We start from the raw sequence: 51,881 nt of genomic DNA on the forward strand, positions 1-51,881 counted from the left end.
ATCTAATTTTAAAAATCTGTCCAATCATCCTATTCCACAATATTGGCGGGATGCGTTTCAAACATCAGATTTTTCTAAAAGAAAACAAATCATCCTAGGAGAATGGAAAAAATATCTAGCTGAAGAACTCAGCAATACGATCTCTTATCTAGAAGAGTTTCTGGAGGCTATAGACCTTATCAAAATTGGACCTACCTATTCCTTGCTTTATTCCATTAGAACTTATCAGAGCAAGAGTCTAGTATTTTATGAGGGTAAAATACCGATTTCGGACCGAGAGTTTACAGACCACTTTAATCAGTCAAAACTAGAACTTGACGGGAGTATCCGTGATTTCTATACACATATTCATGAAGGGTTTAATGACTATACCAGTAAAAGCATGGGCTTAGACGATCTAGATATGATTGAACCAATAGCTGATTATGATTGGGAATTTGAGGATCAGTTAACAAATGACATTTCCAGTTATTACAATTTTTTTAGCAATGGTATGGGAAAGTATCTCGTATTAGACTTATCTAAACCAATGAGTCAAGGTGGAGTGTTCTGGTCAAAGGATGAGTTACCCATTTACCCAATCCCTTTTTGGGATTATGTAGATGAATGGATTATTCTGGGGCTTGATTTCTAGGTGTTTGATTGTCAGTGACTTTATTGATAAGGTTAAAACAGAAAAAGGATGGAATGATTTTCCATCCTTTTTTATCTAGGAATAAATTTTTATTCCTGGGGGGACAATGTTTAATCTTTCTTACCTTTTAGTAAGAAGGCAGCCGAGAGGGCTAGGCTGAGGCTCGCCATAAAGAGGAGGGGACTAGTCTGTTCACCAGTAGCTGGAAGTTGTTTTTCATTCGTAGAGGCTTTGTCATTGACATCATTACTTTCAACCAATGGTTTTGTAGTTTCTAGGTTTCTTTCTTCCATATGAACTGGGATAGGTTTAATAGTTGATCCTTCTGTCTTGTAAACAATAGCATAGGTGTTCAGGTCAAGAGCGATAAACTCAAGATACCCATCTCGGATGGTGAACTCTTGTGATTTTAAGTCTTTTGTCGGAGTCAACTGATAGAGTTCTTGGACAGCACCTGAAACTGGTAAACGAACGAGTACAGCACCTTTTGGTTGAACTAATTTGCCATCTTTATCCTTGAGTTGAAGGGCATAAGCATCGTATATCTTGCCTAAGAGTTCTTTGTTTTCAACTTTTTGACTGTCAAGATAACTTGCTCCTTCGAGTTCAGTTGTTCCACTAATAACTTGAGCTCTTGTGGTCTTATCTTTCATTACTTTGAGTTTAAACTCAGGAAGTGTGATGCTTGGTGCTTCTTGGTCTCCTGCAGTCCCTATAGGCTCAGTGTATTCAGGGATAACCACAGAAGGCGCTTCTTGATCTCCTGCAGTTCCAATAGGCTCAGTGTATTCAGGAATTACAACGGAAGGTGCTTCTTGGTCTCCTGCAGTCCCGATAGATTCAGTATATTCAGGGATTATCACGGAAGGTGCTTCTTGGTCTCCTGCAGTCCCGATAGGTTTGGTATATTCAGGAATTACAACGGAAGGTGCTTCCTGGTCTCCCGCTGTGCCGATAGGCTCAGTGTATTCGGGGATTTCCACAGTAGGTGCTTCCTGATTTCCCACAGTTCCAATAGGTTTGGTATATTCAGGTCTTTCCACAGTAGGTGCTTTCTGATCCCCAGCAGTTCCGATAGGACCAGTGTATTCAGGTCTTTCCACGGAAGGTGCTTCTTGCTCCCCAGCAGTTCCGATAGGACCGGTGTATTCAGGAATTTCCACAGAAGGTGCCTCCTGATCCCCAGCAGTTCCGATAGGACCAGTGTATTCAGGTATTTCCACGAAAGGTGCTTCCTGCTCTCCCGCAGTGCCGATAGGTTCAGTGAATTCAGGAATTACAACAGAAGGCGCTTCTTGATCTCCAGCAGTGCCTATAGGATCTGTGTACTCAGGAATGGTTCCAACTGGAGCAGGCTCATCCCCTTTGCTTGTAAGGATTTTTTCTTCAACTGGAGCAGTTTCGTCCTTAGGAAAGACAGCTACAACAGGACTAGTCGTTGTTGTACCTTGGATGGCATAAGCTTCTATCGGCTTGCCAGCTTTACGGTCCGTAGTTTCAGGAATATCTAGTTGGACCTTATTATTCTTGATGGTTAATACTGTTTGTTCACCTGATGTGACAAGATGATCATCATCGACTTTTCTAAGTAGAAGAGGATCTTTGATACCAGGGAAGGTCACAGCGACTGCATCCCAATTGCCAGTTGGTAGGGTTAGGGTAACAGTCTTATCTTTGGACTTAACGGAATCAAGACTTGGACTATCGAGAGACACAGAAGGTGCCTTTAAGATATCAAAGGAATCAAGAGAAATTTTCTTTCGTCCTTGTGGAGAATTTGGATCTACTTTCAAAGTGAGAACATGGTCGCCATCTGTTAGATTGGTGAATTCACCAATCAAAGCTCCTTTTTCAGTTGCTCCTGGAGTGTAGAAGTCAAGGGCTGGCATCTCTTTTCCATCCAGTGTGACAAGTGCCTTGCCTAGTGATGCTGTTTTTAATCCATAGATTCGGATACCTGTTCCAGAGAATGGAATGGTTGCAGTGGCTTCAGAAGCAAGGCTATCATCAGCGTTGATGTCAGCGTATTTTTCTGTAGAAGCATAGAGTTCTGCATCGCTCCAATCCTTAAACATGGAACCATACTGGATACGAGGGTCACGGTCGTCAATCTTCTCAACAGTTGCTCCTTGGCCTGGGAAGACTTTGAAGTAGTCGAGAGAAATTTTTGCACGCTCGTTTGTACGTCCTTTGTGTTCGCGCTTAACAGTGATGGTCATGAGGTGAGGACCTGAAGAAAGATTTGTGTAACGACCGATTAGGACACCTTTTTCAGTTGCTCCTGCTGTATAGAAGTCAAGTTCTCCAACAGATTTACCATCGATTTTAACGTCAGCAAGTCCCAATTGAGATGACTTGAGTCCGTAGATTTCAATACCAGGTCCATTGAATGGAATGGTTGCAGTCGCATCTTTATCAGAATAATTTCCATTTGAGATATCAGCGTATTTCTCTGTTCCACCAAATAGTTCTGTGTCAGACCAATTTCCAAAGGCAGAGCCGTACTGGATGCGTTTGTCACGGTCATCTACCAACTCACTAAAGGCATCAATAGAAGCAGCATCTGAAACTGGTGTTGAACGTTCGCCCATCATAGCTTTAACAGTATAGGTATAGGCATGGCTAGAATCAATTGAGCGATCGATAAAGTGAGTTTGGTTGGTGATAAACTCACGTAGGGTAGAAGCTTGGCTATTTTCATCCTTGCTTTCTCGTTGGATGACATAATGACTTGCTCCCTTGACTGGGTTAAAGTCAAGTTCAGCCGTCATGGCATCTTTTCGAACAGCTGTCAAACGAGTCACACGTCCAGGGAAGTTTTCAAAGGTAATGACGTCGCCTTTTTGAGTAGCAAGCTGAATACGGTTATCTTTGATACGGGTAGCTTGGACTTCCTTACCATTAATCTTAATCAAAGTTGCTTCAATATTTGGATAGTCTACAACCAAGTCTCCACCAACATTTGAAAGGAAGGTGAGGGATTCAAGATTCTTTTCTTGCCATTTCATGCTGACTTCAAAGTTGCCACGGGCTACAAGACCAGAAACTTGCCCGTCTTTCCAAGCATCTGGAAGGGCTGGTAATGGTGCAATATAACCTGTGTGAGACTGAAGGAGCATTTCTGCCATCCCGCTGGTTGCGCCAAAGTTACCATCAATTTGGAAAGGCGCGTGCGTATCCCAGAGGTTTTCTAGGGTTGAAGATCTGAGCTGTTCAGCCAACAAACGGTGGGCACGATTTCCATCTAGGAGACGAGCCCAGAGGTTGATTTTATTAGCCTTAGACCATCCAGTACCACCATCTCCACGGTGGTTTAGGGTTGCGCGTGCTGCTTCCAAATATTCAGGTTGATCCTTGCCAAATAGAGTACCTGGGAAGAGTCCGACCAGATGAGAAACGTGACGGTGGTGATTTTCAATACCTTCGTTTGTGAATTGAGGGCTGTCTTCCTCAAACCACTCCTTGATACGACCATCTCGGTTGATATGAAGTGGTTTTAACTTGTCAAATTTAGCCTTAACTTCTGTTACAAGGTCTTGATCCACTTTCAGATGGTTAGCCACTTCCATGTAGTCGTGGAAAAGTTGCCAAACTAGAGACTGGTCGAAGGTATTCCCAATAGTGATAGTTCCATGCTCTGGTGAGTAGGATGGAGAAGATACCCAACGGTCACTAGCCTTGTCGTAGTGCAAGAAGGAATTCCAGAACTTGGCTGTTTCCTTGAGCATTGGATAAATCTTTTCTTTGAGATAAGTTTCATCCTTTGTGAATTTGTAGTAGTCATAGACGTTCTGCATCATCCAAGCATTGGCAGCAGGAGACCAACCCCAATAGTAGTTCCAACCAGGAGTAGTCCAGCCAAATGGTGTCGCCTGAGTATGAACCAGCCAACCATTTTCTTGGCCTTCTTTGGATTCGATACCAGCGTATTCCTTAGCAGCGATACGGCCATAGTAGCGCATATCGTCAATGTAATTGATCATTGGCTTAGCTGTTTCAGCAAGATTGCTCATGTAGGCAGGCCAGTAGTTCATCTGTAGGTTGACATTGAGGTGATAGTCAGAGTTCCATGGTGGATTATCTACAGCATTCCAGACTCCTTGCAAGTTTGCAGGAAGGGCGTCTGTCCGATCACGAGAAGAGCTGATCAGGAGGTAACGTCCGTATTGGAAGAAGAGTTCTTCTAGCTTTTGGCCTTTTGTTGGATTATAGGTTTGAAGAGCTTCTTTTGTAGTTTGATTAGACTTGCTACCGCCGAGGTTTAATTGAACACGGTTGAAAAGACTTTGATAGTCCTTGATGTGGTCATTTTTCAGAGTTTCATAGTCTTTTGCCTTGGCAGCATCTACGATAGATTTGACAGTTTTCTCTACGTCAATATCCTTGCGATAATTAGTTTTTGGATTTTGAGCAAAATTAGTCTTGGCACTGAGTAGCAGTGTTGCATAGCTTGCTCCTGTGACAGTCAAATAACCATCTTGAGCAGTGACTTGTCCGTCAGTCTTGATACCAAGATAAGAGGCAAATTGAAGGCCGTTATCTTTAACAGTACCCTTGAGCAAAATACCATTAGAATCTACACTGACAGTCCCTTTTTTGTAATTAGAATTATCCCAAGAATACTGTCCGTTAGCAATTAGGTCTTCTGTTAAGCTATTCCAAAGGGTAAAATCAAGCGTCTTATCTCCCTTTTTAGTCAAGTGGGTAACAGTGACGTCGTCTGGGAAGCTAGAGAAGGTCTCGCGTTTGAAGCTTGTCCCGTCTTGGGTATAAGAGGTAGTTGTGATAGCTTCAGAAATATCCAAGCCACGGTGATAATCTGTGACAGTATCTAACCCTTTCTTCTGGTTGTTAAAGACCATAAAGATATCACCGAAGGCTAAGTAGCGACCATATTGGGCATTATTAGGCCCAACGAGATTTCTTTCAGCTAGGCGTTTGGCTTTTTGACGGTCGCCGTCTTCTAAGGCCTTACGGATTTCGGCTAAGACTTTGTAGCGGTCCTTGTAGTTTCCTCCGTTGTAATCTTGACTATCTGGCTGTGGGCCTCCAGACCAAAGTGTTTTTTCGTTGTACTGGATTCTTTCTTCACCGATGAGTCCGAAAACCTTGGCACCCATTTCCCCATTTCCGACTGGGAGGGCTTGTTTTTCCCATCCATCATAGGAAGGAGCAGTTGGTTGGTTGTAATGTAATTCGTAATGTTCTTGCTTGTTCACAGGAAGTTCTGGCTTCTCGCTCTCCTTATTGTCAGCAGGGGCGGTAGTAGCACTTGTCTCTGACTGACTACTAGTTTGAGGTAGTTCTGTCCCTGGGTTTGTTTGCTTTTCAGCTGATTCAGCTATAGGTTGAGTCTCTGTGTTAGAAGCAACAACTTCTTCTACTTTCGTATCCGGTTTAGCAGAGGTTTCAGTAATTGTTGCCTCACTTTCCGTAATCTCGACACCATCAGCAGCCACACCCTGTGCTGCTAAAAACACAGCTCCAAGTAAAACAGAGGCAGCTCCGACACTTAGCTTGCGGATGCTATACTTACAGGATTTTTCCCAATATCTCTTATCCACAAAATTCTCCTTTCTTAAATCTGTAAGCGCATACATTCTCTTTTAAAAAAATAAGTCTTGCAGAAATATGTGTGATTTTTCAGATAATTTTAATATAACAAATAAATGGAACTATTGCAAGGGCTTTCAAGAGAAATGGCCTTATTTTACTAAGTTTTACTAATACTCAATTGTTTTCAAAAAGCAACCTTGTCCATTGTCTGCTGACAGTGGACTTTAAAACGCCTTTTTCTAGTCCTTGAATAACTTCTTGAAGGACTAGAAAAAGGCGGCTTCTAATGTTTGGAACGCCTTATTTTTAAAGCCTCGTTTTCGAATTTCTTTCCAGACTTGTTCAACAGGGTTCATTTCTGGTGTATAAGGTGGGATAAAAGCTAACTCAATATTACTACTTGGAATCTCTAAGGTACTTGATTTATGCCATATAGCATTATCCATGACAAGTAAAATATAATCATCCGGATAAGCTTGTGAGACTTGCCGTAGAAATTCATTCATCCACTCAGTATTGCATCCTCCAGAAATAAGGAAGAAGGAATCTCCTGTCTGAGCATCTACTGCCCCATAACAATAGCGATATTCTCGCATATAATGACTATGAATGTTAGGTCGGATTCCTTGAGGAGCCCAACAAGAACTCATCTTACTGATTCTCCCGAAACCGGCTTCATCTTGGTACATCAAACGTACTTTGTTATAAGTCCCCTTCTCTTTAAAGCGCTTACTTAAGGTCTCGAATGTAGATTTTATTTTTAGACGTCTCAATTATTTGAGCGTCTGCCTTCTTGGGATGTTCAGGTCTGGGAGTGACCGTTCGCCAACCATGGCGTTTCAAGAGATAATAAAAACCATCACGTGTAGAAGTGCGACCAATCTCTTTTTGATAGGCTTCGAATAACTGATTGACAGTCACAAATTCTCCAGCCTGAGCAGCTTCTATATGACGTTTTAGAAATGCTTGTTCTTCTTCGTAAGTCATATATTCTCGATGACGTCCACCACGAGTCTCTTGAAGAAGAGCTTCTAAACCAAACTCCTTATATTTTTTCAAATTCCTCCAAACAGTTGTTTTATTACAATCTAGCAGATCCATGATTTCCTTATAACTCTTTCCTTTTGAGCGAAAATAAATAATCTGTAGACGTTTGTGATATTTGGCGTACGATGAATCTCTCAGGAGTTTTTCAATTTTCTGTATTTCTTCGTTTGTGAGTTTCATAACTACTATTATAAGATGGTTTTTGATTTTAGTCTAGTATTACTACTAAAAAGACTCTTTATCACCTACTATTTTATGTAGTTAATAAAGAGTCTTTTTATTTAGTAGAGATAATTTCGAGTAGAATTAATTAAAGATAATAGTAGGTAAGGTGGTCAACTAATTTATAGTTTTTTTAGTATTTTACCAAATAGTTTCTCTAATTTTTTAAATCTACATAAATTGTTCTGCATGTATCGAAGTTATGAATCTTATCACCTTATTATATTCGTATTTTCTGCATAGTATCTTTTAGATAAATTCAGAAAATTAAATCAGATAAAATTATACTAATTTTGAAATATACATAATGTTAAAGGTTTCTACTCGTTCTAATTTCTTCTCGTATCTTCATCACTATCACTCTCTAAAGATTATCATAGTATTTTTTGAAAGCATCAAAATAATACTTAACTTCTTCAGCTTTATTTACTTGACCACCCCACTCTAATTTTTTATCTCCTAAAATCCAAAATAAACCATCTCCTCTTTCACCTGAGGTTAACTTTGCATCACCTCCATCTTTAGGAACCGCTATGCCAATAACACCAGTACCACCCATACGAAACATCTGGCGTGGACCGCTATGAGCGACACCTACATCCACTCCCTTTAATTTGGGAAAATCTACAGATAAGCGAAAGTCAAAACTTGCCGGTTCCAAATCATCATAAGTGATTTTACGAATAATATAATCTTGACCGAAGTAGCTATCAAGCATTGCAATTAAGACTTGATAACCTTTGCTTGATTTGATTCTTTCTCGTATCTCTAACATCTTATTTCACCATTTTAAACCTTTCATTATTTTAAAACTTGATAACTATACGCCTTTTCCTCTTTATTTTCTTTTAGCAAAATCTACAAATCGAAACTTTTCAAGTTTGTGCCGGCTTTCGGTGAACTGAAATTGGCGTCCGTCTTGGAGATAGACTTTTGACTTAATGGAAACAACATAAGGATCTTTACCAATATCCATGAGAATCTTATCTCTATCGTTACTATGGTCAATGGTGATTTCCTTTTGAGCATAGTCGATGATTAATTTCAAATCATTTTCGATATAGGAGTAGATAGATTGTTCAGCAATTTCTCTGGTTAGTTTAGGGATGAGTTCCATATCTAGATAATCAATATCCAGTACGGATACCAGATCATCTACAACTCGTTGGCGAACGACCTTCCAAACCATCCGAAATTCTGGGAAGCCAGTTAACAGGGAAGTTTTTTTATCGATGATAATTTTATCTAGACTCACGACATTCGTTTTTGAGCGAAGTCCTAACTCTTGGACCAATTCTTGGTAGCTAGTTAGGTTAGACACTGGGAAATTCACAGTTTCTTCTTTAATAACCTGAGAACCCTGCCCTCTGATTTTTTTAATCAATCCCTCTTCTTGGAGGAGAGCTAAGGCTTTTCGAACAGTGTCACGACTCACCTGATACTGGTCCATGAGTTCGTGTTCACTAGGGAGAAAATCTCCAACAGCATAGGTTTCTTCATGAATTGCTTTTTCCATTTGTTTGTATAATTGTTGATATTTTTTCACGGTTCTTCCTCTAAAATAATCGATTGATGAGCCCTACAAGAGTTTCTTGTATTTATTTTACCATACAAGTAACAAAAATATACAAAAAAAATCCATTATTTTTAACAAACAAGTTGCATACAAGTTTGGTATCGATTACAATTGAATTATCAAATCAAGGAAATCTTGACAAAAATAAGGAGATTCAAATGGGGAAATTTGAACAAGAAGCTAAAGATTTGCTACAAGCAATCGGAGGCAAAGACAATATTACGGCAGTAACTCACTGTGCAACACGCATGCGTTTTGTGCTTGTAGATGATAAGAAAGCTGATGTCAAGGCTATTGAATCCATCTCAGCGGTCAAGGGAACTTTTACAAACGCTGGTCAATTCCAGGTAATCATCGGAAATGATGTGCCAATCTTCTATAATGACTTTACAGCTGTTTCTGGTATTGAAGGTGTTTCAAAAGAAGCAGCCAAGTCCGCAGCTAAGAGTAATCAAAATGTCGTTCAACGTGTAATGACAACTCTGGCTGAAATCTTTACACCGATCATTCCAGCCTTGATCGTCGGAGGACTGATCCTCGGTTTCCGTAATGTTCTTGAGGGCGTGCATTGGTCAATGTTGGATGGCAAGACCATCACAGAATCCTCTCAGTTTTGGGCGGGGGTTAATCACTTCCTCTGGTTACCAGGTGAGGCCATCTTCCAGTTCTTGCCAGTAGGGATTACCTGGTCTGTTTCTCGTAAGATGGGAACCAGCCAAATCTTGGGAATTGTTCTTGGTATCTGTTTGGTTTCACCTCAGTTGCTGAATGCCTATGCGGTTGCTTCGACACCTGCATCCGAAATTGCAGCCAACTGGGTTTGGAATTTTGGTTACTTCACGGTTAATCGTATTGGTTACCAAGCTCAAGTTATCCCAGCTTTACTGGCAGGATTGAGTTTGGCTTATCTTGAAATTTTCTGGCGTAAGCATATCCCAGAAGTCATTTCTATGATTTTTGTACCATTCTTATCGTTGATTCCAGCCTTGATTTTGGCTCACACTGTTTTGGGACCAATCGGATGGACAATTGGTCAAGGACTATCGGCAGTTGTATTGGCAGGGTTAACTGGTCCAGTTAAGTGGCTCTTCGGTGCGATCTTTGGTGCCCTCTATGCTCCATTTGTTATCACTGGTCTTCACCACATGACCAATGCCATTGATACGCAATTGATTGCTGATGCTGGTGGAACTGCTCTCTGGCCTATGATTGCTCTTTCTAATATTGCCCAAGGTTCAGCTGTGTTTGCCTATTATTTGATGCACCGTCGTGATGAGCGTGAAGCTCAGGTATCACTTCCAGCAACTATTTCAGCCTATCTCGGTGTAACAGAGCCGGCCCTCTTTGGGGTTAACGTCAAATACATCTATCCATTTGTGGCTGGGATGATTGGTTCAGCTCTTGCAGGTATGCTTTCTGTGACATTTAACGTGACTGCTGCTTCTATCGGTATTGGTGGATTACCAGGTATTCTTTCTATTCAACCACAATACATGCTTCCATTTGCAGGGACTATGCTAGTTGCAATCGTCGTGCCAATGCTATTGACCTTCTTCTTCCGTAAGGCAGGACTCTTTACAAAAACAGAAGATGACACAGAATTAAAAGCAGAATTTCAAGCACAGGAAGAAGCAGAATTCCATCATCAAGAATCAACTTCTGTTGCTTCAACAAAAATTGTCAGTCCACTGGAAGGACAAGTAAAAGAACTAAGTCAAGCAACAGACCCAGTCTTTGCATCAGGTGTCATGGGACAAGGTCTAGTGATTGAACCAAGTCAAGGTGAGTTGACTTCGCCAGTAAATGGTACAGTTACAGTCCTATTTCCAACTAAGCACGCCATCGGTATTGTATCTGATGAAGGTGTTGAGTTATTGATGCACGTTGGCATGGATACTGTTGGTCTAGAAGGTCGTGGCTTTGAAAGTCATGTGTCTCAAGGAGACCATGTTACTGTAGGACAAAAATTGATTAGCTTTGATATGAAAGTGATCAAGGATGCAGGACTTGTGACTGAAACTCCAGTCATCATCACTAACCAAGATGCGTACACAGCGACAATCGAAGGAACTTATCCTAGAGTGATTAAAAACGGGGAAGACTTGATGGTTGCTAAACGAATCTAATACTCAATGAAAATCAAAGAGCAAACTAGGAAGCTAGCCGCAGGTTGCTCAAAACACCGTTTTGAGGTTGTAGATGGAACTGACGAAGTCAGCTCAAAACACTGTTTTGAGGTTGCGGATAGAACTGACGAAGTCAGTAACCATACCTACGGTAAGGCGACGCTGACGTGGTTTGAAGAGATTTTCGAAGAGTATAAGTTTTAAAATGTATAGGGTTGGGATATAGCTCCCTCCCTTTTATCAAAAAGGAGAAACTATGGCTCTTGATAAAAGAAAAGTTGTCTATCAAATCTATCCAAAATCATATAAGGACACGACAGGAAATGGAATCGGTGATTTCAGAGGCATCATCGAAAAAATTCCTTATCTAGCAGAATTGGGCGTGGATATGGTTTGGCTTAATCCTTTCTACCCAAGCCCTCAGCGAGATAATGGCTACGATATTTCAGACTATACAGCCGTCAATCCTATCTTTGGGGATATGGCTGATTTTGAAGAAATGATCCGTGTCGGAAAAGAGCACAAGATTGACTTCATGCTAGATATGGTGCTTAACCATTGCTCAACAGAGCATGAGTGGTTCCAAAAGGCTCTCGCTGGAGACAAGTACTACCAAGATTTCTTCTTTATCCAGGACCAACCAACCGATTGGTTGTCTAAATTTGGTGGTTCTGCCTGGTCACCTTTTGGAGATACAGGGAAATACTATCTCCACCTCTTTGACGTGACGCAGGCGGATCTCAATTGGCGTAATCCCAATGTCCGCAAGGAATTGTTCCAGGTGGTCAACTTCTGGCGTGACAAGGGTGTCAAAGGATTCCGTTTTGACGTGATTAATTTGATTGGTAAAGACGAAGTCTTGGTGGATTGCCCTGAAAACGAAGGAAAACCAGCTTATACGGATAAACCCATTGTCCATGACTATCTTCACATGATGAATGAAGCGACCTTCGGTTCTGATGATAGTTTTATGACAGTTGGAGAGATGTCTTCGACAACGATTGATAACTGTGTTCTTTATTCAGCGCCAGAGCGTCACGAATTGTCAATGGCCTTTAATTTTCACCATCTTAAAGTAGACTATGAAGACGGTCAAAAATGGACCATTGCTCCCTTTGATTTCGAAGAGCTCAAACGCCTCTATCATACATGGGGCAAGGAAATGAGTGAACGTGGTGGTTGGAGTGCCCTTTTCTGGAATAACCATGACCAACCTCGTGCCTTGAATCGCTTTGTAGATATCAAGAACTTCCGCAATGAAGGAGCAACCATGCTGGCAGCCAGCATTCACTTGTCACGTGGGACCCCTTATATCTACATGGGCGAAGAAATCGGCATGATTGATCCAGACTATGATTCTATGGAAGACTATGTAGATGTGGAATCCATCAATGCCTACCAGATGCTTTTGGATCAAGGCAAGTCACCTCAGCAGGCCTTTAAGATTATTCAAGCCAAGTCACGTGATAATTCTCGTACACCAATGCAATGGGATGCTTCTGAAAATGCAGGTTTTTCAACAGGCACTCCATGGTTGAAAGCTGGTAAATCCTACAAAGACATCAACGTTGAAAATGAAATTGACGGCCCAATCTTTAAATTCTATAAAGAATTGATTCGATTGCGTAAAGCAATGCCCATCATTTCAGAAGGGAGCTATCAGCCAGCACTTGAAGATAGCAAGCAGGTCTACGCCTTTGAACGCCACTTAGACGGTCAAAAACTCTTGGTGCTCAATCATTTCTATGAAAACGAAGCTGAAGTGACAATTCCAGCAGAATATCAAGCAGGGTGCGAGCTCTTATCAAACTATGAGAATGTGGAACTTGCTAAAAAAGTAATTCTTAAACCATACCAAACGCTAGCGATTTATGTAGATTAAGTTCAGAAAGAGCCTTCTTCTAAGGAATAAAAGGGCTCTTTTTTAGCTAGCATTCATTTTTTTGAAAGCGTAACTCAAACTAGTCAGGCGTAGGACTTTATGGTATAATATAGAAGATTCAAAAAGAAACAGGAGAAATGTTATGAACCTTATTTTAGCAATTGTATTGATTCTTTTAGCTTTTCTAGGAGGAGCTCTTGGAGGTATGTACTTGGTGCGCAAGCAAATCGAAAAAGAATTTGCGGATAACCCACGTTTGAACGCAGAAGCAGTTCGTACTCTCTTGAGTGCAAACGGTCAAAAGCCAAGCGAAGCTAAAGTACAACAAGTTTACCACCAAATCATTCGCCAACAAAAAGCAGCCCTTGCTAACAATAAAAAGAAATAAATAGGAAAAGTCTGGGATGAAAGTTCCAGACTTCTCACTATGTTTGACTGATATTTAGAGACAAGACTTTTTCCTTGCATTCTATTGATAATTGATTATGATTAAGAGGGAGACAGTGGGGAGCTACCCAGTCTGTCAGAAATTTCAGAAAGAAATGAATAATAATTATCAATCAGAAAAAAATACTAGAAAGAAGACTGTATGGATAATCGACCGATTGGTTTTTTGGATTCGGGCGTTGGAGGTTTGACGGTTGTACGTGAACTCATGCGCCAGCTTCCCCATGAAGAAATCGTCTATATTGGAGATTCGGCACGGGCTCCTTATGGTCCCCGTCCTGCTGAGCAGATACGTGAATATACTTGGCAACTGGTCAACTTTCTTTTGACCAAGGATGTTAAGATGATTGTCATTGCTTGTAATACAGCAACGGCAGTCGTCTGGGAAGAGATTAAAGCTAAGTTGGATATTCCGGTGTTGGGTGTGATTTTGCCTGGTGCATCAGCAGCTATCAAAGCAAGTCAAGGTGGGAAAATCGGTGTGATTGGAACCCCGATGACGGTAAAATCAGATATTTATCGACAAAAGATTCATGATCTAGACCCAGATTTACAAGTGGAAAGCTTGGCCTGCCCTAAGTTTGCTCCCTTGGTCGAGTCAGGTGCTCTATCGACCAGTGTGACCAAGAAAGTCGTTTATGAAACCTTGCGTCCCTTAGTCGGAAAAGTAGATAGCTTGATTTTAGGCTGTACTCATTATCCACTCCTCAGATCCATTATTCAAAATGTCATGGGGCCTAAGGTTCAGCTGATCGATAGTGGCGCTGAGTGTGTGCGCGATATCTCAGTCTTACTCAATTACTTTGAGATTAACCGTAGCCGAGATGCGGCGCCCCTTAAACACCGTTTTTATACAACTGCAAATAACCAAAGTTTTGCCCAGATAGGAGCAGAGTGGCTGGAAAAAGAGATTCATGTGGAGCATGTAACATTATGACAAACAAAATTTATGAATACAAGGATGATCAGGACTGGTATGTTGGATCCTACAGTGTTTTTGGTGGCATTCGGACTTTGACGGATGATGATTTAGAGTTTCCTTTGTTTGATTTAGCCAAAATCTTTCGTGATGAGGAGCGAGGATTTCCACTTTCAGTCACTGTTTTGCGATATGGTTCAGCCTACCGCTTACTCTCTTTTGTGGTAGATATTCTCAACCAAGAAGCGAATCGAAACTTGGAAGTCATTCAACGTCAGGGAGCTCTGCTTCTGGTTGAAAATGGGAAGCTCTTGCATGTGGAATTGCCTAAAGAAGGAGTCAATGTTCAAGACTTTTTCGAGACAAATAAAGTCAGAGAAACCTTGTTGATTGCAACTCGTAACGAGGGTAAAACCAAGGAATTTCGAGCTATCTTTGACAAACTGGGCTATGACGTAGAAAATCTAAATGATTATCCAGACCTACCTGAAGTGGCCGAAACAGGTATGACCTTTGAAGAAAATGCTCGCCTTAAGGCTGAAACCATTTCTAAATTAACAGGAAAGATGGTCTTGGCAGATGATTCTGGACTAAAAGTGGATGTTCTTGGAGGTCTACCAGGTGTCTGGTCAGCTCGTTTCGCAGGAGTAGGGGCAACTGATCAAGAAAATAACGCCAAACTCTTGCACGAATTAGCCATGGTTTTTGAACTCAAGGACCGTTCAGCTCAATTCCATACAACCTTGGTCGTAGCTAGCCCAGGTAAGGAAAGCTTGGTTGTCGAAGCTGACTGGCCAGGCTACATTAACTTTGAACCTAAGGGTGAAAACGGTTTTGGTTATGATCCTCTTTTCCTAGTAGGAGAAACTGGTAAATCATCAGCCGAATTAACCCTTGAAGAAAAAAATAGTCAATCCCACCGTGCCTTAGCCGTTAAGAAACTTTTGGAGGTATTTCCATCATGGCAAAGCAAACCATCATTGTAATGAGCGATTCCCACGGAGATAGCTTGATTGTAGAAGAAATCCGTGACCGCTATCTTGGGAAAGTCGATGCTATTTTTCACGATGGTGACTCGGAACTTCGACCAGATTCACCACTCTGGGAAGGAATCCATGTAGTCAGAGGAAACATGGACTTTTATTCAGACTATCCAGAACGTTTGGTGACTCAACTAGGCCCTACCAAGATCATCCAGACCCATGGACATTTGTTTGATATTAACTTTAATTTCCAGAAACTAGATTTCTGGGCTCAGGAAGAAGATGCAGATATCTGTCTTTATGGGCACTTGCATGTTCCAAACGCTTGGATGGAAGGAAAGACCCTCTTTCTAAACCCTGGTTCTATCAGTCAGCCACGTGGGACTATCAGAGAATGCCTCTATGCCCGTGTAGAGATTGATGATAGCTACTTTAAAGTGGACTTTTTGACACGTAACCATGAGGTCTATCCAGGCTTATCCAAGGAGTTTGCTCGATGATTGCCAAGGAGTTTGAACAGTTTTTACTGGAGCAAGAGGAAACCTTTTTAACTCCTGCTGAAAATTTGGCTGTACTCATTGATAGCCACAATGCAGATCATGCAATTCTCCTCCTTAGCCAGATGACCTATACAAGAGTGCCAGTAGTGACTGATGAGAAAGAATTTGTCGGAACCATTGGACTTAGAGACATTCTGGCCTACCAGATGGAGCAGGGCTTGAGTCAGGAAGCTATGGCAGACACGGATATCGTACATATGACCAAGAAGGACGTAGCAGTTGTCAGTCCAGACTATACACTGACGGATGTTTTACATAAGTTAGTGGATGAGTCTTTCCTACCAGTCGTTGACAAGGATGGTATCTTCCAAGGCATTATCACACGGAAATCAATCCTTAAGGCTGTCAATGCTCTCTTGCATGACTTTAGTAAGGAATATGAGATTCGAAGCAAATGAGAGAAGGGATTTCAGCATTTTTAGAAGAAAAACAAGGTTTGTCTGTAAATTCTAAGCAATCCTATAAGTATGACTTGGAGCAGTTTTTAGATCTTGTAGGAGAACGAATCTCTGAAACAAGTTTAAAAATCTACCAAGCTCAACTATCTCAGTTTAAAATCAGTGCCCAAAAGCGCAAGGTTTCTGCTTGCAATCAATTTCTTTACTTTTTATACCAGAAGGGGAAAATTGACACCTTTTATCGTTTAGAATTGCCGAAACAGGCTGAGAACAAGCAAGTTCAGTCAAAACTTTTAGATCTCAGTTCTTTCTGGCAAGAAAGTGCCCATCCAGAGGGACGCTTGCTGGCCTTATTGATAGTTGAATTGGGCCTCTTACCAAGTGAAATTCTAGCCATAAAAACAGGTGATGTGAATCTAGATTTTCAAGTTTTGAGAATCAAGAAGGCTTCCCAACAAAGAATCTTGAGCCTTCCCACAAACTTGCTTGCAGAGTTAGAACCCTTGATGGGGCAGAGCTACCTCTTTGAAAAATCTGGGAAGCCATACTCCCGTCAGTGGGCCTTTCGTCAGTTAGAAGCCTTTCTAAAGGAAAAAGGTTTTTCAGACTTATCTGCCCAAGGATTGAGAGAACAGTTTATATTAAGACAAATCGAAGAAAAGGTTGACTTGTACGAAATTGCTAAAAAGCTAGGATTAAAGACAGTCATGACTTTGGAAAAATATAGATAATGGATATTAAATTAAAAGATTTTGAAGGGCCTTTGGATCTTCTTTTGCACTTGGTTTCAAAGTACCAGATGGATATCTATGATGTGCCCATTACAGAGGTTATCGAGCAATATCTAGCCTATATCTCCACATTACAAGCTATGCGTTTGGAAGTCGCAGGTGAGTACATGGTCATGGCTAGTCAACTCATGCTCATAAAGAGTCGCAAGCTCTTGCCCAAGGTTGCAGAAGTGACAGACCTAGAGGATGACCTGGAGCAGGACCTCCTTTCTCAAATCGAAGAATACCGTAAGTTTAAACTTTTGGGAGAGCAGTTGGAAGTGAAGCATCAAGAACGAGCTCAGTATTACTCAAAAGCGCCGACAGAGTTGATTTATGAGGATGCTGAACTTGTCCACGATAAGACCACGATCGATCTTTTCTTAGCCTTTTCAAACTTGCTTTCCAAGAAAAAAGAAGAATTCTCGCAAAGTCACACAACCATTTTACGAGATGAGTATAAGATTGAGGATATGATGGTTATCGTCCGAGAAGCCTTGGTTGAAGGTCAGCACTTATGCTTGCAGGATTTGTTTAAAGAAACCAAGGATTTACAAGAGGTCATTACACTCTTTTTAGCGACCTTGGAGTTGATTAAAACCCAAGAAATTCTCTTAATCCAAAAAGAGAGCTTTGGAGATATCTATCTCCTGAAAAAGAATGAGGAAAATCAAGTAGAGCAGAGTCGATCTTGATAGAGAGGAAATATGAGTACTTTAGCAGAAATAGAAGCGCTCTTGTTTGTAGCGGGTGAAGAGGGGATAAGGATTCGCCAGTTGGCTGAACTCCTTTCTTTGCCACCGACTGGGATTCAGCAAAGCTTAGAAAAGTTAGTCCAAAAGTATGAAAAAGACCCAGATTCCAGTTTAGCCTTGATTGAGACAGGTGGTGCCTACAGATTGGTAACCAAGCCTCAATTTGCAGCTATTTTGAAAGAATATTCTAAGGCGCCTATCAACCAGAGTCTATCTCGAGCTGCGCTAGAAACCTTGTCCATCATTGCTTATAAGCAACCTATCACACGTATAGAAATCGACGCTATTCGTGGGGTTAATTCAAGCGGAGCTCTAGCTAAGTTACAGGCCTTCGATTTGATACGAGAAGACGGGAAAAAAGAGGTACTTGGACGCCCTAATCTCTATGTAACGACGGATTATTTCCTAGATTACATGGGCATTAACCACTTGGAAGAATTGCCCGTGATTGATGAGCTTGACATTCAAGCACAAGAAAGCCAATTATTTGGTGAAAGGATAGAAGAAGATGAGAATCAATAAGTATATTGCCCACGCAGGTGTGGCCAGTAGGAGAAAAGCAGAGGAGTTAATTAAGCAAGGCTTGGTGACTGTCAACGGCCAGGTGGTACGTGAATTAGCGACGACTATCAAGTCTGGTGACAAGGTAGAAGTTGAAGGTCAACCCATCTACAACGAAGAAAAGGTCTATTATCTGCTCAATAAACCACGTGGTGTCATTTCCAGTGTAACGGATGATAAGGGACGCAAGACTGTTGTGGACCTCTTGCCTAATGTGAAAGAGCGTATCTACCCTGTGGGACGTTTGGACTGGGATACATCTGGAGTCTTGATTTTGACCAACGATGGGGACTTTACAGATGAGATGATTCATCCTCGTAATGAGATTGATAAGGTCTATGTTGCGCGTGTTAAAGGTGTGGCTAACAAGGAAAATCTTCGTCCTTTGACTCGAGGCGTTGAAATTGAAGGCAAGAAAACCAAGCCAGCTATTTATGAAATTCTCAAGGTAGATCCAGTTAAGAATCGTTCAGTTGTACAGCTGACCATTCATGAAGGGCGTAACCATCAGGTTAAAAAGATGTTTGAAGCAGTTGGGCTCCAAGTGGATAAGTTGTCTCGGACACGTTTTGGACACTTAGACTTGACAGGTCTCCGTCCAGGAGAAGCACGTCGTCTCAATAAAAAAGAAATCAGCCAACTACACACCATGGCTGTAACAAATAATAAATAATGAAAAAAATCTTAATTGCGCCAGTGCGCTTTTACCAACGTTTTATCTCGCCAGCCTTTCCACCGTCTTGCAGATTTGAGCCTACCTGTTCCAACTATATGATTCAGGCTATTGAAAAACATGGCTTCAAGGGTATCTTGATGGGACTGGCTAGGATATTACGTTGCCATCCTTGGTCTGAAACGGGTAAAGATCCAGTACCAGATCACTTTTCATTAAAGCGAAATACAAGATAAAATTGGCTTCTAATGTATAAAACACAGATAGATGATACTTGGTATTTATCAAGTGCCATCTATCTGTGTTTCTATTTATTATTGATGTTTCTGTTATTTATTACAAAATGTTTTTGCCTTCTTTAACACGCCAATGATAATCCGATAAAATAATATCTTTTAGAGAGTAACTAGCCTTCCAATCAAGATATTTTTTAGCTTTTGAGGCATCTGCAAGGACGCTAGCTGGGTCCCCAGCACGGCGAGCAACAATTTCGTGTGGGATTTTTTGATTCAGTAATTCTTCAGCAGTTTTAAATATTTCTTTGACGGTATAGCCTTTTTCAGTTCCTAAGTTAAAGATTTGAGAAGAACTGTTTTCTTGAAATAGGTAATTCATCCCTTTAACATGAGCCTGTGCAAGGTCCAAGACATGAATGTAATCCCGAATACATGAACCGTCACGTGTATCGTAGTCATCTCCAAATATTTTTAGGCTATCATTTTGTCCCAATGCGGTCTTGTTGATGTTGGGAATGATGTGAGTTGGATTTTTTACACGGAGACCATTTGAAGCATCCATTTCTGCACCAGCTACATTGAAATAGCGGAAAATGACATATTTCCAATCGTAGCGATTAGCCATCCAGTAAATCATTCGTTCGCCCATCAGTTTTGTCTCTGCATAAGGGTTGACAGGGTCGAGTAGGGTATCTTCAGTAGCTGGCTTATCAATACAATTATTACCATAGAGAGAAGCAGTCGAAGAGAACATGATTTTTTGAATGCCAACTTCAGATAAGACTTTGAGAACTTGGTTCATACCAGCAACATTGGCAGTGAAGTATTTACTCGGATTTTCAATACTTTCGCTCACAACAATCTCACCTGCACAATGTAGAACAGCGTCAATCTTGTTTTCTGCCAAGTAGGTCTTTAAGGCACTAGCATCATAAACGTCCAGTTGTTTAAAGCTAGCACGGCTATCTACAGCTGAACGACTTCCTGTAGAGAGGTTATCTAGGACATGCACCTGATATCCAGCATTTAAAAGAGCTTTAACGGTATGGGAGCCAATGTAGCCAGCCCCACCTGTAACAAGAATTGTTTTAGTCATGATTTTTTCCTTTTTCTAATTTTGTTCTATTTTAAAAAATGTAGAAGAAAAAGTCAAATATTTTTTATAGTTTCATAAAAGTAAAGATGTTGGTGTTATAATTTTTTTAGACCTTTCCTCATATACAAGGGAATACTGTTTTACTACTTAGAAAATAAGATATGATTTGTAGAAAGCAGACTAAGATACCAACTTCCCACTACCCTTCTCCTATAAAAAGTGGTAAAATGGTTGAAAGAAAGAAGGGATTAAAATGACAACATTATTTTCTAAAATCAAAGAAGTAACAGAACTTTCTGCTATCTCAGGTCATGAAGCACCTGTACGCGCTTATCTTCGTGAGAAAATAACTCCTCACGTGGATGAAGTAGTAACAGATGGCCTAGGTGGTATTTTTGGGGTTAAACACTCAGAAGTTGAAAATGCACCTCGTGTTTTGGTAGCCTCTCACATGGATGAAGTTGGTTTCATGGTTAGTGAAATCAAGCCAGACGGGACTTTTCGAGTAGTCAGCATTGGTGGTTGGAACCCTATGGTTGTCAGCAGCCAACGCTTTAAACTCTTTACACGTGAAGGACGTGAAATTCCGGTAATTTCAGGTTCAGTTCCTCCACATTTGACTCGTGGCACAGGTGGACCAACCATGCCAGCTATTTCAGATATCGTTTTTGATGGTGGTTTTGCGGATAAGGCTGAGGCTGAAAGTTTTGGTATCCGTCCTGGAGACACCATCGTTCCAGATAGTAGCGCAATCCTAACTGCTAATGAAAAAAATATTATCTCAAAAGCATGGGATAACCGTTACGGTGTGCTCATGGTTAGCGAGTTGGCTGAAAACTTGTCAGGCCAAAAACTAGGAAATGAACTTTATCTTGGTGCTAACGTCCAAGAAGAAGTTGGACTTCGTGGTGCCCATGCATCTACAACAAAATTTGATCCAGAAGTATTTCTTGCTGTGGATTGCTCACCAGCAGGTGATGTTTATGGTGGTCAAGGGAAGATTGGTGATGGAACCTTGATTCGTTTCTACGATCCAGGTCACTTGCTTCTCCCAGGCATGAAGGACTTCCTTTTGACAACTGCTGAAGAAGCTGGAATCAAATACCAATACTATTGTGGAAAAGGTGGTACAGATGCAGGAGCAGCTCATTTGAAAAATGGTGGTGTTCCATCTACAACAATCGGTGTCTGCGCTCGTTATATCCACTCTCACCAAACACTTTATGCCATGGATGACTTCTTAGAAGCTCAAGCTTTCTTACAAGCCTTGGTGAAAAAATTAGATCGCTCTACTGTAGATTTGATCAAAAATTATTAAACTGAAAAGATGGAGGTGATAGGTATGGAAGAACCAAACCTAGAAACCTTGATACGGGACCTTTACAATCATGCCCGTCAAAACTTGAGTGAAGATTTAGTGGCTGCACTCCTAGAAACTGCTAAGCAGTTGCCTAGCACCAATGAGCGATTGCTAGCAGTCCGACTTTCAGGGCTAGTCACACTTGAACTACTCAAGAATCCCAAGACTCCTGCGCCAGAGTTAGTCAATCTGGCCAGCTTTATCCAAAAGGAAGAAGCTAGGTACAAGGGCGCAGCTGCATCTTCCATTATGATTGGAGAGCTATTTAAAATGCTTTGATTCGAACGAATCAAAGCATTTTTTTATCTTATACTCTTCGAAAATCAAATTCAAACCACGTCAGCTTCACCTTGCCGTACTCAAGTACAGCCTGCGGCTAGCTTCCTAGTTTGCTCTTTGATTTTCATTGAGTATTAAATTTGTTCAGCCAAAACTTTTTCAGCAAGGTTCATAGCGTGGTCTGACACGCGAGTATAGTGTGAAATGATGTCGATAAAGTTGACACCTGCTTGAGTAGAACATTCACCGTTGTTGAGGCGTTTGATGTGAGTCTTACGAAGGACACGTTCCATCTTGTTGATGGCTTCATGGCGTTCAATAAGAGCTTGAGCTTTTTCAAGGTCATTGTTTTCAACACTCTCAAGAGCATCTTTAACGAAATCGCTTGTTTGACGGTAAATATCTTCCAACTCTTCTAGGGCTGAGTTAGAGAATTGAACATTCTTGCGTTGCAAGTAGTCGTTAAGATTAATCAAAGCTTCAGCGTGGTCACCGATACGTTCCAAGTCTCGAGAAGAGTCAAGGATGTTGGTTAAGACTTCACTCTCTTTTTGACTCAATGCTTCACTAGAAAGGCTGATGAGGTAACGTGTTAATTTCTCATCGATTGTATTGATAGCTTCTTCTGTCTTGTGTCCTTTTTCAGCTACTTTATCGTCAGAATTGATGATGTAGTCATAAGAAAGGTCAAATGCTTTAACCGCATAGTTTCCTAGGTGCAAGAGTTCTTTCTTGGCATTGCCTAGGGCGATAGAAGGAGCTTGCTTGATGAGTTGTTCATCCAAGTAAAGAGGTTCGTATTTAACAACTTCGTCTTCACCAGGGATTAGCTTAGTAACAAAATAAGCCAGAGCACCGATGAATGGGAATTGTACAATGGTGTTACTTACGTTGAAGGCACCGTGTGAGAAGGCAATCGTCATCTCAGGTGAGAGGTGAAGTAGTGCCTGGAAGTACTCGATCATCGCAGTGAATGGGCCTAACAAGATTAAGCAGAGGATGGTTCCTAAAACGTTAAAGGTAACGTGTGTTGCTGCAACTCGTTTAGCAGAGATGTTTGCTCCGGCTGCTGCGATAATAACCGTTAAGGTTGTACCGATATTATCCCCGAATAGGACTGGTAGTGCCCCTTTGAGGTCGAGGAATCCACCTGCATAGAGACCTTGTAGAATCCCGATGGTTGCAGAAGATGCCTGAATCAGAACGGTAATGACAGCACCAGCCACAACTCCCAAGATAGGATTTTGCCCCAAGGTAACCATGTATTCCTTGAACTGAGGCAAGTCTTTAAGAGGGCTCATCCCAGCACTAATGAGGTTGAGGGCGTAGAAGATACCACCCACACCAAAAAGGATACGTCCAATATTATTTGCAGTACGGTTTTTTGTAAAGAATAAGAACATGGTTCCAAGGAAAATCAAGGGAAGGGCATACTCACCAAGTTTGAAACCGATGATGAAGGACGTTACGGTCGTTCCAATATTGGCTCCCATGATAATCCCGATGGCCTGTCTAAGTGTGAGAAGACTAGCACTGACCAGTCCAACCGTAATAACCGTTACACCTGTACTTGACTGGATGAGGGCAGTGACGACAATCCCCACTAAGACCCCTAAGAAGGGATTACTTGTGTATTTGTCAATGTAATAACGAAGGCGGTCTCCAGCTGCTTGTTGCAAACCGTCTCCCATGGTCTTGATACTATACAAAAATAGTCCCAGACCACCTAAAAAGTGAAAAATAATTTCCTGCCAATTAATGGACATTTTCTTTTTCCTCCGAAAAATAATCGCGGAATTTCTCCCATTCTATTTTAAAGGATAAAAGTAAATCTAACAAGTAGTAAATGCTCTTTTTTTAGAAAAATGTTGATTTTATTCGAAAAATGGCAGATGATTGTCTAATTTATATTAATTCTTCACTTCTTTATAGTTCTTGAAGGGCTAGTGTTGACTCTTTTTCTAAATATCGTAAAATAAAAATGACCTGTTCTGTGTATTTTTTGGAACAGCTATTTTTTTAATTCAAAAATAAAGCGCTTACTTTCAGGAGAAAGTCAAAGGAGAAAAAGATGAAGAATCCATTTTTTGAAAAACGTTGTCGCTATAGTATTCGAAAATTGTCAGTGGGTGCCTGCTCATTGATGATTGGTTCAGTTCTATTTGCAGGTCCAGCTTTGGCTGAAGAGTCTGTCGTTCCAGAAAATGGGACAACAACTACAGCAGTAGCTTCGGAGCAACCGTCAACCACTACTCCAGCAGAAGCAACTACACCAGCACCAGAAGTATTGAAAGAGCTAGAAGCAAGGGAAGACAAGGCAAGTGAGCAACCAGTTTCAGAAGAAAAACCAACCTTGGACCAGTTGACTGCAACTGATAAGGAAGCAACTAGCCCAGCTGCTGAAACTCCTAAGGTTGAAGAAACGCCTGCTACTACAGAAAATAAGGCTGAAGAGAAAGCAACTGTTTCAGATGTTCCTAAGAAAGAAGAAAAAAGTCTTCGACCAAAAGAAATTAAGTTTGACACATGGGAAGATTTGTTGAAATGGGAACCAGGTGCTCGCGAAGACGATGCTATTAACCGCTCTTCAGTAGAACTAGCCAAGCGCTATCGTGGACACGTGGTTAACGAAAAAGCTAATAAGGACGCTAAGGTTGAAGCTCTTGCTAACACTAACTCTAAGGCTAAAGACCATGCTTCTGTAGGTGGTGAAGAGTTTAAAGCCTACGCTTTTGACTACTGGCAGTACCTAAATTCTATGGTCTTCTGGGAAGGGCTAGTCCCAACTCCAGACGTGATTGATGCTGGTCACCGTAATGGTGTTCCTGTATTGGGTACCTTATTCTTTAACTGGTCAAATAGCATTGCAGACCAAGAAAAATTTGCTGCAGCCCTTCAACAAGACGAAGACGGAACTTTCCCTATCGCTCGTAAGTTGGTTGATTTGGCTAAATACTATGGCTTTGATGGCTACTTTATCAACCAAGAAACAACAGGTGATATCGTAACGCCTCTTGGTAAGAAAATGCGTGATTTCATGCTTTATACCAAGGAATATGCAGCTCAAGTCAATCACCCAGTCAAATATTCTTGGTATGACGCCATGACCTATGAATATGGTCGTTATCATGAAGATGGACTTGGTGAATACAATTACCAATTCATGGAAAAAGAGGGAGACAAGGTTCCTGCGGATCATTTCTTTGCCAACTTTAACTGGACCAAAGAGAAAAATGATTACTCTGTAGCTATGGCCAAATGGCTAGAACGCAGTCAGTATGATGTTTTTGCAGGTTTGGAATTGCAACAAGGTGGTTCCTACAAGACAAAAGTGAAATGGGATGCCCTTCTAGATGAAAATGGCAAGCTCCGCTTATCACTTGGACTCTTTGCACCTGATACTATCACGAGTCTTGGTAAGACAGGCGAAGACTACCATAAGAATGAGAACATCTTCTTTACAGGTTATCAAGGAGATCCAACTGGTCAAAAACCAGAGGACAAGGACTGGTACGGGATTGCCAACCTCGTAGCTGACCGCACACCAGCAGTTGGACGTAGCTTCACAACATCCTTTAACACTGGACATGGTAAAAAATGGTTTGTAGACGGTAAAGTCTCCAAGGATTCTGAATGGAACTATCGTTCTGTATCAGGTATCTTGCCTACATGGCGCTGGTGGCAAACATCATCAGCTGCTAAACTCCAAGCTGACTATGACTTTGAAGATGCCTACAATGGAGGAAATTCACTTAAGTTTGCGGGTGATTTAGCTGAAAATACCAACCAAGATGTTCGTCTCTACTCTACAAAACTGGAAGTAACAGATAAAACGAAACTCCGTGTCGCCCATAAAGGTGGTAAAGGAAGCAAGGTCTATGTAGAATTTGCGACTCAGAAAAACTATACTTATGGTGGCGAGAATGCTCGTAAAGAGCTCACTCTATCTGACGATTGGACAAAAGACGAATTTGACTTGAGTGCCTTGGCAGGTCAGACCATTTACGGTATCAAACTTACTTTTGAAAATACTGCTGCTCTTAAGGATTACCAATTTAACTTGGGTGAGTTGACAGTGTCAGATAATCAAGAGGCACCTCAAGCACCAACTGCTCTTAAAGTAACCAAACAATCTCTGAAAAATGCCCAAGAAGCGGAAGCCATTGTTCAATTTACAGGTAACAAGGATGCTGACTTCTATGAAGTTTATGAGAAGGATGGCGATGCTTGGCGTCTATTGACAGGATCATCTGCCACTACAATCTACCTACCAAAAGTTAGCCGTTCAGCTAGTGCAACTGGTACTAGTCAAGAGTTGAAGGTTGTCGCAGTTGGGAAGAATGGACTTCGCTCTGAAGCAGCAACTACAAACTTTGAGTGGGGAATGACTGTCCAAGATACAAGCCTTCCAAGACCATTAGCAACAAACATCGTTCCAGGAGCGACTGTTATCGGAAGTACCTTCCCAAATACAGAAGGTGGAGAAGGCGTCGAAGGAATGTTGAATGGTACCATCACCAGCCTATCTGACAAATGGTCTTCTGCTCAGTTGAGTGGTAGCGTTGATATCCGTTTGACACAACCACGCCGTGTTGTTAGATGGGTCATGGACCACGCAGGAGCTGGTGGAGAGTCTGTTAATGATGGCTTGATGAACACCAAAGACTTTGACCTTTACTACAAAGATGAAGCAGGCGAATGGAAACTAGCTAAAGCTGTTCGTGGCAATAAAGCCCATGTTTCAGATATCACCCTTGATAGCCCAATCACTGCGCAAGACTGGCGCTTGAACGTCATCATGTCTGACAATGGAACACCGTGGAAAGCCATTCGTATCTACAACTGGAAGATGTATGAAACTCTTGATACGGAGAGCCAAAACATTCCAATGAGTAAAGTTGCAGCGCGTGTTCTAACTGATAATAAGGTTCAACTAGGATTCTCAGAAGTTCCTGCTGGGGCAACCATCACAGTCTATGACAAGGCAGATTCACAAACTCCAATCGCTACCTTAAATACAGCAGTTGGAGGGGATCTAGCGACAAATCCATTGAGCTTTGAAAAACGTCCAAGTCTTCTTTACTACCGAACACAATTGCCAGGGAAAGAAATCAGTAATACTCTTGCTGTAACAATTCCTCAGGATGAAAGAAAGATTAAGGCTGTCAGTCTAGAAGCAGCACCTAAAAAGACAACTTATCAAGGTGGTGAGGAATTGAATCTTAAAGGTGGTCTTCTCCGTGTCAAATACGAAGGTGAAGAAGCAGATGAAGTCATCAACCTTAGTCATGCTGGTGTTGTAGTCAACGGCTACGATGCTCACCATCATGGCGAACAAGAGTTAACAGTAACCTATCTTGGTCTTCCAGTTGCAGGAAGCTTCAAGGTTCAAGTGACAGGTGAAGAAGCTGGTCCAAAAGAAGTCGCAACCCTGTATATTAGTAAACAACCGAAGATTGATTACTTTGTAGGCGATGCTCTTGACTTATCAGAAGGACGCTTCAAGGTCTTGTATGACGATGAAACTGAGACAGAACATAGCTTTACAGACCAAGGAGTCGAAATTACAGGTTATGATTCTCAAAAAACAGGCCGTCAAAAACTTGAGTTGCACTATCAAGGACAAACTGTCGACTTTGATGTTCTAGTATCACCTAAGGCAGCCATTAATGACGAATATCTGAAACAAGAAATCACATCTGCTCAAGGACGCAAAGAAACATTAGCTTATACATTTGCTGATGCAGAAAAACAAGCAGCTCTTGTTGAGAAGCTTGCTGCAGCAAAAGCTATTTTAGAAAACCACGATGCTAGTCAAGAAGCAGTCAACCAAGCCTTGAATGACTTGAAACAAGCTGGTACTGAATTGGATGGCAATCAACGTTATCAAACTGCTAGAGAAGAATTGGAAAGCTTACTCGAATCTGTCCTTGAAAAAGATCCTCAATCTGAGTTGATTGCGCAAGCTGAGACTTTATTATCTTCACAAATGCCAATTCCAGAAGCCTTTGCGGACATGAAAGAAAAGCTGAATAAGAAACTAGCTCCTGCAGAAGAAAGCCACCATGTGGGTAGCTTAGAAGAAGGAGAAACTGCGCCAACAGTTGAAGCACTACCTGAGTTAGTGGTTGAAACAGAAGCTCAAGCCTTCGAGCGTCAAGAACGTCCGTCAGGAGACCTCTTATTGGGTGAACGACGTCTTGTTCAGGCGGGAGCAGAAGGACAAATCCGTCACTTGATTAAAGTGGATGCCAAAGGCAACCGTACTCTTCTTCAGACAGAAGTCGTCAAGGAAGCCGTGGCAGAGATTACTGAGGTTGGTACTAAGATTGAAAGTAGCACTCAACCGCTAGACGGTTCTGGAGATCTTGTTCTCGAAAAACCAGAATTGGAAGTGAAGGAAGAAGCCGTAGCCTTCAAACACCAAGAGCGTCCGACAGCAGACCTTTTACTAGGTGAACGCCGTCTGGTTCAAGCTGGTGAGGCTGGGCAAATCCGTCACTTGATTGAGGTAGATGCTAAGGGGAGTCGCAAACTTCTTAAGACAGAAGTCGTCAAGGAAGCAGTGACTGAGATTATTGAAGTTGGTACCAAAGTAGAAAGCCGTGTTCAGCCACTAGAAGGAGTCAAAGATTTGACAATTAGCAATCCAGCATTGGTGATTGAAGAAGAAAAAGTTGCATACGGCCATGAAGAACGAGTAAATCCTAGTCTTCAAGCAGGTGAACGCCGTCTAGTTCAAGCTGGAATGGAAGGCCTTCGTAGAAATCTTGTAGAGATTGATTCTGAGGGACATCGCAGTCTTAAGAGGACAGAACTTGTCAAAGAGCCAGTAACTGAAATTGTTGAAGTTGGTACAAAAGTGGCTGAAATTCCAACTGAAAAACCAGTCGCACCTGTTCAAGTGATTCAAACGACTAAGCAGGAAGTTTCAAAAGCTGAAAAACCTGAAGGAAAACAACTTCCAAGTACGGGTGAAGAAGTAGATGCAAATCTCCTTGCTTTAGGCTTGGTTGGAGTTCTAGGTGGCTTTGGACTACTCGCTCAAAAGAAAAAAGAAGACTAAGTAAAACTTCTTAATTGACCGTGTGATAGGACAAACATGTTTATGATAGATGAATTCAAAACTGGATAATACCTCCGAAAGTTTGAAACAACAATAGTTTAAAAGGCAAGGACCATCATTTTTGGCTCCTGCCTTTTTGCATTCTTAGAATGTTTGTGTTAAGATTTTTATTATTTTAAAAGAAACCTTGTAATGAAATGTTTGCATGTTCTGCTTTTAAATTTTTTGGTTGTTTCTGTTTATAGAGTTATTTCTAGTAACTCTCATCAAGAATTGGTTTGGGAATAAGAAAGGAAAAAGAAGATGAAATTGTTAAAAGGAGTCATTGCTGTAATCATTGTAGTAGTGAGCCTTGGCTTAGTAGTATTTATAGGAGCGAGTATGTATGCTGTTACCACTATCAATTTGCTATCTAACTCAGTCTATTATGCGCAACGGATGCCTCATAAGGAGGGGATAGAACCCGACTTAGTCATGTTGATTGAAAACATGGGGGAGATTTATACTCCGAAAATTGAAGGTATTCGCTATGATGATGATGGAGCGAATTTTATCGAAAATTCTATCGATTCAAGTGGTAATCCTACCAGTTTTGGTGAGTTTGATGGAGGTTATGGCTACAGTGATAAAAACGATGTGTCCTATAAGTTTGATAAGAATTTTGAGCTTGAGTGGGCCCTCGATAAAGAGTATAAAGAAATTGATCTTGCAACAATTGATGAAAAAAAGATAAAAGGAGAGATTAGAGAGACCCTTAAACCCATCCTTGATGTACAATCTAAGCCCGTGTTCAATCTTCAGTGGTTGTTTAATATGAAGTATCAGGACAGGTTTAATTAGAAATGCAGATAGGTCTTTAAATTGAAATTAAACTGAATAAAAATGATTCAACTCTTAGCCATGCGATGTTGATATTTCTGAGAGTTTTTCTATCGCAATGCAAAACTTTCAAAATAGATTTTTAAAAATTGAACGGTTTCTGAAGAGTTAGTTCAAAAAATAAAGACACAACTCCAGACAGTAGCTCTTTCTCTATAAATGAGCAACATACCATAGATGAAGATAAAAACAGTGAGGAATTTTCACAGAGAGTAAAGATTGAGTTTTAATTACTGGAGAGACCTATTTCAAGATAAAAGTTTAAGGTTTTGCTATCTCTTTTATTGATTTTGTGATATAATTAACACGTAAAAAAAATTAAGGAGTCTTTCCAAATGGCAAAATTGACTGTTAAAGACGTTGAGTTGAAAGGGAAAAAAGTTCTCGTTCGTGTTGACTTCAACGTTCCTGTAAAAGATGGCGTGATTACTAATGACAACCGTATCACTGCAGCTCTTCCAACTATCAAGTACATCCTTGAACAAGGTGGACGTGCGATTCTTTTCTCTCACCTTGGACGTGTAAAAGAAGAAGCAGACAAAGCTGGTAAATCACTTGCTCCTGTAGCTGCTGACTTGGCTGCTAAATTGGGTCAAGAAGTTACTTTTCTTCCAGGTGTAACTCGTGGTGCTGAATTGGAAGCAGCTATCAACGCTCTTGAAGATGGACAAGTTCTTTTGGTTGAAAACACTCGTTTTGAAGATGTTGACGGTAAGAAAGAATCTAAAAACGATCCTGAACTTGGTAAATACTGGGCATCACTTGGAGATGGTATCTTCGTAAACGATGCATTCGGTACAGCTCACCGTGCACACGCATCTAACGTTGGTATCTCAGCAAACGTTGAAAAAGCAGTTGCTGGATTCCTTCTTGAAAACGAAATTGCTTACATCCAAGAAGCTGTTGAAGCTCCAGAACGTCCATTCGTGGCTATCCTTGGTGGTTCAAAAGTTTCAGACAAGATCGGTGTTATCGAAAACTTGCTTGAAAAAGCTGATAAAGTTCTTATCGGTGGTGGTATGACTTACACATTCTACAAAGCACAAGGTATCGAAATCGGTAACTCCCTTGTAGAAGAAGACAAATTGGATGTTGCGAAAGCTCTTCTTGAAAAAGCAAACGGCAAATTGATCTTGCCAGTTGACTCAAAAGAAGCTAATGCATTTGCTGACTACACTGAAGTGAAAGACACTGAAGGTGAAGCAGTAGACCCAGGATTCCTTGGTTTGGATATCGGTCCAAAATCAATCGCTAAATTTGATGAAGCATTGACTGGTGCGAAAACAGTTGTATGGAACGGACCTATGGGTGTATTTGAAAACCCAGACTTCCAAGCTGGTACAATCGGTGTGATGGACGCTATCGTGAAACAACCAGGCGTTAAATCAATCATCGGTGGTGGTGATTCAGCTGCTGCAGCGATCAACCTTGGACGTGCAGACAAGTTCTCATGGATTAGTACGGGCGGAGGCGCTTCAATGGAACTCCTTGAAGGTAAAGTATTGCCAGGTTTGGCTGCACTTACAGAAAAATAATTTCAGCCCGTAAGTCTCTGCAAAATCCTGATTTTGTAGAAAAAGGAACAAAACTGAAACGTTAACAAAAAGGTGGCTCTGTCACCTTTTTGTGTTAGTGGAAGTATTTGTGACGCGGTGGTGGAGCTTCAATGGAACTTCTTGAAGGTAAAGTTCTTCCAGGACTTGCAGCATTGACTGAAAAATAAGAATATAGAAAAAGGAGGACTTAGGTTCTCCTTTTTTTGCGCTCTTTTAAAGTTAAAGAGTACTGAGGGATAATTGGACAGAATCCAAAAAAAACAGTAAAATAGAGGAATACCAATCTAAATGAAATTTGAGTGATGAACGTGGAAAAAAGAGAGAATCTTACAAAAACAGCTATTTGCGGTATTATCAATGTTACCCCAGATTCTTTTTCTGACGGGGGCCAATTTTTTGCTATTGAAGAAGCCTTGAAGCAGGCTAGAAAATTGATAGCTGAAGGTGCCACTATCTTAGATATCGGTGGGGAATCCACTCGACCTGGAAGTAGCTATGTAGAGATTGAAGAGGAAATCCAGCGTGTGGTACCAGTCATTCAGGCTATTCGTCAAGAAAGTGATGTTCTGATTTCGGTCGATACTTGGAAGAGTCAGGTGGCAGAAGCAGCTTTAAATGCTGGTGCCAATATAGTCAATGACATTACAGGCCTTATGGGTGATGAGAAGATGGCAGAGGTGGTTGCTAAGGCTGGAGCTCAGGTAGTCATCATGTTTAATCCAGTTATGGCACGTCCTCAGCACCCTAGTTCACTTATCTTCCCTCATTTTGGATTTGGAGAGCCTTTTACAAAAGAAGACTTAGCAGACTTTGAACAACTATCAGTTGAAGAATTGATGTCAACTTTCTTTGATCGTGCTCTAGTAAGAGCGGAAAAAGCAGGGATTTCGAAAGAAAACATCATGCTGGATCCAGGGATTGGCTTTGGCTTGACCAAAAAGGAAAATCTCATCCTCCTACGTGATCTTGGAAAATTGCACAAAATGGGCTATCCTATCTTTTTAGGAGTCTCTCGCAAGCGCTTTGTCATCAATATCCTTGAAGAAAATGGATTTGAAGTAAATCCAGATACTGAAGCTGGTTTCCGAAATCGTGATACGGCTTCGGCTCATGTGACCAGCATTGCTGCTAGACAAGGTGTGGAAGTGGTGCGCGTGCACGATGTAGGCAGCCACAAGATGGCAGTCGAGATTGCGTCTGCTATCCGTCTGGCAGACCATGCGGAAAATTTAGATTTGAAACAATATAAGTAAGATGAATAAAAACGAAACGAATCAGTGGATTGCCCACTACCGGACAGACCAACCGCACTTTGATTTGGAAAGAATGGTAGAGCTTTTAGCTTTACGAGGCAATCCCCATCTTAAGCTTAAGGTTATCCACATTGGTGGAACCAATGGCAAGGGCTCTACTATAGCCTTTTTGAAGAATATGCTGGAAAAGATGGGGCTAAGAGTTGGAGTCTTTAGCTCACCCTATCTGATTCATTATACCGACCAGATTGCCATTGATGGGGAATCTATTCCAGAAGCAAGATTAGAGTCCTTGATGGCGGATTATCGTTCACTACTTGAAGGTGAACACGCTCCTACCTTACAAGGAACGACAGAATTCGAGATTATCACTGCCATAGCCTATGACTATTTTGCTTCTGAGCAGGTCGATGTGGCGATTATGGAAGTTGGTATGGGCGGACTTTTGGATAGCACTAATGTCTGTCAACCTATTCTAACAGGCATCACGACTATTGGGTTGGACCATGTAGCGCTTTTAGGGGATAGCTTGGAAGCCATCGCAGAGCAGAAAGCAGGGATTATCAAACAAGGAATTCCTCTAGTGACTGGTCACATTGTCCCAGAAGCCTTGGCTGTGATAGACCAGATTGCAGAGGAAAAACAGGCTGCTAGAATTGTTTATGGAAGAGATTATCAGGTAAGCTATCATGAGAGTATTGTCACTGGAGAGGTATTTGACTATACAAGTTCTGTTAGACAAGGTTGCTTCCAGACAGGATTGCTTGGTTTGCACCAGATAGAGAATGCTGGAATGGCTCTAGCCTTGTTAGATAGCTATTGCCAAGCGACTGGTCGAGAATTGCCAGATAATGCTTTAGTGGCTCAAGCTTTGGAAGAAACAAGATGGCCTGGACGCTTGGAAGTTGTTTCTAGAGAACCCTTGATGATTTTGGATGGAGCACACAATCCTCATGCTATCAAGGCATTGTTGGCTACCTTGAAAGAACGATTTGCGGATTATCATAAGGAAATCCTCTTTACTTGTATCAAAACCAAGGCCTTGGAGGATATGTTGGACTTGCTAGAAACCTTGCCCGGTACTAAGATTACGCTAACTCATTTTGAGGATAGTCGGGCGACGGATGAAAAAGTCTTGAAAGAGCTGGCTGATTCTAGAAATCTCAACTACCAAGATTGGCAAGAATTTCTAGATCAAAAATTATCAGAAAATGAAGAGAAAAAAACAGTTAGGATTATCACGGGTTCATTATACTTTTTAGCCCAAGTGAGAGCCTACCTAATGGAGGGGAAGAATTAGAATGGATACACAAAAGATTGAAGAAGCTGTAAAAATGATTATCGAGGCAGTTGGTGAGGATGCAAATCGCGAAGGCTTGCAGGAAACACCAGCCCGTGTCGCTCGTATGTACCAAGAGATTTTTTCAGGTCTTGGGGAAACTGCTGAAGAGCACCTGTCAAAGTCCTTTGAGATTATCGATGACAATATGGTAGTGGAAAAGGATATCTTTTTCCATACTATGTGTGAGCACCACTTCTTGCCATTTTATGGTAAAGCGCATATTGCCTATATCCCAGATGGCCGTGTGGCAGGCTTGTCTAAGCTAGCTCGTACTGTGGAAGTTTACTCTAAAAAGCCACAGATTCAAGAGCGTTTGAATATCGAAGTTGCTGATGCCTTGATGGAGTATTTGGGTGCTAAGGGAGCTTTTGTTGTCATCGAAGCAGAGCATATGTGTATGAGTATGCGTGGTGTTCGAAAACCAGGAACTGCGACCTTGACTACAGTAGCTCGTGGTCTATTTGAGACAGATAAGGATCTTCGGGATCAGGCTTATCGTCTGATGGGACTATAAAAAATCCGCGTCAAGCGGATTTTTCTAGAAAGGATTAGTTATGGATCAACTGCGAATTAAAGACCTAGAAATTTTCGCCTTTCATGGACTCTTTCCTAGTGAGAAGGAACTGGGGCAGAAGTTTGTCGTTTCAGCCACCCTATCCTATGATATGACCAAGGCTGCGACAGACTTGGATTTAACTGCTTCTGTCCATTACGGAGAACTTTGCCAGCAATGGACGACATGGTTTCAGGAAACGAGTGAGAATTTGATTGAAACAGTAGCCTACAAACTAGTAGAGCGTACTTTTGAGACCTACCCTATCGTTCAAGAGATTGAGCTGGAACTTGAAAAACCTTGGGCGCCTGTCCATTTACCACTAGATACCTGTTCAGTAACCATCCACCGTCGCAAACAGCGTGCCTTTATCGCTTTAGGAAGCAATATGGGGGATAAGACGGCTAATCTCCAGCAAGCGATTGACAAAATGCAAGCTCGTGGCATCTACATTCTCAAAGAGTCTAGTGTGATTAGGACTGAACCTTGGGGTGGTGTGGAGCAGGATAGCTTTGCCAATCAAGTCATTGAAGTGGAAACCTGGTTGCCAGCTCCAGTCTTGTTAGAAACCTTGTTGGCTATTGAGGCAGAAATGGGTCGGGTCAGAGAGGTTCATTGGGGACCTCGCATGATTGACCTGGATTTGCTTTTTGTAGAGGACCAGGTCATCTATACAGACGACCTCATCTTGCCTCATCCTTATATTGCTGAGCGCCTCTTTGTTTTAGAGTCTTTACAGGAAATAGCTCCGCATTTTATTCATCCAACACTGAAACAACCGATTCGGCACTTGTACCAAGGATTGAAAAAATAAGAAAACTCTAGTTTCCTAAGTAGATAGAGGAGACTAGAGTTTTTAAAATAGGTCATTTTCTTCTGGTAGGAGAATGGTTTCCTTCCCATCCATATCCATGACCAGAACTTTAGGTGGATAGAGTGGGTCAAAGGGATGATTGAAGTCGAAGTCAATCGTTGTTGGTAGATGTTGACTAGAAAAACGAAAAGTGATGGAGCCTTCATGATTCAAAAGTCGAAATTCCAATTCATCTTCTAGCTCAAAAACATGCTTTAAAAAATGATCGATTATATACCAGATTGAGTCGATAACATCGTCGGGTAAATTGGTCACCACACCGAAACTGGCACATCGTCTATGAGAATCTGTAAAAGCCATCCCTATCTCCTAATTGATTTTTTTATTATCATACTGCAAACTGCTAGAAAAATCAAGAAAAGTCAACTACCTTTAAAAAGATGAGAATGATTTTGAAATTTTTTCAACGAATCTTCATCAAACGCTTGAAAATGCTTACAATTAGTGGTAAAATGAGAACAGTGGAATCATGAAAACAAAATTTTCAAAGTAGAAAGGAAACGGAATGAACACAGATGATACAGTAACAATTTATGACGTTGCCCGAGAAGCGGGAGTGTCAATGGCGACTGTCAGCCGTGTTGTCAATGGCAATAAAAATGTTAAAGAAAATACTCGAAAGAAAGTCTTAGAGGTTATTGAACGTCTAGATTATCGTCCTAATGCAGTAGCACGTGGTCTAGCAAGCAAGAAAACGACAACAGTTGGAGTCGTCATTCCAGATATCACAAATACTTATTTCTCTGCCCTTGCTAAAGGGATTGACGATATCGCGGAGATGTACAAATACAACATCGTCCTTGCCAATAGTGATGAGGATGATGAAAAGGAAGTATCTGTGGTCAATACTCTCTTTTCTAAACAGGTGGATGGCGTTATCTTCATGGGTTATCATTTAACTGAGAAGATTCGCTCAGAGTTTTCACGCTCACGCACACCTGTCGTTCTTGCAGGAACAGTAGACGTAGAACACCAACTTCCAAGTGTCAATATTGACTATAAACATGCTACAGTTGATGCAGTCCGTCATCTTTTGAAGCGAAACAAAAAAATTGCCTTCGTTAGTGGACCATTAGTGGATGATATTAATGGCAAGATTCGCTTAGCTGGCTACAAAGATGCCTTAAAAGAAGCGGGAATCAACTACAGTGAAGGTCTTGTTTTCGAATCAAAATACCGTTATGACGATGGCTATGCCTTGGCAGAACGTTTGATTTCTTCTAAAGCAACAGCAGCGATTGTAACAGGAGATGAACTGGCAGCAGGTGTGTTGAACGGACTTGCTGACAAGGGAGTTTCTGTACCAGAAGACTTTGAAATTATCACCAGTGATGATTCGCAAATCGCGCGTTACACTCGTCCAAACCTAACCACCATTGCGCAACCTTTGTATGACCTCGGTGCTATTAGTATGCGTATGTTGACAAAGATTATGCATAAGGAAGAGTTAGAAGAGCGTGAAGTTCTTTTGCCACATGGTTTGGTAGAACGTCATTCAACTCGTAAAGATTAACAAGAAGAGGTCGGGATAAAAATCCCGACCTCGCTTTTTAGTAGCAGAAACTTTTTGGTCAATAGTTCAAGCATTAAGTTGGTGGTTGGAAGCTCTCGGAGTGAACTAGAAAACAAGACTTGATCTAGTAATTTCTATCTCACCGACTTTTTTATACTCAATGAAAATCAAAGAGCAAACTAAGAAACTAGCCGCAGGTTGCTCAAAGCACTGCTTTGAGGTTGTAGATGAAACTGACGAAGTCAGTAACCATACCTACGGCAAGGCGACGTTGACGAGGTTTGAAGAGATTTTCGAAGAGTATTATCCTTCCATATAGGCTCGTAATTCCTCTCCTCTAAGGCCAGCATTGATAGCAATGAGGAGTTTGAGACGGGCCTTTTGAGCGTTTAACTCTTTGACAAAGAAAACACCAGCATTTTGCAGGCAAACGCCACCTCCCTCGTAGGCATAGACAGGTTCGGCAATCCCGTTAAAACAACGAGAGACCAAGGCGATTGGGAGTCCTTCTTGGATAAGGGCGTTCAATTTTTGTGCTGTTTCCTTGGGAACATTTCCAGCACCAAAAGCCTGAATAATAAGTCCATCCAGTTGATCAACGGGAAGTAAATCGAGGAGTTCTTCTGTCATACCGGCATAGACAGGGATAATAGGGACCAAGCCTTGAATCTTATCTAGGTCAAAACGAACACGGGGTTCAGCTGTTTTAAAGTAGAGAATCTCGTGTTTCATGATGAGCCCAAGAGGGCCGTGGGTTGGCGTTTGAAAGGTGCTAACATTTGTCGTGTGCGTCTTGGTCACATACTTAGCAGCGTGAATCTCGTCATTCATCACGACCAAGACACCCTTATCAGCAGCCTTATCGTCACTCGCGACGCGTAGGGCACTGAGATAATTGTAGACACCATCGCTTCCAAGTTCGTTGGAACTACGCATGGCCCCTGTTAGTACGATCGGTTTGTGAGGAACTTCCATAGTGTCAAGGAAATAGGCAGTTTCTTCCAAGGTATCTGTCCCATGTGTAATCACGAAACCGTCATAATGATCAGCCTCTTCTTTAATTTTTTGATAAAGAGCCAGCATATGCTTGGGTTTAATATGGGGACTTGGCAGATTAAAAAAGTCGAGAGCATGGACTTCAACTCCCTCAAGTGGATTGGATACATGATTCATAGGGTTGTCTTGACTAGTCACAACAGCGCCAGAGTCATCGGCTTGCATGGAAATAGTACCACCCGTATGTAAAACAAGGATTTTCTTAGGCATGATTTACTCACTCTTTCTGAAATGTGGTATAATCATTGTATCACAAAAGGGGAGATTGAGGTAGGATGGAAGTCAAAGCTGTTTTTTTTGATATCGATGGAACACTGGTCAACGATCGCAAGAGTGTTTTGAAATCCACTAAGGACGCGATTAAGATTGTGAAGGACCAGGGAGTGCTTGTTGGAGTAGCGACAGGGCGAGGACCTTTTTTTGTTAAGGATTTAATGGATGATTTAGATCTGGATTTTGCCGTAACCTATAACGGCCAATATATCTTTAATAAAGACAGAGTCTTGTTTACAAGTCCTCTTTCCAAATCTCATTTACGGCAGTTGATAGCCTATGCTAAAAAAGAGGGCAAGGAAATTGCTTTGGGGACCAAGGATGCCATGCTGGGTTCAAAAATCATGTCTTTTGGCCTAGGTTCTTTTTCACAAAGAGTGAGTCGTTTTGTCCCCTCTATGTTGACTCGTACAGTTAGTCATTCCTTTAATCGAATGGTGAGTAAGGTCGTTCCTCAAAAGGAAGAAGATCTGCTCCAGTTGATGAATCAGCCCATTTATCAAGTTTTGATGCTAATGACGCCAGAAGAATCTGAGAAAGCAGCAGCTGATTTTCAAGACTTGAAATTGACTCGTAGCAATCCTTTTGCAGCCGATGTCATAAATCAAGGAAATTCCAAGCTAGAAGGAATTCGCCGAGTCGGAAAAGAGTATGGTTTTGATCTCAATCAAGTCATGGCATTTGGTGACTCTGACAATGACCTAGAGATGCTGGCGGGTGTTGGGATGTCAGTCGCTATGGGCAATGGTAGTAGCAGTGTCAAGGAAGTCGCTAAGCATATTACAACCAGCAACCAGCAAGATGGGATTCATAAGGCCTTGGAACATTTTGGTGTTTTGGCTTCAGAAAAAGTCTTTGTCAGCCGTGATTACCATTTTAATAAGGTCAAGACCTTCCACCACATGATGGATGAACGAACTCAGGAAGAGCCACAAGCTTGGGACTTAGAAGATGCAGCCCATAGAGCAGGATTTAAGATAGAAGAATTGGTGGAATTTGTTAGAGCTGCTAGCTCTTCTGAGGAAGACTTCGAACAGGCAATCGGACAGTTACACCAAGCTCTTGATCAAGCAGCAGAGAAAGTAGTCAAGAAGACACCTGCTAAGCAAGATTTGGTAGGACAAGTAGATGCCTTGATAGACACCCTATACTTCACCTATGGTAGCTTTGTTTTGATGGGGGTGGATCCAGAGCGGATTTTTGACATTGTCCATCAAGCAAATATGGGTAAAATGTTCCCTGATGGAAAAGCTCATTTTGACCCAGTGACCCACAAAATCCTAAAACCAGATGACTGGGAAGAAAAATACGCTCCAGAACCAGCCATTAAAAAGGAAATTGAGCGTCAGATAAAGGCCTATGAACGCCACAAGGAAAGAGCTGATAAGAAGTAGGCGGTAGGAAAGGAAGACTTGAATGATGTTTTTATTTCCTAGCTCCAACTACGACATCAACAATTTATAATTGGTTGAATCTAGAATAGTACACTACGAATTCTAAAAAAACTTCTAGAAATTAAGTTGGCTTTCCCAATCTCTTTGTTCACATCTTAATTCAATCTATTATATAAAAAAGAAATGAGGTTAGGAGAAAAATCCCAACCTCATTTCTTTTTTATTACAAAGTTTTATCCTTATCTCTGACGACGAGAAGATCAACGCTGGTATGGCGTAGGATATATTCTGATGAAGAACCAACTAGCAGACGCTCAAAGGCATTGAGTCCTGTTGCTCCAACTAAAATCAAATCAACCTTTTCTTTGTCTGGAATTGTTTTAGCTAAGAGAGTTTTAGGATTTCCCATCTCAATAACAACTTTAATGTCTGTGAGCCCAGCATCTTTTGCACGCTTTTCATATTCAGCCATCAAATCGTTGGCCTCGACTTGCAATTCTTCGTAAACTTCGGCATCAAATGTTGAGATGCTTTGAAGAGCACGTGTGTCAATGACATGAGCAATAGTTAGTTTTGCCTGGTTACGCAGTGCTGAATGAACCCCTTTGATGAAAGCCAAGTCAGCTTCCTTAGAACCGTCAACTGCTACCATGATATTTTCATAACGTTGTGTCATAGCAAAAACCTCCTCATTCTTATTACCTTCATTGTAGTCCTTTTCACTAAAAAAGTAAAGTAAAAAACGATAGAAAAGATAGGTGCTTTTTGACTTTGACTTGGAGTTTGTTATAATAAAAATAGAAAAGCTAAGAGGAAAAGATATGACAAAAATCGCAGTATTATCAGATATACATGGCAATACAACAGCCTTAGAGGCTGTTCTGGCAGATGCCCAGAAGGCGGGGGTTGATGAGTATTGGCTCTTAGGAGATATCCTCATGCCTGGAACAGGACGAAAAAATATTCTCCAGAGATTGGACACTTTACCCATTACTCTTAGAGTTCTGGGAAATTGGGAAGATAGTCTTTGGCGAGCCTGTCATCGCAAGTTAGATGAAAGCAGACCGAGCCATCGCTATCTCTTGCGCCAGTGTCAGTATATTATGGAAGAAATTAGTAGCCAAGAGATTGAGGCACTGCAGGACTATCCTTTGCAAGTGCATCGCCAGTTTGGAGATCTGAAGCTAGGGATTAGTCATCACTTGCCTGATAAAAACTGGGGAAGAGAGCTGATTCATCTTGGTAAGCAAGAGGATTTTGATCGTCTTGTCACCAATCCAGATTGCGATATTGCCATTTATGGTCATATCCATCAGCAGTTTCTTCGTTATGGTAGTGGTGGCCAGCTTATCCTGAATCCAGGTTCGATTGGGCAACCCTTCTTTTTATCTGGGAATTTACGCAAAGACTTGCGGGCCCAATACATGATCTTAGAATTTGACGAAAAAGGTTTAAAAGATGCTGATTTTCGTCGTGTCGATTATGATATTGAGGCAGAATTACAGCTAGCCAAAGACTTACAATTACCCTACTACCAAGTTTATTATGAAAGTTTGGTTAATGGGATTCACCATACCCACAATCAGGACTTGTTGCACGAAATCGCTCAGAGTCAAGGACATGATGTTGAATTGGATGACTGGCTTAGTGGTAACTCTTGACATTACAACTAGAAGAGATATAATAAACTTAAGAAAAGAAGGAACTAATCTGACGAAAAAAGGAGAAGAGGATGCAAATTTCAAGCCGATTTACCATTGCGACCCATATGTTGATCATCATTGCCCTAAAAGGGAAGGAAAGCAAGGTGACTAGTGATTTTCTAGCTAGTAGTGTTGGAGTCAATCCTGTCATTATCCGTAAGACCTTATCTCAACTGAAAAAGGCGGAGTTGATCTCAGTTGCGCGTGGAACTGGTGGAGCAGAGATTATCAAAAATCTTGAGGATATCAGTCTTTTGGATATTTATCAAGCGGTCGAATGCCTTGGAAAAACTGGACAACTCTTTAGTTTTCATGATAATCCCAATCCAGCCTGTCCAGTTGGCGCAAATATCCACGGGGTTTTAGATGAGAAATTACAAAAGATTCAGCTAGCCATGGAGCAGGAGCTGAGCCAAACCAGTCTTGCTCAAGTGGTGGCAGATGCAGAAGCAAGGATGGAGAAATAAGAGCTTCTAGAAAGAGGCAGAACCTAGACATACCCTATCAGTAATAAAAAAATTGTCCTTATAGAGGTTGGATACTATATAGTAAAAATTCTTAGAAATGTTGACATAATGCTATTTTTAAGAGTTTTTTATTTTCTCTAGTAAAAGAAAGAGATTGAAGCAAATTGATCAAAATGAACCTTTTTTTAAATCTGAAGAGGAGAGACACAAACATAATTTTAGTAGAATATTGAGTATAAATCTTTCCACAATAAAACGCATATTATCAAGTTTTTTTAAACATCTGAATAATATGCGTTTTTCTGATTTTAAAGACTTTTCTCCCAGCCTCTTTTTACATGTTTTTCTATCAAGTTGCTGGATTTATAGAGTCCTTGCTTTTATTGTTCCTTTCTTGACTTGAGGAAGCTACCAAGTCCAAGGAGGGATAGGAGGCTGATTCCTGCAAGAGTAAGAAGAGATTTGCTCTCAGTTCCTGTGTTTGGAAGGACTTTCTGAGAAAGAGCCTCTGCAGCAGTTTCTTGGGTTTCAGGATTTGCTGCTAGGTTTTGGGCTTGCCCTTGCCCTTGTTCTTGTTCGACATTCAAGCTAGAAAGATCAAATTCTGGTTTTTCTTCCACAGCTGGGGCAACGATGGCACCGCCTTGTGCGACTCGAAGAACAGTAGCTGTAAGGGCATTTAATTTCAAGCCTTTTTCAGTCCATTCCAGTCCTTTCGGGTTGGCAATTCCGACTGGTCCTGCTTGGTTTTCATCTGCTAAAACTTCAGCATTTCTGAGGTGGGCAAAGGCAGTTCCCAAGTTAAATTCGCGAGCTTTTTCGTCCGCATTGACAAAGACTGCGTAGATATCCCCATTTGGAGCAGTGATTTGGTAGCCAATCACTACGTCCTCTTTTTCCACACCATTTTGTCCTGGGACAGTAATGAGGCGGACACGTTCCTTGATATCTTCAAGACTCTTGAGTCGGAAGGCATCTGTTGATTGACGCAGAGCAATCAAACCTTTCATGTAGTCACGGCTCTTGACATTTTCAGGGAAAGCTTTACCATCAGTTGCCTTGGTCCAATCAAACTTGTTGACAGCATCACTTGAGTCGTAAGAGTCATGGATGAAGTAAGGATAGTCAAATGGATTACCATCCTTGTCACGAAGTAAGTGAGATTTATTTGGTACCTTATCCTCTGAAACTGGTGTCTTGTAAGCAGGGTCACGGAATTGTTTGGTACGTCCATACTCTTGACCAGAGTGGATAAATGGTGTTCCTTGAGCTGTCAAGACCATGAGGTTTCCAAGTCGTAAACGACGATGAATTTCAGCATAGTTCTCAGCCTTGCTTGGGTCTTTTTTGATAGACTGGGCAATGATATCAAAGAGGGTCAAGTTATCATGGGCTGCGATATACTGGATAACATCTCCAGGACTGTCTGCTTCAAAGTTGGTTGGTTGAGCAATGAGGTTTTTAAAGATAGTATTGATATCACGTTTACCACCTGTGATAAAGGCAGGTTGACCTTCGTTTGGATAACCTGACTTGAGGTTGTTACGGATGTCATCTGAAAATACAGCAACAGTATCAGTATGTTTCATCCAATCCTGATCAGCAGGTCTAGTAGGCATATTTTCATCACCAGAATAGGTTCTCCAACCTTCACCAAGCATGATGAGATTTGGATTGAGGGCACGTGCAGCATTGTAAGCTTCTTCGACAGAAGCTGCATCATGATCTCCCATCATATCGAAACGGAAACCATCTACTTTATAGGTTTCAACTAGATACTTGATAGAGTCTACCATGACGCGTTTAGACATGTAGTGGGTTGTTCCTAGACGACCACCACCAAAGCTAGTACGAGGTGTCCCGTCTGCATCCATGAAGTGGTAGTAGTTTGGCTCAAGATCTTCAAAGATATCGACATTGGCAGTATGGTTGTAAACTACGTCTAAGATAGCACCCATGCCACGTTTATGGATTTCGTTGACAAGGTTCTTAAATTCTGCGATACGTTTTTCTGGATCCTTAGGATTGCTTGAGTACATACCAGTCAATGAGAAGTAGTTTTGAGGGTCATAACCCCAGTTGTAGTTGCTATTGCTTGAAGCATAGGCGGACAAGCGTTCTTGGTTCTTCAATTCATTGACATAATAGTATGACAAGACTGGAAGGAGCTGGATGTGGGTCACGCCCAAGTCTTTTAGGTAGTCTAGTTTTTCGATAAAGGCTTCAAAAGTACCAAATGGCTTAGTCAAATCTTTTGCGATGGCAGGATCTGAAGTGAAGTCACGAACGTGAGCCTCGTAGATAACAGCATCTTCGCGAGATTTGAAATTGCGAATCTTACCATAGGTCAAGTCTTGCGGCCCTAGTTTTGCTGGGTCTACAAAAGCAGCTTTAGCAACTTTATGGGCAGCATCTGTTTTTGCTAGATCGCTGTTCCAAGCTGCCAGAGATTTAGCATAAGGATCTAGTGCGAGAACAGTCTTGCCTTGGCGCTCGATTTGATATTGGTAGTAGTAGCCAGTATAGTTGCTGATGCCAAGACCAGAGTTTTCATTCAGAGTTTGTTTCCAGGTTCCTTTTTCTCCTTTTTCAAGGGCGACGGTTCCGACTACTTTTTCAGGATCTTTCTTATCGTAGACGACAACTGAAACCTTATCGGCACTTGGAGACCAAAGAGTCAGATCAACAAGTTTGCCATCTTCTTTAAGATTTGCACCGAGTGGACCGTCGTAACTGTAAGTCTCGTCTTTGAGACGCCAGCTTGAACGAGTTGTAAAACGGTCTGAATCATAGGCAACGGTGTAAGGGTTTTGAGTGTCAGAAAAATCACCGATGTAGGTTACTTTCTTACCTGCTTCATCAACTGTAACATCTGTGATTGTCACTTTATTTCCTTGGTGGTCAGTGATGTTGGAATGTTTAAGGATGTCTTCTTTTTTAGCCCCAACTAGGGTAGAAAAACTGCTTTCAATACGAGATTTAGCTACATGTTGGGCACCAGTCATACGGATATCGTGTACATAGTAAGGGTTGGTGTAGATGGTTTCGTCATCATCCTTAAGGAAGATTTGACTATGGTTTTTCAGGTCAGTAAATTTATAATCTTCTTTTCTGATTTTCACATCATCGCCTTTCTTGCTCTCATCTAATAGTAAAAATCCAAATTCTCTTGCGGCTTCATTGAGCGGAATATCGATGTAGCGTCCGTGTTTTCCACTTGCAGTAAAGTCTGTACCGTCAGGCCATTCACCATTGCTTGGAGTCTTCACATCTCCCCAGTACCAGAGGGATTTCTTGTCATAGTTGCCATCGGTGCGGAAATAGTTGACGCGGATCGTTCCCGCTGGCTGAGGTTGGTAGTTGTGGACTTTGTAGTCCTCATCTAGCCAAGCTTCATTCATCTTTGGAGAGAGGCGCTCTACTGAACGATCTCCAGTAAGGTTGTCCCCTTTGGTGTTGTTAATGAGGAAGCTGATTTTCTTGGCTTGCTCATTTTTTAGTTTGACATCTAGGTAGTAGCCGTAGTCGTCTTTCTTGGCATCCTTGAAAGACTGGGCGCCATTTGGCCAGTTCTCAGATGGTTTTTCAACATCATCCCAAGTCCAAAGACCTTGCGAATCTTGGTTTTCTTGAGGAAGTTTTTTGACATGGATACGGAAGTAGTTGTCTGCGATTGGGGTTTCAGATACAGTGTCTGCTGGCGAAGCTTTCTCAGCGGCTAGACTTGATACTTCTGTTTTATCGTCTTTATTGTTTGGAAGGCTTGGAGTAGCTTCAGTTGTAGTTGTTTCAGAAACTGCTACTGGTTCAGATGTTTTAGACTCTAGGGAAGCGTTTGCATCTTTTGGGGCCAAAATAGGCGTTTTTTCCTCAGCTTGGCTGGTTTCTGTAGTAGCTGGGTTCGCATTAATAGCGCTTACATTTTCTTGTGTGCCAGGACTAGTTTCAGATGCAGATACAGAAGGTGCTGTTAGGGCAAGGAGGATAAAGCTTGCTCCAATAAGGACAGAGCCAGTTCCGTTTTTCAGAGAACGGATGCTGTAAATCATTTTTTTATCTGGTTGAGATGACGTGTTTTTCATAGACACTCTCCTATCATTTATTTCTATCTTAGTATAGCACGTAGTAACAGTTTATGCAATCGTTTTCTTTGATTTTGTAGAAAAGAAATGTGACTCTGTGAAAAATCATACTCACGTAAAATCAATACGGTTTTTTGTTGATAGCCTACTAAAGAAATATCATAGTCTAAGCATAAACTTTGAAATGTGCCTACTAATCAATGGATCTGACTGTATTTTAGCAAATCAAGGAAAAAGTTTTTAGAGAGTGGGACAGAAATCGGTAATTCGTTAGAATTCGATTTCGTCGTCCCACCTCCGCACAGTTGAGTAGGGCTGTAAAAGCTGATGAAATCAGCGTAGTAGAGCCCACTCAACCACTGCGTCTTGCCCGACAATCCAAAGACAATTGAGAGGCTAGGACTTTTGTCCCAGACTCATTGTTCAAAGAAATAAAATCTCAACAAATTTACTAGAGAACTTAAGTCAATTTCTAGTAATTTTTTAGAATTCACAATGTATAGTGGATTGAATCTAGAATAGTAGATTACGACTGCTAAAAATATTTCTAGAAATAAATTTGACTTTCCTAATCTATTTGTTCATCCCTTATTTCAATCCACTATGTTGTAAATGAGCCGAAATTTATCAATAAGTGCGAATCCATTGTTGAAAGTAATACTCAATGAAAATCAAAGAGTAAACTAGCCGCAGGTTGCTCAAAACACTGTTTTGAGGTTGTGGATAAAACTGACAAAGTCAGCTCAAAGCACTGCTTTGAGGTTGCAGATGGACGTTGACGCGGTTTGAAGAGATTTTCGAAGAGTATAAAAACGCATAATATCAAGTTTTTAAGATAACTGACATTATGCGTTTGTATATGTTTTAGTCTGCTTACTTGGTTATAAAACAGAGGCTTTTTTAAAGTTTACTAATGGAAAGAGTATTGAGTTCATTGACGACTTGTAGATTAGCCATGCGACCGATGTTCATGAGTTTCGGATGAACCAATCCTTCAATATCAAAGTTGGTAATGATGGCATCGTAACCCGCTTCCATGATTTCATTGACATTGAGTGTCGCTTTATCCCATGTTTCAAAGTGGATGTTTCTAGAGGTGTAAAATTGATAGAGTGAAATCAAAGCCTGAGGATGGGCAAAGTCAAACTCACTCAAAACAAGAACACGAACCTTGGTTTGGTGCTTTAGGAGTTGTTCCATTAGATCAGTTGCGTGGGTTAAAAGAGTATAGACTAAATGGAGTACAGCGTGAAGTTGCTCCTTTTGTCCCAAGCTAGACTTATAGCGCATCATTTCAAAACTAGCTGCTTCGTAAAAATCTGGGAAGAACTTTTTAATCTTATTCAGTGCATAAGATTTGTTATGAGAAATGATAGATTCTGAGTTGATTTCTTGACGCTCTAGAAATGCAGTGTTATGCAAGTGCCAAATCAATTGATCGGTATTTGAAAAGTGGACATCAAACTGTCGGGTAAGATTGTCGAGGACATCTCGAGCTGAGTGATAGGAGTGATCGACTTTCTCATTGTCTTTCCGCGCCTCTAGGAAATCCTCGACCGTGAAGAAAATCCCCTCTTGAGTATAGGAGCTGAAAATTTGGTCAATGGTTGTAAAATCGAGTGTGATTCCAAGACGATCACCAAGAGATTGCAATTCCTGCTGGAAGTTTGAAAGTTGACTAAAAATAGGGCGAAGAGAGTCAAACTCGATTTCCCCTTTAGGTCTCGGTAAAATCTTTGCTCGATGGAGATTGACTGCAATTTGTGTCTTCAGCTGAAACATATTTTGGTAGGTGATAGGATAGCCTGTGACCTTGACAAAAAAAGTCACAAATTCATCCACATCTTCAGAAGAGAAAGGAAATGGCCATTTGAAGAAACCATAGGCTTCATGGAAATATTGGGCAAAAAAGAAGCGAATGTCTCTTTCGTCTCCAATAATTGAAATAGGGGTCACCTTGAGCTTGAATTTATACTTTGATTGCAAAATATTATTGATCTCAGCAACCTTCTTACGAAGTGAGGGAAGAGAAATGTCAAGTGTTTCAACTAGGTGCTCGAAAGTAAATGGTTCTTCTAATAGGAAGAAAGCTTTGAGCACCTGAAAATTAACAGATTCTTGCAAAACATGCCTATAAATTCGCTCAATACCAAAGTTATGTTCGTTAGTCAGTCTGATACCAGCGGTTGATGACAAAATATCAAAGCAAGAAAGTTGCTCCCGCATTTCTTTGATATCACTTTTGATGATGCGTCCATTCAAATCTAGAATATCGGCTAAAATGTCGATATGAATCCATTCTTGGTTCTCAAACAAGTATTCTATAATTTTTAATTGTCTCTGTTCTTTGTGAGATAATAGTTCTCTCATGGGAAATACTCCTTGGAAATATAAAGTATTATAAACAAAAAAAGATAAAAAAATTATCAGGGCTTTTCTCTATTATAGCATGTTTTCGAAAAAAACTTTTAAAAATCGTTTATAAATTATCAAATTTTATAATAATTTTACTAAAAAAAGAGTAAATTTGGAAATGATTTGTACCGAGGATTTTTTTTTTTTCTAAACAAACAAAGTAATTGACTATTTTGCCTCTATATTTTATAATGGTAATGTATGTAAAACACATGCGACTCTAATAAAAAATAAATAGGAGACAAGAATGTATTTTAATCGTAAAAATGCAGAGCAGAAGAACTGGCGTATGATTAAAAAAGGAAAACATTTCCTTTTTGGTTGTTCGCTTGTTTTTGCGGTCGGAGCTAGCTTAGCTACTCAAACGGTCCATGCAGACACAGCATCGGAATCTACAGTTGAGAGTGGTTCAAAAGCTAATGAGGCTAAGCCTGGATATGGTGGAGAAACGGGGACTTATGAAGCTCCCGCTGCTGTAGCAGAGACTCAGCCAGCAACAGTTGAAAAAGCAGTGGTAGCGGAAAACACTACTGCTAAAACAGCTAACAAGGAAGCTTTGACCCAGTTGGTCGAAGAAGTAAAAGGCTTGGACAAAGCAGGCAAGACAGAAGACTCTCTTTCTCGCTTGAACACAGCACTTGAACAAGCACAAAATGTTTTGGCAAATGCAGAAGCTAGCCAAGACCAAGTGGATGCAGCAGTCGCTAGTCTCAAAGAGGCAGTAGCTCAACTTGCTACCAAAGAAGAAAAAGCAACAGCAGTAGCAACAGAAGAAAAAGCTGAAGCGACAGAGGCTAAAGCTGAAACAGCAGCGGAAACTGAAGTGGCTCGTCCAAGAGGAAAACGTGATCTAAGTTCACGTGCAGCAAACCGTTCAGTTGACGGATCAGTCGCTGAAGGTGAATTTGCTGGTGCGGGTGTCAAGCAGTTTCAGTCAGTTCGCTACAGTGTGGATGGAGACAGAACAACTTGGACAATTAGTGTTGTACCGCAGCATAAGAATCACCAAGCTGCTGGCTTGGTGGTCGCATCAGATGATACAATTCAAAGTATTACTGTCGTAGACCGTGGTCCTAATGCTGGACGTCTGAATGAGGATTATTACGTTGAGAAAGATTTTGGAAAGCTCCCTGCTATGAGCAATCACAAAGCTTTGGCGTCTCATTATAAATACATTGGTGGAGGAGTTCCTGATTCGCTTACCTATAGTGTAGTGACTAAAGGGACCCATCACAATCTGTTTGCTCGTTTTGCAACAGCTATTGTAAAAAACTCACTAGAAAATGGTGGGATGAATGGTTCATCAGCTGTTAAAAATCGTACTTCAGATTTCCCAGAAGTTGGGATTAATATCTCATCAAGACTTGCACCACAACCAGGAGTCAACAACACTTACACTCAAACAAATGACACAATTACAGTACCTACTGTAGCTTCTACAGACACAACCATCTCAGGTACAGGTAAGCCAGGTGCTATCATCAATCTCAAGAGCAATGGTAAAACTGCTAAGCAAACCCAAGTTGCACAAAACGGCCAATGGTCATTCCCACTTGATTTTGGTTTGAATAGTAGCGTCTCTGGTGGTCCACAGTTGGTTACTGGGGATAATATTAGCGTTACCCAAACAGTTGGTGGAGTAGAAAGTGCTGCTACACCTGTAAACATCTCTCTAGGTCACTCAGAGATCGTACCATCATCTAAATCAAAACAACAGAATAATCTTGTTGAAAATGATAGAAACGTTACCTTGAAAGTGCCACATGATGCGGGAGCAGCATACTTCCAATTCACAGATACAGATGGCAAGGCGCAAGAAGTTGGACTCAAGCGTACGGCTGTTCCAGGTAAGTGGCAAGTAAACTCTTCAAGCAGTGCTATTGCTAGTGTTGCTTCAAGTGAAGATGGTAAGTTCTACTCAACGATCAACTTGACCTTGAACAAAGATATGAAAGCTGGAACAACAGCTCGAGTTATCTCTAACATGCAAGAAGGTAGCTACTCAAGTCTTCAAGGATGGCAAACACGTAACGTTGAAGAAGCTCCAAAAGCAGAGACTCCAAAAGAAGAAACTCCAGCACCAGTTGCACCACAACCAGAACCATCAAAACCAACCGCTCCAGCAGTAGATGCTGCAACTGCAACTAGTGGTCCAGAAATTGTCAATAACTTGGCAGGTAAAGCAAGTACTCCAGCTGATGTAACAGTTAAAGCACCAGCAGGTTCAACTGTTAAACTTTACAACAAAGATGGCGTTGTAATCGGTGAAGCTGTAGCTAACGACCAAGGTGTAGCAACTGTTCACCCTACAAACAGCCTTCCAGAAGGTGAGATTACAGCGACTACAACACCAGCAGGTGGAACAGAGTCAGCTAAGAGTGCACCGATTACGGTTACAAAAACACCAACTCCAATTGAGAACAAGCAGGTAACTACGGGTCCTTATAAGTTACAAATGATGACCAATGCGACTAAGGTTACACTTTATCGTGGAGATAAACTTCATTTAACAGGTGATGCTGCTGGGACAGCCTTGCGTTGGTTTGGGATTACTAAAGCCACAGCTTTTAATATAAAAGGGGTATCACCAACGGGTGGATTAGCTACTAATGGAAGTAGTGCAATAAGAAACAGCCATGCCGAAACAGAAGGTACTGTTTCATGGAACCAACGTCTTGGAGATACTACGATTACCTTTAGAGCTGAAGGAAGTCCAAATCCAACAAGCAATCAGAGAGCAGCAATTGAACGAACAATTACTGTCACAGTTCTTGAAACCACTAAAAAGTATGACCCAGTTGCAGGTACAAAAGTAGATATTGCAAATCCAAACAACGTTAGTGAAGATGAAAAGAACAAGATCATCAACTCAGTTAAAACTGCGAACCCAAGTCTTCCAGCAGGTTCACAATACAGTGTAGATGAAAAGGGTAACCTTACAATCACATACCCTGATAAATCAACAGATAAGATTTCTGCTGCATATCTTGTTACTCCAACAAAAGATACAACAGCCCCAGCAAAACCAGTTGTGAACACAGACCTTACAGGTAAAGCAGGCACTAAAACTCCAGTTGAAGTAACTGCAGAAAAAGGTTCAACCGTAGCCCTTTACGATAAAAACAACAACAAGATTGGTGAAGCAACTGCAGGAGCAAATGGAAAAGCAACGATTACTCCAAAAGTTGATATTCCAGCAGGTCCTGTAACAGCCAAAGCAACAGATGCGGCAGGTAACACATCAGTAGCAAGTGATCCTAAAGTAGCGACACCAGCAGCAGATACAGAAGCACCGGCTAAACCAGTTGTGAACACAGACCTTACAGGTAAAGCAGGCACTAAAACTCCAGTTGAAGTAACTGCAGAAAAAGGTTC

General features: G+C 41.2%; 38 protein-coding genes and 1 pseudogene (1 of these 39 only partly in view). 28 read left to right on the top strand and 11 right to left on the bottom strand.

Annotated elements, in window-relative coordinates:
- Positions 1-634 carry the 3' portion of a hypothetical protein gene (locus M1R56_RS05100; RefSeq protein WP_248034830.1) on the top strand. 29 nt of this gene lie to the left of the window's left edge, so only the last 634 of its 663 coding nucleotides appear in the window; its start codon lies beyond the left edge, outside the window; its stop codon occupies positions 632-634.
- 110 nt (positions 635-744) lie between these two features.
- Here the strand turns inward: M1R56_RS05100 and M1R56_RS05105 are convergent, their stop codons facing one another.
- The 4 genes and pseudogenes from M1R56_RS05105 to treR all read right to left on the bottom strand — a co-directional run bounded on the left by M1R56_RS05105 (position 745) and on the right by treR (position 9,005).
- Complete coding sequence (locus M1R56_RS05105) at positions 745-6,198, bottom strand: SIALI-17 repeat-containing surface protein (RefSeq protein WP_248034831.1); 5,454 nt, start codon at positions 6,196-6,198, stop codon at positions 745-747.
- Between the two features lie 166 nt (positions 6,199-6,364).
- Positions 6,365-7,417: pseudogene (locus M1R56_RS05110) on the bottom strand (IS630 family transposase).
- Positions 7,418-7,823: 406 nt separating this feature from the next.
- Complete coding sequence (locus M1R56_RS05115) at positions 7,824-8,234, bottom strand: hypothetical protein (RefSeq protein ID WP_248034832.1); 411 nt, start codon at positions 8,232-8,234, stop codon at positions 7,824-7,826.
- A 63-nt stretch (positions 8,235-8,297) separates the two neighbouring features.
- A complete protein-coding gene (treR, locus tag M1R56_RS05120) occupies positions 8,298-9,005 on the bottom strand; it encodes a trehalose operon repressor (protein ID WP_248034833.1) in 708 nt (235 codons plus the stop codon).
- 188 nt (positions 9,006-9,193) lie between these two features.
- Between treR and treP the strand changes: the two genes are divergently transcribed.
- The 13 genes from treP to yidD all read left to right on the top strand — a co-directional run bounded on the left by treP (position 9,194) and on the right by yidD (position 19,345).
- The gene (gene treP / locus M1R56_RS05125) at positions 9,194-11,161 is read left to right on the top strand and encodes a PTS system trehalose-specific EIIBC component (RefSeq protein WP_248034834.1); all 1,968 of its coding nucleotides are present in this window, start codon (positions 9,194-9,196) and stop codon (positions 11,159-11,161) included.
- Positions 11,162-11,167: 6 nt separating this feature from the next.
- Positions 11,168-11,365, top strand: coding sequence for a hypothetical protein (locus M1R56_RS05130; RefSeq protein WP_248034835.1), 198 nt, complete (start codon positions 11,168-11,170; stop codon positions 11,363-11,365).
- Positions 11,366-11,417: 52 nt separating this feature from the next.
- A complete protein-coding gene (treC, locus tag M1R56_RS05135; RefSeq protein ID WP_248034836.1) occupies positions 11,418-13,043 on the top strand; it encodes an alpha,alpha-phosphotrehalase in 1,626 nt (541 codons plus the stop codon).
- A 142-nt stretch (positions 13,044-13,185) separates the two neighbouring features.
- Entirely contained in the window at positions 13,186-13,431 is a 246-nt protein-coding gene (locus M1R56_RS05140; RefSeq protein ID WP_001048970.1) for a YneF family protein, read from the top strand.
- Between the two features lie 201 nt (positions 13,432-13,632).
- Positions 13,633-14,427: a glutamate racemase gene (racE, locus tag M1R56_RS05145; RefSeq protein WP_049527725.1), complete on the top strand. Its 795-nt coding sequence runs from the start codon at positions 13,633-13,635 to the stop codon at positions 14,425-14,427.
- Positions 14,424-15,395 carry a nucleoside-triphosphate diphosphatase gene (locus tag M1R56_RS05150; protein WP_049527723.1) on the top strand — a complete coding sequence of 324 codons (972 nt, stop codon included), beginning with the start codon at positions 14,424-14,426 and terminating at the stop codon, positions 15,393-15,395. Before racE ends, M1R56_RS05150 begins: the two co-directional genes overlap by 4 nt.
- Positions 15,371-15,892: a metallophosphoesterase gene (locus tag M1R56_RS05155; RefSeq protein WP_049527720.1), complete on the top strand. Its 522-nt coding sequence runs from the start codon at positions 15,371-15,373 to the stop codon at positions 15,890-15,892. The genes M1R56_RS05150 and M1R56_RS05155 overlap by 25 nt, the downstream gene beginning before the upstream one ends.
- On the top strand, positions 15,889-16,350 hold the full coding sequence (cbpB, locus tag M1R56_RS05160; protein WP_049527719.1) for a cyclic-di-AMP-binding protein CbpB: 462 nt from the start codon (positions 15,889-15,891) through the stop codon (positions 16,348-16,350). The genes M1R56_RS05155 and cbpB overlap by 4 nt, the downstream gene beginning before the upstream one ends.
- A complete protein-coding gene (xerD, locus tag M1R56_RS05165; RefSeq protein ID WP_248034837.1) occupies positions 16,347-17,081 on the top strand; it encodes a site-specific tyrosine recombinase XerD in 735 nt (244 codons plus the stop codon). The genes cbpB and xerD overlap by 4 nt, the downstream gene beginning before the upstream one ends.
- On the top strand, positions 17,081-17,815 hold the full coding sequence (locus M1R56_RS05170) for a segregation/condensation protein A (protein WP_049527713.1): 735 nt from the start codon (positions 17,081-17,083) through the stop codon (positions 17,813-17,815). Before xerD ends, M1R56_RS05170 begins: the two co-directional genes overlap by 1 nt.
- A 12-nt stretch (positions 17,816-17,827) precedes the next feature.
- Entirely contained in the window at positions 17,828-18,397 is a 570-nt protein-coding gene (scpB, locus tag M1R56_RS05175) for an SMC-Scp complex subunit ScpB (protein ID WP_049527710.1), read from the top strand.
- Positions 18,384-19,109 (top strand): pseudouridine synthase, encoded by a 726-nt coding sequence (locus M1R56_RS05180; protein ID WP_049527709.1) that lies wholly within the window; start codon positions 18,384-18,386, stop codon positions 19,107-19,109. The genes scpB and M1R56_RS05180 overlap by 14 nt, the downstream gene beginning before the upstream one ends.
- Complete coding sequence (gene yidD, locus M1R56_RS05185; protein ID WP_248034838.1) at positions 19,109-19,345, top strand: membrane protein insertion efficiency factor YidD; 237 nt, start codon at positions 19,109-19,111, stop codon at positions 19,343-19,345. The genes M1R56_RS05180 and yidD overlap by 1 nt, the downstream gene beginning before the upstream one ends.
- A gap of 100 nt (positions 19,346-19,445) precedes the next feature.
- On the opposite strand, the gene galE is transcribed toward yidD, so the two are convergent.
- Positions 19,446-20,441: a UDP-glucose 4-epimerase GalE gene (galE, locus tag M1R56_RS05190; protein ID WP_248034839.1), complete on the bottom strand. Its 996-nt coding sequence runs from the start codon at positions 20,439-20,441 to the stop codon at positions 19,446-19,448.
- A 253-nt stretch (positions 20,442-20,694) separates the two neighbouring features.
- On the opposite strand from galE, the gene pepA reads away from it, so the two are divergent.
- Complete coding sequence (pepA, locus tag M1R56_RS05195) at positions 20,695-21,759, top strand: glutamyl aminopeptidase (RefSeq protein WP_248034840.1); 1,065 nt, start codon at positions 20,695-20,697, stop codon at positions 21,757-21,759.
- A gap of 24 nt (positions 21,760-21,783) precedes the next feature.
- Complete coding sequence (locus tag M1R56_RS05200; protein ID WP_223141126.1) at positions 21,784-22,080, top strand: bacteriocin immunity protein; 297 nt, start codon at positions 21,784-21,786, stop codon at positions 22,078-22,080.
- 134 nt (positions 22,081-22,214) lie between these two features.
- On the opposite strand, the gene M1R56_RS05205 is transcribed toward M1R56_RS05200, so the two are convergent.
- Complete coding sequence (locus M1R56_RS05205) at positions 22,215-23,846, bottom strand: Na/Pi cotransporter family protein (RefSeq protein ID WP_248034841.1); 1,632 nt, start codon at positions 23,844-23,846, stop codon at positions 22,215-22,217.
- A 305-nt stretch (positions 23,847-24,151) separates the two neighbouring features.
- Here M1R56_RS05205 and M1R56_RS05210 point away from each other — a divergent pair, with 305 nt between their 5' ends.
- The 7 genes from M1R56_RS05210 to folK all read left to right on the top strand — a co-directional run bounded on the left by M1R56_RS05210 (position 24,152) and on the right by folK (position 35,543).
- A complete protein-coding gene (locus M1R56_RS05210) occupies positions 24,152-29,146 on the top strand; it encodes a G5 domain-containing protein (protein WP_248034842.1) in 4,995 nt (1,664 codons plus the stop codon).
- A 303-nt stretch (positions 29,147-29,449) separates the two neighbouring features.
- Positions 29,450-29,986, top strand: a complete 537-nt coding sequence (locus tag M1R56_RS05215; protein ID WP_248034843.1) for a hypothetical protein — start codon at positions 29,450-29,452, stop codon at positions 29,984-29,986.
- A 374-nt stretch (positions 29,987-30,360) separates the two neighbouring features.
- A complete protein-coding gene (locus M1R56_RS05220) occupies positions 30,361-31,560 on the top strand; it encodes a phosphoglycerate kinase (RefSeq protein ID WP_001096781.1) in 1,200 nt (399 codons plus the stop codon).
- Between the two features lie 323 nt (positions 31,561-31,883).
- Positions 31,884-32,834, top strand: a complete 951-nt coding sequence (folP, locus tag M1R56_RS05225) for a dihydropteroate synthase (protein WP_248034844.1) — start codon at positions 31,884-31,886, stop codon at positions 32,832-32,834.
- 1 nt (position 32,835) lies between these two features.
- Entirely contained in the window at positions 32,836-34,134 is a 1,299-nt protein-coding gene (locus M1R56_RS05230) for a folylpolyglutamate synthase/dihydrofolate synthase family protein (protein ID WP_248034845.1), read from the top strand.
- Position 34,135: 1 nt separating this feature from the next.
- A complete protein-coding gene (gene folE, locus M1R56_RS05235) occupies positions 34,136-34,690 on the top strand; it encodes a GTP cyclohydrolase I FolE (RefSeq protein WP_248034846.1) in 555 nt (184 codons plus the stop codon).
- Positions 34,691-34,730: 40 nt separating this feature from the next.
- On the top strand, positions 34,731-35,543 hold the full coding sequence (gene folK, locus M1R56_RS05240) for a 2-amino-4-hydroxy-6-hydroxymethyldihydropteridine diphosphokinase (protein WP_248034847.1): 813 nt from the start codon (positions 34,731-34,733) through the stop codon (positions 35,541-35,543).
- 42 nt (positions 35,544-35,585) lie between these two features.
- Here folK and M1R56_RS05245 read toward each other — a convergent pair whose 3' ends face one another.
- Positions 35,586-35,903 carry a DUF960 domain-containing protein gene (locus tag M1R56_RS05245; RefSeq protein WP_000885928.1) on the bottom strand — a complete coding sequence of 106 codons (318 nt, stop codon included), beginning with the start codon at positions 35,901-35,903 and terminating at the stop codon, positions 35,586-35,588.
- A 205-nt stretch (positions 35,904-36,108) separates the two neighbouring features.
- Here M1R56_RS05245 and ccpA point away from each other — a divergent pair, with 205 nt between their 5' ends.
- Positions 36,109-37,116, top strand: coding sequence for a catabolite control protein A (gene ccpA, locus M1R56_RS05250; RefSeq protein WP_248034848.1), 1,008 nt, complete (start codon positions 36,109-36,111; stop codon positions 37,114-37,116).
- A gap of 303 nt (positions 37,117-37,419) precedes the next feature.
- On the opposite strand, the gene M1R56_RS05255 is transcribed toward ccpA, so the two are convergent.
- A complete protein-coding gene (locus M1R56_RS05255) occupies positions 37,420-38,382 on the bottom strand; it encodes an asparaginase (protein WP_248034849.1) in 963 nt (320 codons plus the stop codon).
- Positions 38,383-38,447: 65 nt separating this feature from the next.
- On the opposite strand from M1R56_RS05255, the gene M1R56_RS05260 reads away from it, so the two are divergent.
- Positions 38,448-39,839 (top strand): Cof-type HAD-IIB family hydrolase, encoded by a 1,392-nt coding sequence (locus M1R56_RS05260; protein WP_248034850.1) that lies wholly within the window; start codon positions 38,448-38,450, stop codon positions 39,837-39,839.
- Between the two features lie 223 nt (positions 39,840-40,062).
- On the opposite strand, the gene M1R56_RS05265 is transcribed toward M1R56_RS05260, so the two are convergent.
- Positions 40,063-40,515 carry a universal stress protein gene (locus tag M1R56_RS05265; protein WP_000194258.1) on the bottom strand — a complete coding sequence of 151 codons (453 nt, stop codon included), beginning with the start codon at positions 40,513-40,515 and terminating at the stop codon, positions 40,063-40,065.
- A 145-nt stretch (positions 40,516-40,660) separates the two neighbouring features.
- Here M1R56_RS05265 and M1R56_RS05270 point away from each other — a divergent pair, with 145 nt between their 5' ends.
- Positions 40,661-41,500: a metallophosphoesterase family protein gene (locus M1R56_RS05270; RefSeq protein ID WP_248034851.1), complete on the top strand. Its 840-nt coding sequence runs from the start codon at positions 40,661-40,663 to the stop codon at positions 41,498-41,500.
- A 71-nt stretch (positions 41,501-41,571) separates the two neighbouring features.
- Complete coding sequence (locus tag M1R56_RS05275; RefSeq protein ID WP_248034852.1) at positions 41,572-42,009, top strand: Rrf2 family transcriptional regulator; 438 nt, start codon at positions 41,572-41,574, stop codon at positions 42,007-42,009.
- A gap of 380 nt (positions 42,010-42,389) precedes the next feature.
- Here M1R56_RS05275 and M1R56_RS05280 read toward each other — a convergent pair whose 3' ends face one another.
- Positions 42,390-46,091, bottom strand: a complete 3,702-nt coding sequence (locus M1R56_RS05280; protein WP_248034853.1) for a pullulanase — start codon at positions 46,089-46,091, stop codon at positions 42,390-42,392.
- 900 nt (positions 46,092-46,991) lie between these two features.
- Positions 46,992-48,461, bottom strand: a complete 1,470-nt coding sequence (locus tag M1R56_RS05285; protein WP_248034854.1) for a M protein trans-acting positive regulator PRD domain-containing protein — start codon at positions 48,459-48,461, stop codon at positions 46,992-46,994.
- 292 nt (positions 48,462-48,753) lie between these two features.
- Between M1R56_RS05285 and M1R56_RS05290 the strand changes: the two genes are divergently transcribed.
- The coding region (locus M1R56_RS05290) for an Ig-like domain-containing protein (RefSeq protein WP_248034856.1) at positions 48,754-51,881 on the top strand (3,128 nt) is incomplete at its 3' end.

This window comes from Streptococcus sp. oral taxon 431 (assembly GCF_023115445.1).
Lineage (GTDB): Bacteria > Bacillota > Bacilli > Lactobacillales > Streptococcaceae > Streptococcus.

What these genes read in the sequence shown, in the direction of transcription:
- M1R56_RS05115 (WP_248034832.1), bottom strand. Translation starts at nt 8,234, where the DNA reads ATGTTAGAGATACGAGAAAGAATCAAATCAAGCAAAGGTTATCAAGTC.
- treP (WP_248034834.1), top strand. Translation starts at nt 9,194, where the DNA reads ATGGGGAAATTTGAACAAGAAGCTAAAGATTTGCTACAAGCAATCGGA.
- M1R56_RS05130 (WP_248034835.1), top strand. Translation starts at nt 11,168, where the DNA reads ATGAAAATCAAAGAGCAAACTAGGAAGCTAGCCGCAGGTTGCTCAAAA.
- treC (WP_248034836.1), top strand. Translation starts at nt 11,418, where the DNA reads ATGGCTCTTGATAAAAGAAAAGTTGTCTATCAAATCTATCCAAAATCA.
- M1R56_RS05140 (WP_001048970.1), top strand. Translation starts at nt 13,186, where the DNA reads ATGAACCTTATTTTAGCAATTGTATTGATTCTTTTAGCTTTTCTAGGA.
- racE (WP_049527725.1), top strand. Translation starts at nt 13,633, where the DNA reads ATGGATAATCGACCGATTGGTTTTTTGGATTCGGGCGTTGGAGGTTTG.
- M1R56_RS05150 (WP_049527723.1), top strand. Translation starts at nt 14,424, where the DNA reads ATGACAAACAAAATTTATGAATACAAGGATGATCAGGACTGGTATGTT.
- M1R56_RS05155 (WP_049527720.1), top strand. Translation starts at nt 15,371, where the DNA reads ATGGCAAAGCAAACCATCATTGTAATGAGCGATTCCCACGGAGATAGC.
- cbpB (WP_049527719.1), top strand. Translation starts at nt 15,889, where the DNA reads ATGATTGCCAAGGAGTTTGAACAGTTTTTACTGGAGCAAGAGGAAACC.
- xerD (WP_248034837.1), top strand. Translation starts at nt 16,347, where the DNA reads ATGAGAGAAGGGATTTCAGCATTTTTAGAAGAAAAACAAGGTTTGTCT.
- M1R56_RS05170 (WP_049527713.1), top strand. Translation starts at nt 17,081, where the DNA reads ATGGATATTAAATTAAAAGATTTTGAAGGGCCTTTGGATCTTCTTTTG.
- scpB (WP_049527710.1), top strand. Translation starts at nt 17,828, where the DNA reads ATGAGTACTTTAGCAGAAATAGAAGCGCTCTTGTTTGTAGCGGGTGAA.
- M1R56_RS05180 (WP_049527709.1), top strand. Translation starts at nt 18,384, where the DNA reads ATGAGAATCAATAAGTATATTGCCCACGCAGGTGTGGCCAGTAGGAGA.
- yidD (WP_248034838.1), top strand. Translation starts at nt 19,109, where the DNA reads ATGAAAAAAATCTTAATTGCGCCAGTGCGCTTTTACCAACGTTTTATC.
- galE (WP_248034839.1), bottom strand. Translation starts at nt 20,441, where the DNA reads ATGACTAAAACAATTCTTGTTACAGGTGGGGCTGGCTACATTGGCTCC.
- pepA (WP_248034840.1), top strand. Translation starts at nt 20,695, where the DNA reads ATGACAACATTATTTTCTAAAATCAAAGAAGTAACAGAACTTTCTGCT.
- M1R56_RS05200 (WP_223141126.1), top strand. Translation starts at nt 21,784, where the DNA reads ATGGAAGAACCAAACCTAGAAACCTTGATACGGGACCTTTACAATCAT.
- M1R56_RS05205 (WP_248034841.1), bottom strand. Translation starts at nt 23,846, where the DNA reads ATGTCCATTAATTGGCAGGAAATTATTTTTCACTTTTTAGGTGGTCTG.
- M1R56_RS05210 (WP_248034842.1), top strand. Translation starts at nt 24,152, where the DNA reads ATGAAGAATCCATTTTTTGAAAAACGTTGTCGCTATAGTATTCGAAAA.
- M1R56_RS05215 (WP_248034843.1), top strand. Translation starts at nt 29,450, where the DNA reads ATGAAATTGTTAAAAGGAGTCATTGCTGTAATCATTGTAGTAGTGAGC.
- M1R56_RS05220 (WP_001096781.1), top strand. Translation starts at nt 30,361, where the DNA reads ATGGCAAAATTGACTGTTAAAGACGTTGAGTTGAAAGGGAAAAAAGTT.
- folP (WP_248034844.1), top strand. Translation starts at nt 31,884, where the DNA reads ATGAACGTGGAAAAAAGAGAGAATCTTACAAAAACAGCTATTTGCGGT.
- M1R56_RS05230 (WP_248034845.1), top strand. Translation starts at nt 32,836, where the DNA reads ATGAATAAAAACGAAACGAATCAGTGGATTGCCCACTACCGGACAGAC.
- folE (WP_248034846.1), top strand. Translation starts at nt 34,136, where the DNA reads ATGGATACACAAAAGATTGAAGAAGCTGTAAAAATGATTATCGAGGCA.
- folK (WP_248034847.1), top strand. Translation starts at nt 34,731, where the DNA reads ATGGATCAACTGCGAATTAAAGACCTAGAAATTTTCGCCTTTCATGGA.
- M1R56_RS05245 (WP_000885928.1), bottom strand. Translation starts at nt 35,903, where the DNA reads ATGGCTTTTACAGATTCTCATAGACGATGTGCCAGTTTCGGTGTGGTG.
- ccpA (WP_248034848.1), top strand. Translation starts at nt 36,109, where the DNA reads ATGAACACAGATGATACAGTAACAATTTATGACGTTGCCCGAGAAGCG.
- M1R56_RS05255 (WP_248034849.1), bottom strand. Translation starts at nt 38,382, where the DNA reads ATGCCTAAGAAAATCCTTGTTTTACATACGGGTGGTACTATTTCCATG.
- M1R56_RS05260 (WP_248034850.1), top strand. Translation starts at nt 38,448, where the DNA reads ATGGAAGTCAAAGCTGTTTTTTTTGATATCGATGGAACACTGGTCAAC.
- M1R56_RS05265 (WP_000194258.1), bottom strand. Translation starts at nt 40,515, where the DNA reads ATGACACAACGTTATGAAAATATCATGGTAGCAGTTGACGGTTCTAAG.
- M1R56_RS05270 (WP_248034851.1), top strand. Translation starts at nt 40,661, where the DNA reads ATGACAAAAATCGCAGTATTATCAGATATACATGGCAATACAACAGCC.
- M1R56_RS05275 (WP_248034852.1), top strand. Translation starts at nt 41,572, where the DNA reads ATGCAAATTTCAAGCCGATTTACCATTGCGACCCATATGTTGATCATC.
- M1R56_RS05280 (WP_248034853.1), bottom strand. Translation starts at nt 46,091, where the DNA reads ATGAAAAACACGTCATCTCAACCAGATAAAAAAATGATTTACAGCATC.
- M1R56_RS05285 (WP_248034854.1), bottom strand. Translation starts at nt 48,461, where the DNA reads ATGAGAGAACTATTATCTCACAAAGAACAGAGACAATTAAAAATTATA.